The organism is Delftia sp. S65 (assembly GCF_016516495.1).
In the GTDB taxonomy this organism is placed as follows: domain Bacteria; phylum Pseudomonadota; class Gammaproteobacteria; order Burkholderiales; family Burkholderiaceae_C; genus Comamonas; species Comamonas acidovorans.
Genome location: NZ_JACVUR010000029.1, coordinates 1 through 55737, shown reverse-complemented (window position 1 = coordinate 55737; position 55737 = coordinate 1). Strand labels below are relative to the sequence as shown.

The window sequence follows — 55737 nt, the reverse complement described above, 5'->3', positions numbered from 1 at the left end:
GGGCCAGCGTGCCGTCGGCGGCGGCCAGCATGCCGGCCGTCATGCCGCCAAAAGAGAAGCCGACCAGATCACACAGCGGGGCGGCGGGCGCGCCGTCATCGGCCAGCAGTTGCCGCAGGCCCTGGCGCAGCGGCTCGACCAGGGTGTCGGCATCCTGGCCGCCCGGCACGCCGTCGGAATCGCCGAAGCCGGGCAGGTCAGGTATCCACAGCTGGCGCCCCTGGGCCAGCAGCGCGTCCATGCAGCGCAGCCAGTGCGTCCAGCTGCCGCTGCCGCCGTGCAGCATGACGATGGGCAGCTCGCCCGCGCGTGCCTCGCCCCAGACATGCCAGACCATGTGCCCGTCTTCGGGCTGCGCGGCAGACAGCGGCGTGGTCAGGCGCCGCGCCTGGGCGCGCAGGCGCTCAATGGCGGCGGGCGTATTCACCACTGGGCCACGGCGTCAATGGCCAGGCCATAGCCGGCCACGCCAAAGCCGCACATCACGGCGCGCGCGGCAGCCGACAGGTAGGAGTGGTGGCGGAAGCTCTCGCGCGCATGCACGTTGCTGATGTGCAGCTCCACCAGCGGCACGCCCGTGCCCTTGACGGCATCCAGCAAGGCCACGCTGGTGTGGGTGTAGGCGGCGGCGTTGAAGATCAGGCCGGCCAGGCGGCCTTCGGCGTGCACACGGCCAGCTTCGTGGACCCAGTCCACCAGTTCGCCTTCGTGGTTGCTCTGGCGGAACTCCAGCCCCAGCCCGTAGCGCGCGCAGGCGGCTTCGCACAGCGCACGCACATCGGCCAGGGTCTGGGAGCCATAGATGGCGGGTTCACGCAGGCCCAGCAGGTTCAGGTTCGGGCCATTGAGGACATAGACGGTTTTCACGGCGGGGACACTCCAGGTTTCCAACGGGCTGGATTATGCGGGCCATCCCCGGCCCGGTCTTGGCGCAGGCACCACGGAAAAAGCCGCCCCAAGGGGCGGCAAGAGTCGGTTCAGCGCGGTTCAGCTCAGATCAACGGCGCCAGTGGCCATGCCCGTGGCCATGGCCATGGCCATGGCGGTACTCGCCACGGTATCCACCCCGGTAGCCGCCGCCATAGCCGTATCCATAGCCGGGAACGACCACGACGGGCGGAGCACGGTAGACGGCGCGCGGCGCGTAGTAGACCGGCGGCGGGGGGGCGTAGTAGATGGGCTGGGGCGGTGCCACATAGACGGGGGCAGGCGCGACATAGACGGGCGGGCCATACATGCCCGGCGAATTCAGGCTAATGGACCAGTGCACATCGCCCCGGGCCTGGGCAGCGCCCGAAGCCATGAGGGCGGCCAGGGCCAGGCCGGCTGCTGCTGCTTTTGCAACCCACGGGGAAGCTGTCGTTGTCATGGTGTCTCTCCTCGAAGTTGGACAGGCGTGGCAGGCATTGCCGCTGGTGCCGCCTTCCCGCACTTTGGCACAGGGGGACGGCATACGCCCTGCATTCTCAACGCGCGAGAGGGGTCTACGGATGGCAGGCTTTTCTACAAGTTTGTTTCCAAATGCCTCAACCCTTGGCTGGCGCGGCTGTCCGAAAGCCGTCCGGAGCGGGTCTGCAGGCGGGCGCCTACAATGCTGCGATGAGCTCTGCTGACGCCTCCCCCATCTCCAAAGATCCGGTCAAACCGAGTAACTTTTTGCGCCAAATCATCGAGGCCGACCTGGCCAACGGTACCCACGCCCAGCGCCGCTGGGGTGGAAGCCCCGGTGATGGCGACCACCACAACCAGGGCCAGGTGGACGTGGCGAAGATCCGCACACGCTTCCCGCCCGAGCCCAACGGCTACCTGCACGTGGGCCACGCCAAGGCCATCTGCCTGAACTTCGGCCTGGCGCGCGACTACGAAGGTGCCTGCCACCTGCGTTTCGACGACACCAATCCCGAGAAGGAAGACCAGGAGTACGTGGACAGCATCATCGATGCCGTCCATTGGCTGGGCTTCGGCTGGAAGGAAGCCGACGGCCACGAGAACCTGTACTTCGCCAGCAACTACTTCGACTTCATGTACCGCGCAGCCGAGTACCTGATCGAGCAGGGCCTGGCCTATGTGGACGAGCAAAGTGCCGACGACATGAAGGCCAACCGCGGCGATTTCTCGCGCCCCGGCGTGGACAGCCCGTTCCGCAGCCGCACGGTGTCCGAGAACCTGGCGCGCTTTCGCGAAATGCGCGACGGCAAGCTGCCCGATGGCGCTGCCGTGCTGCGCGCAAAGATCGACATGGCATCGCCCAACATCAATCTGCGTGATCCCGCCATCTACCGCGTGCGCCATGCCGAGCACCACAACACCGGCAACCAGTGGTGCATCTACCCGATGTACACCTTCGCCCATCCCATCGAGGACGCGCTGGAGCACATCACCCACAGCATCTGCACGCTGGAGTTCGAGGACCAGCGTCCGTTCTACGACTGGCTGCTGGACCATCTGCGCGAAGGCGGCCTGATCGCCGCCCCGCAGCCGCGCCAGTACGAGTTCTCGCGCCTGCACCTGACCTATGTGATCACCAGCAAGCGCAAGCTCAAGCACCTGGTGGACAACGGCATCGTCAGCGGCTGGGACGATCCGCGCATGCCCACCATCGTCGGCCTGCGCCGCCGTGGCTACACGCCCCAGAGCATCCAGGCCTTCTGCGAGCGCATCGGCGTGACCAAGGACTACGCCTGGATCGACTACTCCACGCTGGAAGGCTGCCTGCGCGAGGACCTGGAGAACCAGGCCCATCGCGGCATGGTGGCCCTGGACCCACTGAAGCTGGAGCTGACCAACTGGGCTGAGGTCTTCGGCAGCGCCGAGCACCTGGAAGCCTGCGAGCTGCCTGCCCTGCCCCACGCCGCCGAAGGCCAGCAGGTGCCGGTGCGCCGCTTCACGCTGGGCCGCGAGGTGTGGATCGAGCGCGAGGACTTCGCCGAAGTGCCGCCCAAGGGCTACAAGCGCCTGTTCCCCGGCAACAAGGTGCGCCTGAAGGGCGGCTACGTGATCGAGTGCACGGGCTGCGAGAAGGATGCCGAGGGCAACGTCACCAAGGTGCTGGCCACCGTGGTGCCCGACACCAAGAGCGGCACGCCGGGTGCGGACAGCGTCAAGGTCAAGGCCGCCATCACCTGGGTGGGCGTGGCCGACGGCGTGCAGGCCGAGGTGCGCCTGTACGACCGCCTGTTCACCGACCCGCAGCCCGATGCGGGCGGCAAGGACTTCCTGACGCTGCTCAACCCGGACAGCCTCAAGGTGGTGACCGCCTATGTGGAGCCTTCGCTGGCCAACGCGCAGCCTGACGACAAGTTCCAGTTCGAGCGCTTCGGCTACTTCGTGGCCGACCGCAAGGACCACACACCGGGCAAGCCCGTGTTCAACCGCGCAACGGGTCTCAAGGACTCCTGGGGCAAGTAGGCGCATGGCCCGCTGACGGGCACCTGCACCGCTCCTCCCCGAAGATGGCCCACCATCCTGCTTTGCAGGGGTGGGCCATCGCACATCGGCGCTTTTGCAGGGACCGTGGCCTCAGCACAATGCCAGGCCATGAACCAAGCCTTGCCACAGGCGGCTTCCGCCGCCAAGTTCGACACCTCCCGCACGGCCGAGTACGAAACGCAAAGCCGCATCGCACTGGCCGGCTACGACGCCTGCCACGAACTGGCGGCCTGCCTGCTGGCCGCCAGCCTGGATGCCGGACCGAAGTCCGTGCTGATTGGCGGCGCCGGTGGCACGGGCCAGGAAATCCTGGCCACGGCGCGGCTCAGGCCTCAGTGGAAATTCACGGCTGCCGACCCCTCGGCCCCCATGCTGGACCAGACCATGGACCGCATCGCCGCGGCGGGGCTGTCGACCCAGGTGCAGGCAGCTGCCTGCGCCGTGCAGGACCTGCCGGCCGGCACGGTGTTCGACGCGGCCACGCTGATAGGCGTGCTGCACCACGTCCCTGACGACGCGGACAAACTGCAGCTGCTGCAGGCCCTGTCGGCGCGGCTGGCGCCGGGGGCGCCCTTCATCCTGGCCTGCAATCGCCACCGCTATGACAGCGAGCCGCTGTTCCTTGAAGCCTGGGCCATGCGCTGGCGCATGGCGGGCGTGGACGAGGCCGCTGTCCATGCGAAACTCGGCAAAATCCGGCAGGGCGCGGTTCCACCGGCCTCGGAAGAGGTGGTGGAGCAGATGCTGGCCCAGGCCGGTTTCGTGCAGCCCAAGCGCTTTTTCTCCAGCCTGTTCTGGTGTGCCTGGATTGCCTTCAAGGCCTGACCACTGAACCACTCAGCCACTGAAACACCAGAACGCCCGGCGCCGGTTGACCCGTCCCTTTCTCCCTTTTCCCTTTGATTTTCCTTTCAGCATGAACTTCTCCGCACGCCTTCAGCAACTGCCCACCGTCACCCACCTCGCCGCGCTGCAGCTGGCCGATGCCCAGGGCCAGGTCGTGGCCACCATCGAGAACAAGCCCGGCCAGACCGGCTCGCTGGCCGTGTACCACGCGCTGGCCGCGCTGTACGGCGGCAGCATCACGCCGGCCGCCGCAGAGCTGGGCCTGGAGTGGTATGCCGAGCACACGCAGGACGCCATCGCCTTCCCCGGCAAGCACCCCAACATCGACCGCCTGCTGGCCTGGTCCAAGGGTGCCGAGAGCTACCAGGCCCGCCTGATCGCGGCTTGATCGCGGCCTGAGCGCAGCTTGAGCGCGGCCTGATTCAGCCTGGGTAAACACCGCGTCACAGAAGTTGCGCGCACTGGGGGCATCGGCTGACACGCCGGTGTCAACGCAGCGCGCACTTTGGCGTTCAAATGACATGTGCCTTGCCGCTTCGGCGCGCAAGGCGTTCCTGCCCAGGAGAACGCAATGCTGCAATCAGCCGTGCCCACAGCACGCACCACGGCCCGCTCAACTTCCCACGCTGGTGCCCTGCGCCTGAGCGTGCTGGGCCTGGCCGCCGCCCTGGCGCTGAGCGCCTGCAACGAATCCCAGGACAAGCCCCCGCAGGCCGCCAGCGCGCCGCTGCCGCCTGCCACCGAAAGCGCCCAGCCCGTCGCCACGCCCGTGGCCTATGTGCCGCCTTCGGCCGAGACGCTCTACCAGATGGTGGCGCCCATTGCGCTGTACCCCGACAAGCTCGTGGCCCAGGTGCTGGCCGCCTCCACCTATCCCGACCAGGTCGGCGCCGCCGAGGTGTGGATGGGGCAGAACCCCGGCCTCAAGCCCGAGGAACTGCAAAACGCCGTCAACAGCCAGGACTGGGACCCTTCGGTCAAATCGCTGGCGCAGTTTCCCAATGTGCTGGCGCAGCTGTCATCCAACGTTCCCTGGACCACGGCCCTGGGCAAGGCCTACTACAACGATCCGGCCGATGTGATGAACGCCATCCAGGTGATGCGCCAGCGCGCCTACAAGGCCGGCACGCTCAAGGACTCCAGCCGGCTCAAGGTGGCCGTGGCCACGGCCGATGCCCCGCCCCCCGTGCCCCAGCCCGCACCGCAGGCCGTGGGCGAGCCACTGTCGTCCATGCTGCCCGTGCCGGTGATCGACACGCCGCCGCAATTCATCGAGATCGCACCTGCCCAGCCTGACACCGTCTATGTGCCGCAGTACGACCCGGGCGTGGTCTATGGCGAGCCGGTGCCGATGTACGGCGGATACCGCCCCATCGTGGCGCCGCAACCCGTATACGTGGGCAGTTCGGCCGCGCCCGTGGTGGCGGGGCTGATCGGCTTCGGCGCAGGCGTGATCCTGGCCGAGTCCGTGGACCGCCGCCCCTGGGGCTGGAACTCATGGGGCATGCGCTGGGGCGAGCCCGGCTACCGCTGGCACCGCAACGAACCGCCGCCACCGCCCTCGCGCCGCCCGGCCGTGATCTACAACAACAACACCTACGTCTCGCGCTCGACCACGGTGGTGCAGAACATCCACAACACGCACATCAACAACGTTGGCAACGTCACCCACATCGCGAACAACCCGCACTTCGAGCCGCGACGCCCTGACTTCCCGCAGCAAGGTGGTGATCCTCGCCCGGGCGATCCACGCTCCGGTGACCCACGCTCCGGTGACCCTCGTTCTGGTGACCCACGTTCAGGCGGCATGGCCGCTGCGGCCCTGGCCGGAGCAGCAGGCATGGCCGGCGCCGCCGCAGCAGCGCACTCCGGCATGCCCCAACGCCTGGGCCTGAGGCCGCCGCAGGGCGGCCCGCCCCCGTCCGCCCAAGGCATGGTGCCGCCCGGCGGCGCCCAGGGCTTTGCCCGGCACGATGGCGCCGATCGCGGACGCCCGGGCCTCAGGCCCGATGACCGGCCCCAGGCCTCATTGCAGCCCCGTATGAACCCGGTGCCGGCCTCGCAGCCGGGCCAGTTCGGCAAGTGGCCGCAGTCCCCTCAGTCTGCGCAATCGGCCCCCTCATCCCCATCGGGCACCGCGCAGCGACCCGCGCCAGCACTGCCTGCGGCAGCCATGCAGGGTGACAGGGGCCGCGACTCCCGCGTGCCTTCCTGGTCTTCCGCAGCCACGCAGCAGGGCATGAGGCCACAGGACAGGCAGGACCGCGACCGCTCCATGGCCGATGCAGCGCGCCAGCGCCAGCAGCAACAGCAGCAAATGGAGACGCAGAGCGCCCGCCTTCGCGGCGAGGAACAGGCGCGCCAGCAACAGCAGCGCCAGGCCCAGATGCAGGCCCAGGCGCAGATGCGGGATCAGGCGCGTGACCAGGCTCAGATTCAGGCACAGGCCCAGGCCCGCCAGCAGGCCGAGCGCGATCGCCAGGCCTTGCAACAGCGCTCCCAGGACCAGGCGCGCCAGCAGCAAATGCAGCAGCAGCAGCAGCAGCAGCAGCAACAGCAGCAGGCACGCGCACAGGAGCAGATGCAGGCAAGGATGCAGGCCCAGCAACAGGCCCAGCAGCAGGCGCAAAGACAGGCCCAGATGCAGGAGCGGCAGGCGCAGCAGCAAAGACAGCAGCAGTTCGAGGCTGCCCAGCAGCAACGCATGCAGGCCCAGCAAGCACAGCAGGCCCAGGCACAGGCGCGTGCCCAGCAGCAACAGGCCCGCGCACAGCAGGAGCAACGCCAGCAACAGCAGCGCATGGCCAACGCGGCCCGCCCACAGGAGCGGCGCGGCGGGCGCGACGAGCGCCGGGACCGTTGAGCGGCCCGCAAGCGCGTTTGAATGCCATGGCGTCATGGCGTTGAGGCGTTGGCAAGCTGGCGCGCTGGCATGGCGGACAATGGGGCGCTCGACCACAGCCCCCCCGCTTCCCCCATGCAGATACCGACGACGAATTCCCGCTCCCGCCGACTGTTTGTGCAATCCCTGTGCGCCTCGGGCGCCGGCCTGATGGTCCCGGCCTGGGCCGCTGCGGCCTCCGGGGAATCCCCCTGGCCGCATGACAGCCGCGTGCCCGGTGGCGTGGCTCGCCTGTCGCTGGGGCCATCGGCCCAGCGGCCCCAGGTGCTGGCCGGCGACGTGCCCGTGATGGTGGTAGGCGACATGATCGAATGGACGGCCGTGGTCGGCATTGCGCTGTCGGTGGCGCCCGGCACGCATGGCGTGACGGTGAAGGGCGAAGGCGCACCGCGCACCCTGCCCTACGAAGTGCGCGACAAGAAATACACCGAGCAGCGCCTGAAGGTCTCGCCCAAGACCGTGGACCTGTCACCCGAGGACGATGCCCGCTACCAGCGTGAGCGCGCCCACCAGCAGACCATCATGGCGCTGTTCACCGAGCCGCCTGCACGCCCTGGCGACCTGCGCATGCGCCAGCCCGTTCCGGGCCGCCGCAGCAGCAGCTTCGGCCTGCGCCGCGTGTTCAACGGCCAGCCGCGCAATCCGCACAGCGGCATGGACATCGCGGCAGCCACAGGCACCAACGTCGTCGCGCCGCTGCCGGGCAAGGTGGTGGATGTGGGCGACTATTTCTTCAACGGCGGCACCGTGTGGCTGGACCACGGCGGCGGCCTGCTGAGCATGTACTGCCATCTGAGCAGCGTGCAGTGCAAGCTGGGCGATCAGCTGGACACGGGAGATGCCTTCTGCAAGGTAGGCGCCACAGGCCGTGTCACCGGCCCACACCTGCACTGGGGCGTGATGCTCAACCGCACCATGGTGGACCCGGCGCTGTTTCTGGCGGCGTGAACCGGGCCGGCGCCCGCCGGCGTCAGTGGTTGGCCGAGGGAATGGTGTTCTGCGGCGCCACGGGCGTGGGCACGGCGATGGATTCACGGTCCTGCGCCAGGTAGCGCGACACCAGCTCGAAGAAGCTGTCGTAGAACCCGCTCTTGGCAATCGTCTCGCTGCCCACCTTGACCATGGAGTCGCTGCCCGAGGAGAACGGCAGCGACACCGACCCCAGCGCACCCACGCCCAGGCTGGCCGAGTTGGCGCTCTTCTTCAGGGTATAGCGGTCCTGCAGCGCCGTGACAAAGCCGATGCTGACCTGGCCATCGGCTGTCTCGGGCACGCAGACCACGCGGATGTTCATCTGCAGGTTCAGTTCGGGGTCGGGCTGGAAGCTCTTGCTGCCCTCTATGAGTTCGGCCGTGCGCGCCATGGCGATGTAGCCCTGGCTCAGCAGCGCGCGGCGCGCGGCCTCGCAGGTCTGGGCCGGCGAGGCATCGAACATGCGCGAGAAGGTCTCGGTGGAGCCGAAGCTCTCCTGCACGGGCACATGCTGGGGAATGGTCGAGCCGCAGCCCGCAAGCATTGCAATGATGGCCAAAGCTCCCGCGTAGCGCATGCCACGCACCCTGTTTGCTGCACTCCAACGTCGATACACGAACCTGCTCCTTGCTCCGGCGCCGCAGCCTGCGGATGGCATGGCGGCTGGCCGCCTATTCTCACCTGAGCGCAACGCATCGGCCGGCAACTTTGCAGCAATCCGTTTTTTCCGCCTGCATCAAATAGATGCAAAGGAATGTGAATAGCGCCCCGTTCTGACAGGCGCCGCCGCGCATCTGCGTTATGGTGCCCCGGTTCGGCCAGGGCCGGCGCGGCACATGCCGCGCCAGGGCTGCCACCAGCCCGCCGCGCCTGAGCCTGTCTCCGTACCCATCAACCAAGGAATTCAACATGAAGCCAAGCTGGACCTGGTGCCTGCCCGTGATCGTCACCATGGGGCTCGGCGCCTGCAGCCATATCGACAAGGGTGGCAACGCCGAAGAAGGCGCCAAGACCCAGGCGTCGGCCCCTGCCGGCCCACCCGGTGATGCCCAATCGCTGACCGCCTACCACTGGAATCTTCGCCAGGCCTTCACGCCCCAGGGCACCGAAGACCAGAGCTGGTTCCTGACCGCCGCCTCGCGCAAGCGGCCCCTGCAACTGGAATTCGCCGACCAGCGCCTGGCCGTCAAGAACCTGTGCAACGTGGTGACCACGGGCTACCGCACCGAAGGCAACCGCATCGCCACCCAACGCGCCGCCAGCACGCTGATGGCCTGCGATGACGACCAACTGATGGCGCTGGAGCAAAAGGTGGCCCGCATCCTGCCCACGGCCAAGCAATGGTCCGTGCAACTGGGCGAAGGCAAGCAGCCTGCGCGCCTGACGCTCACCTTCATCGATGGCACGCGCTGGCAGTTCGACGGCTCGCCCACCGCCCAGACCCAGTACGGCAGCGCCGGCGAGCGCATCTTCCTGGAAGTGGCACCCCAGCGCACGGCCTGCAATCACCCGCTGATCAAGGACTTCCAGTGCCTGCGCGTGCGCGAGATCCGCTACGGCGACAACGGCGTGAAGACCTCCACCGGCGAGTGGGAGAACTTCTACAGCGAGATCGAGGGCTACAAGCACGAACCCGGCATCCGCAACGTGCTGCGCATCCAGCGCTACAAGCGCCAGAACGTGCCCGCCGACGCATCGGCCTACGCCTATGTGCTGGACATGGTGGTCGAGAGCGAGCGCGTGGGCCGCTGAGCGCGTCTGCCTCCCAACAGCCCTGAAGGCCTGCATTGCGCAGGCCTTTTTCTTTGCACGCTCACAGCACCGGGCTCAGCATTGCCAGCAGGTTGTTCCAGATGCGGCGGCCCCAGTGCCAGGCGTGGACCTGGGCGGCGGTGATGCGGTCGGACTGGCGGATGTACTCCCCCTGGCGCTGGCGGATGGCGCGGGTCACGGCCTCGTCCTGCAGCAGCACGTTGTTCTCGAAGTTCAGGTCGAAGCTGCGCAGGTCCAGGTTGGTGGAGCCCACGAGGGCCACCTGCCCGTCCACGCACAGGGTCTTGGCATGCAGCAGGCCGGGGCGGAATTCATGGAGGATGACGCCGGCCCGCAGCAGGTAGCGGTAGGTGCTGCGGCTGGCCGCGCCCACGATCCAGGAATCGTTGCGCGCCGGCAGGATGAGCGTGACCTGCACGCCGCGCCAGGCGGCGGCGCACAGGGCCTCCAGCACGGTGGCATCGGGGATGAAATAGGGCGTGGAGATCACCACTTCGCGCCGCGCACTGGCCAGCAGGGTGGACACCAGCTGCGAGGTGGAGCGCGGCCGCTCGGCCGGGACTTCGGCAATGACGACGGCGGCAAAGCCTTCGGCGGGCATGTCGGCCGGCCCTGCTTCGGGTTCGGCGGCCAGGGGCATGGACAGTCCATGGTCTGCGCTGCGCGCCTGCGCCCAGTCGCTGGCAAAGACCTGCTGCATCTGCGCCACCACCGGGCCTTGCAGGCGCAGCATGATATCGACCCAGGGCGCGTAGCGGGCCTTCACGGCGAAGGCCTCGTCCGCGCAGTTCTGGCTGCCGCAGTATGTGATGGCACCATCGATCACGGTGATCTTGCGGTGGTTGCGCAGGTCCAGCCGGCTGGTGAACATCACCCTGAACGGGTGGCTGGCCGGCAGGGCCACGGCCAGTTGCACGCCGGCCTGCGCCATCTGCTGCCAAAGGTCGGAGCGCAGCAGCGCGCGCGAGCCCAGCCCGTCCACCATGGCGCGGCAGACCACGCCACGCCGGGCCGCGCGCACCAGCGCCTGGGCCACGGCCGTTCCCGTGTCATCGGCCAGCCAGATGTAGTAGAGCACGTTGATCTCGTGACGGGCGGCCTCCATGTCGGCCAGCATGCGGGCGCGGGCCTGGGCACCATCGGCCATGAGCTGCGCGGCATGGCCCGGCTGTACGGGGAAGCGGTTGATGGACGCCGCATAGCCAAAGGCCGCCTGCCATTGCGGCGCGATGCCCGCCACCGGCACGCCGCTGCCCGTGACCGGGGCGCCGGGCGCAAAGTCCTGCACCTTGCGGTACCGGGCCCGGCCTCGGCGGCGCAGCGTCACCTCGCCAAACAGGTAGTACAGCGCGCAGCTCGCATAGGGGAGCAGCACGATGACGGTGAGCCAGCCCATGCGCACGTCGGGCCGCACATCGTCGCGCAGCAGGATGCGCAGGCCAAAGCCTGCAATGAGCAGCAGATGCAATGCAAGAAACAGCCAGGTCATGCAGCCAGCATAGCCGGGGGCCCTGCGGACGGGATTGGACGGAAGGGATGTTTCACGGCGGCAAACCTGGATCTGCGCGCGGCCGGCCTCGCCTCAGGCAATGAACCGGAATTCCCTGCACCCGCCAATCCTTGGATTCAACGATAGTGCACACCCACATTCCAGAAGCTTTTCCGCCACATGACGAAAATGACCGCAGCGTGACGGTTATGCCCAGCGACTGTGGGCCTGCCTGTGGACAAGCTTCGGGACAACCCTGCATTGCCGCGCCAGCCATGGGTTTGCCGCAGGCGCTGAAAAAACAGGCAGATCGTGCAGATGCCGCAATGTTTCACGCGGCCGGGCTGCGCCGTGCAGGCGGGCGCCTCAACGGAAGCGGAAACGGCCTTCGACGAACATGGAGGAGCGGTGGCCGCCTTCGCTGGCCGGGTCGGCAAACGACCAGAAGGCCTGCACCGTGCCCTGGGCCGTATCGATGACCTGGCTGACGGTGAAGCCCGTTTTCTCGATCCAGTTGAGGAAGTGCAGGCTGTCGCTGACCTGCAGGTAGCTGAGCCGTTCGCAGCCATCGGATACATGGCCCAGGGAATCGACCACATGCCAGACCATCTGGCCTTGCGGCGTGTACCGCACATCAGCCTTGCTGTCGGGGAAGTCGATGACCGCTTCGCGCCCGATCAAGGTGCCGGCGTATTGCATGGACAACATGGACATGGTGTGTTGCTCCTCTGATGCGGGGTTCTGGCCTGACCCGTGATGGCATATTCTCGCGCCGCGCCGCGGGTGTTTGTGGGAGCAGACCGCATGCCTTCGTCGGCAGCGTGGAGCGGGCACAACGGCCAGCAAGGCGCCGGCATTTCGCAGATACTGCGCGTGCTCCTCCACGGATATCCGATCTTGCCCTCCTCCCCGCTTCCCCCCTCATCGGCCGACAGCCCCGCTGCCGGCCTGCGCAGCAGCGCCTTCGTCCCCTTCGTCATGGCGCGCATGCTGTCCATGTTCGCCCAGCAGATGCAGGCGGTGGTCGTGGCCTGGCAGGTGTATGACCTGACGCGCGACCCCATGTCCCTGGCCTACGTGGGACTGGCCCAGTTCCTGCCCATGCTGGCGCTGCTGATTCCGGCAGGCGACCTCAGCGACCGCATGAGCCGCAAGCGCCTGCTGTCGGGCAGCTGGACCGTGGCTGCCCTGTGCTCCCTGCTGCTGCTGTGGCTGTCCTGGCACGAGGGCGCGGCCGCGCACGATGTGCACTGGATCTATGCCGTGCTGGTGCTGTTCGGCTGCAGCCGCGCCTTCACGGGGCCGGCCCTGCAAAGCCTGCTGCCGCAGATCGTGCCGCGCGAGCAGCTGGCCCAGGCGCTGGCCACCAACAGCATGCTGATGCGCACGGCCGCCATTGCGGCGCCTGTGCTGGGCGGAGTGCTCTACGCCTGGGGCGGCGCCGTGCTGACCTATGCGGTCTGCGGCGTCTCCCTGGTGCTGGCCGTGCTGCTGCTGGGCACGGTGCCCGTGCGCTTTGCCGGGGCCATGGCGCCGGCGGGCGGCTCGCTGTGGCAGCGCTTTGGCGAAGGCATCCATTTCATCCGCACGCGCCCCATCATCCTGGGCACGATTTCGCTGGACCTGTTCGCCGTGCTGCTGGGCGGCGTGGTGGCCCTGCTGCCCGTGTATGCGCACGAGGTGCTCAAGGTCGGCCCCGAAGGCCTGGGCCTGCTGCGCTCGTCCATGACCGTGGGCGAGGTGGCCATGGGCCTGTGGCTGTCGGCCCGTCCCATCCAGCGCCATGTGGGCCGCGTGATGTTCGCCGCCGTGGCCATCTTCGGCGTGGCCAACCTGGTGTTTGCGCTGTCGCACTGGTTCTGGCTGTCCATGGCCGCCCTGATGCTGGCCGGCGCGGCCGACATGGTGAGCGTGTACATCCGCTCGGCCCTGGTGCAGTTTTCCACGCCCGACTCCATGCGCGGGCGCGTGAACGCAGTGAACATGCTGTTCATCGGTTCGTCCAACGAACTGGGCGAATTCCGCGCCGGCACCAGCGCCGCCTGGCTGGGCGCCGTGCCGGCTGCCGTGGTAGGCAGCCTGTGCACGCTGGGCGTGGTCGGCAGCTGGATGACCCTGTTCAAGCCGCTGCGCGATGTGGACCGGCTGGAAGACGCGGCCCGCGTGGGCCAGGGCTAGGCTAGAGAAGTGCGGCGCGCAGTTCGGCCGCACTCCTGGGCGACAGCAGGCCGGGCGCCACGTCAAACACGGTCTTGCAGCCTGTCTGCCCCGACTGCTGCAGCCTGTGCACGGCGCGCGCATAGGCCACGAGCACGCTGGCCGTGAATTCGGGATTGCTGTCCAGCTGCAGGCGGTATTCGATGGAGTGGTGCAGCCCCTGCGAGCTGCGGCCGCTGCGGATGACGAATCCGCCATGCGGCATGGCCGCATGGTCACGGGCAAGTTCCTCGGCGCTGATGAAATGCACCGTGGTGTCGTATTCGTCAAAGTAATGCGGCATGCCGACGATGGCCTGGCGCACGCCATCGGCATCGGCCCCCTGCTCCAGCACCACAAAGCACTCGCGCCGGTGGCGCTCGCGCGCAGACAGTTCGGGCCGCACGCCGCTGCGCACGCGCTGCACGGCCTCGTCCACGGGAATGGTGTACTGCACGCCCCCGGCCACGCCGGGAATGCGGCGGATGGCGTCCGAGTGCCCCTGGCTCAGGCCCTTGCCCCAGAAGGTGTAGGTGGCGCCATCGGGCAGCAGGGCCTCGCCCATGAGGCGTTGCAGGGAGAACATGCCCGGGTCCCATCCCGCCGAGATCAGCGCCGTGGTGCCGGCTGCGCGGGCGGCGGCATCCACCCGGTCGAAATGCTCGGGAATGCGCGCATGGGTGTCGAAGCTGTCCACCAGGCTGAAATGCGCGGCCAGCGCGGGCGACTGCTGCGGCAGGTCGTCCTTGGAGCCGCCGCACAGCACCAGCACGTCGATGCCGGCGCGATGGGCCAGCAGGCTGTCCAAGCCGTGCACGGGCGTGCCGGGCTGCAGCGGACACAGCCGGGCCGGATCACGGCGGGTGTAGATGCCGGCCAGCGCCATGTCGGGGTTGCGGGCAATGGCCGCCTCCACGCCACGGCCCAGGTTGCCGTGGCCGACGATGGCGATGCGGATGGGAGCGGTGCTGCGATGGTCCATGCGGTGTGGTGTGGTGTGGTGTGGTGCGTTTGAGAGGGGTTCAGAAACTCCGGTTCACGCTGCGGCGCAGAACCAGGCGCGATCTTGCATCGCCATCACGCCGCCAGTCGTGCAATGGCAGGCAGCACTGCGTTGCCCTGCACGGGGGTAGTGCGCAGTGGAAGTGCACGGGGGTCTGCATGGCGGTGGGCGGACAGCGCCTACACTCACGCCCTCATGTTCCAGCCTTCATCCATCCCCTCCCTGGCCCAGCCGCCAGAGCCCGACGACGCGCCGCTGCACATCCTCTGGCGCGACGAGCATCTGGTGGCGGTCTACAAGCCCGCAGGCTGGCTGGTGCACCGCACGGGACTGGACGCGCACGAGACGCGCTTTGTGCTGCAGACCCTGCGCGACCAATTGGGCTGCCATGTGTACCCCGCGCACCGGCTGGACAAGGGCACCTGCGGCGTGCTGGTCATGGCCTTGCATTCACAGGCCGCCCAGCGGCTGGGCCAGGCCTTTGCCGGGCAGGAAGTGCGCAAGCAATACCTGGCGCTGGTGCGGGGCTGGCTGCCGGATGCGGTGGAGGTGGACCACGCGCTCAGGCCCGACGATGCGCCCGAGGACGCGCCGGCCCAGCCCGCACAGACTTCGCTGCGCTGCCTGGCGCGCCTGGAGTGGCCCGAGGCCTTTGACCCGCGCCACGCGGCCACACGGATTTCACTGGTCGAGGCCCTGCCCGCCACGGGCCGACGCCACCAGATACGCCGCCATCTCAAGCATGTGGCCCATCCCATCATTGGCGACGCCACCCATGGCAAGGGGCCGCTGAACCGCTGGTGGGCCGAGCGGCTGGGCCTGCAGCGGCTGTGGCTGCACGCCCATGCGCTGGAGCTGGCGCACCCGATGACGGGCGAGCCGCTGCGCTTCGAGGCCGACTGGCGGCAACTGGGCCATGTGGCCGATGTGCAGCACTGGCGCGCGCTGTGCGCCCTGCCCGGCTGGCAGGCCTGTGCGGGCCTGCCGGCGACGGCCCGGCCGGATCAGACAGCTTCGGCAGGCGCGCCCGTTTCAGGCTGCTCCATCAGCGGCGCTGCCACGTAGGCGTAGTCGGCCGAGGCATCGGCCTTGAGCACGCCAGACAGCAGCTCCACCAGGCGCTCGTTGCCCATCTTGAAGCCGCAGGCCTGGGCATGGCCACCGCCGCCAAAGCTCTCGGCCAGCGGTATGCAGTTGAACTCCGAGCGCGAGCGCAGGCCGATCTTCACGCCCTTGGTGCTGGCATGCCACATCAGCGCGAAGCTGCCGCTCTGGCGTGCCAGCAGGTCGCCGACCTGGCTGTGGAACATGCCGGGGCAGTTGACCATCAGCCCTTGCATGCCGTTGAAGACCAGGGGCTGGGCCGCCTCGGAAATGTCGGCGCACAGCTTCTGGAATTTTTCGTCCATGGCGCCGCCGCGCGCCATGAAGGCGGCTTCCTGCTCGGGCGTGAAGGCCGCGATCTCGGCCCAGCGCTCGAAGCTGCGCGGCTCCATGTCCAGCGCCGCGAGAAAGCCCGCGCTCTCGGCGAATTCCCACTTCCAGATGTCGCGGTCCTCGATGAAGCGGATCAGGCCGGGCACGGGCTTGTCGGCCTGGAAGAACTCCCAGGCCAGGCGCGCGCCGGACTTGTTCATGTCGAAGTGCACGACGCCGCAGCGGCACTGGTAGCCGCTCAGCTTTTCGGCAGCGCTCTTGTGGTGGTCCAGCACCACGAGCTTGGAAACGCGCGACTCGATCTCGGCCATGAGCTCGGGCTCGAAGGCGAAGTCCAGCACGTAGACGGCGCGGCCGGCCAGCTCGCCCAGGTCGTCGGCCTTCTGGATCTCGCCATGGTCCAGGCCCCGGAATTCAGCCTGCCCGCCGTAGTACAGCCAGGCCGCCAGCGCCGCGCCGTAGCCGTCCGGGCAGCGGCGGCCGTGGTAGAGGATCAGGGGCTGGGGATCGTCATGCTCGGGACGCACGAACAATTGCAGGGGCAGGATGGTGTTTTTCATGATGGGGGCGATTGTCGGTCCTGGCGCCATTCCCCTGCACTTGCTCCAGCGCCCGGGCACCCTGGGCAGCCGGGCATTGCGCGGGCTGCTCGCAAGGAACATAGCGCAAAGCCTGGGCAGGACAAGGCCTATCGCCCCGGCAGGCGCCGCAGGCAAACCCCAGGACCTATCATGTCCGCCTTGTCATTGAATTGCTGCGACCGCCTGCGGACCCGCTGGGCGTGCAGGCCGCCGCGGCCCCTGTATGCGATCCACACCCGACATCACCCCCCATCTCGGCTCCCTGCTGAAGTTCCGCCACGACCTGCATGCCAACCCCGAGTTGCGCTACGAGGAGCACCGCACCGGCGACAAGGTGGCGGCCTACCTGATGGCGCTGGGACTGCAGGTGCATCGCGGGCTGGGCAGGACCGGCGTGGTGGCAAGCATCCACGGCCGGGGGCGCAGCGCCGCCAACCCGGGCCGCAGCATCGGCATACGGGCCGACATGGATGCGCTGCCGGTGACGGAGCTCAACGCCTTCGGCCACGCCAGCCAGAACCCGGGCTGCATGCATGCCTGCGGCCACGACGGCCACACGACCATGCTGCTGGGCGCGGCCACGCTGCTGGCGCAGCAGCCGGATTTCGATGGATCGGTGCACCTGATCTTCCAGCCCGCCGAGGAAGGCGGCGCAGGCGCCAAGGCCATGATGGAGGACGGCCTGTTCGACCGCTTCCCCTGCGAGGCCGTGTTCGCGCTGCACAACTGGCCTGCCCTGCCCGCCGGCGAGATGGCGGTGCGCGTGGGGCCCATCATGGCCTCCACGCTGCGCTTCGAGATCCGCGTGCACGGCAAGGGCGGCCACGCTGCCATGCCCCACACCACGCTGGACCCGATTCCCGTGGCCTGCGCCATCGTCGGCCAGTTGCAGACCCTGGTGTCGCGCAGCACCGATCCGCTGGACAGCGCCGTGCTCACCGTGGGCAAGATCACCAGCGGCACAGTGGAGAACATCATTCCCGACGAGGCCAGCATCTTCGGCACGGTGCGCGCCCTCAGGACCGAGACGCAGCAGATGTTCATCGAAGGCATGCAGCGCATCAGCGAGCATGTGGCAGCTGCCCATCTGTGCCGCGCCGAGTTCATTCTCAAGCCCGGCTATCCCAACACCACCAACCACGCGCCCGAGGCCCGCTTCATGGCCGAGGTGATGCGCGAGGCGGTGGGCGAGGACCGCACCCACGCCGACATCCTGCCGGCCATGACGGCCGAGGACTTCGGCTTCATGCTGGAGGCCGTGCCCGGCGCCTATGGCTGGATAGGCAACGGCCCCGCCACGGGCGAGCCCGGCGTGGGCCTGCACAACCCCGGCTACGACTTCAACGACGACAACCTGGGGCGCGGCGCACGTTTCTGGGACCTGCTGGCGCGCCGCTGGCTGGAACAGTCCAGGACCTGAACGCCGTCACACGCAGGCCCTTGCGCTGGCCCTCACGCCGGCTTTCACACGCCGGCAGGCGCCCCCAGCTGCAGATCCACCCACTCGACCGCCGGCAGGGGCCGGCCGTAGTGGTAGCCCTGGAACAGCACGTCCTGATTCCAGGCCCGCAGCGTGCCGGCCTGCTCTTCGGTCTCCACTCCTTCGGCCACCACGCGCAGGCGCAGGCGTCTGGCCAGGAGCAGGATGGCCTCGACCATGGCGGCATTGCCCGGCGAGGTATGGCAGTCCTGCACAAAGGACTTGTCGATCTTGAGTTCACGGAACGGCAGCCGCTGCAGATAGGCCAGCGATGAATAGCCGGTGCCGAAGTCGTCCAGCCCCATCTCCACGCCCAGCAGCTGCAGCTCGGCCATGCGCTCGCGCGCCTCTTCCACATCGCGCATGACCACGCTTTCGGTGACCTCCAGCGTGAGGCGGCGCGGGTCGGCCCCGGTTGCGGCCAGGGTGCGCTTGAGCTTGTCCACCACGTCGGGCTGGCGGAACTGTCGCCAGCTGACGTTGACCGACAGCCGCCAGCCCTGCTGCACGAACTCGGGCCGCACCAGCATGCGGCAGGCCTGCTCCAGCATCCAGTCGCCCAGTTGCACGATCAGGTCAGATTCCTCGGCCACGGGAATGAAATCACCGGGCTCGACCATGCCCAGGCGCGGATGGTTCCAGCGCACCAGCACCTCCGCGCCCACACAGCGCCCCATGTGGTCCACCTGGGACTGCAGATAGGGCTGCAGCTCGCCGGCAGGAATGGCGCGGCGCAAGTCCTTTTCGATGCGAAAGCGCTTGCCCACGGCCTCGGCCATGTCGGGCTGGAAGATGACGACCTGGCCCAGCCCGGCCTGCTTGGCCTGGTGCAGGGCCACGCCCGCGCGGCGCAGCACATCGTGGCCACCGCTGTCGGTGCGCGAGGCGGCAAAGCTGGCCGCGCCAATGCTGCAGCTGGCCTGCACTTCCTCGCCGGTTTCCTCCAGCCACAGCGGCCGCTCCAGCGCGTCCTGCAGCACCTGGGCCAGGGCGCGCATGTGCTGATCGACCTCGGCCGCCTCCTGGCCGGCCTTCTCCAGCAGCACGGCGAATTCATCGGCGCCCATGCGGGCCAGCAGCACGCCGTCGGGCAGGGCATCGGCCAGGCGCAGCGCCAGCGCGCCCAGCAGCGCATCGCCACGCACCGTGCCGCGCACATCGTTGAAGGCCGTGAAGCGGTCCATGTCCAGCAGCAGCAGGCCGTGGCGCGGCTCGCCGCCCTTGCCGCCCTCGCGGAATTCACGCGCCAGCGCACGCAGGCGCTGGGTCAGCGACAGGCGGTTGGGCAGGCCGGTGAGCGCGTCGAAATGCGCCAGTGCATGGATCTGGCGTTCTGCGCGCATGCGCTCGGACAGGTCCTGCTTGAGCTCCACATAGTTGACGATGCTGCCGTCCGAGGCGCGTATGGGCGCCACCAGCACGGCCTCGGGCAGGTCCTCGCCCTGGCGCGTGCGGTTGGTCATCTGGCCGCGCCACAGCGCGCCCCGGCCCAGCTGGTGCAAGGCCTCTTCCCAGGCCGGCGCGTCCAGGCCCATGGTGGAGTAGCGGTGCGTGGGCTGGCCCAGGACCTCGTTGCGCGCAAAGCCGGTGCGCTGCAAAAAGGCCTCGTTCACGTAGACGATGTTCTGGTGCACGTCGGTGATGACGATGCTTTCGGGGTTCTGCTCCACGGCGCGGTAGAACTTGCGCAGATCGTCCTGGTGCTGCTCCAGCGAGCCCAGCGTGTCCTGCAGTTCCTGGGCACGGCGGATCAGGCTGCGCCTTGCCATCAGCGTGACCGTGCCCGTCAGCCCCAGCATGCCCACGAAGTACAGCATGGAGAACACGGGCGAGGTCTCGCGCTGGCCTATCCAGTCAACGCCCTCGCGGCCCGCCACCCAGAACGCGGCCATGGCCAGCACGGACAGCACCAGCATGGCCAGCGTGGTGCGCACGCCCAGCACCCAGGCGCACATGACGAGCAAGGCCGGAAAGGCCAGCACCGAGCTGCTTTGCACGCCGCCCGTGGCAGCCACCACGGTCACGGCTGCCACCCAGGTGCCCCAGACCAGAAGATTGGAGGCCAGCTTCCAGTGCCGGCGCCAGCCCAGCAGCACGGCGCCGAAGCTCACGCCGGCGGCAACCAGGTTCAGCCGCACGCTGGGCCAGGGAACGGGGTCCTGCGTCAGAAGCGCCATGGCCAGGAGCACGGTGAGGCTGGTGATCCATAGGCTGCCGACCAGAACGACCCGGCGCAGGGACAAATGGATTTCCGCCTCGACTCGATGACGCCGCATGAAAAAGCCCCAACAGAGAAAGAACACTCAACATGCTAGCGGTCGGCGCCGCCTGCGGCTGTGGTGGTTGTGCCACCGCCCCGGTCGGACGCCCTCTTGCACCAAACGGGGTATGCCGGCGCCGGCCGGCGGTGCCTCAGGGCGCGCTTTTGCGCTCGCGCGGGGGGCGCTTGCGCGCCTTGCTGGCGTCCTTGCGGGCCTGGCGCTCGGCATCGCGTTCCTGGCCCACGGCCAGCCACTGCGCGTATTCGCCGGGCGTCTCCAGCGTGATGCGGCCCAGGATTGCTCCGCGGAAATCCGTGAGCACCAGCTCGGCAGCTTTTTGCAGATTGACACGTCCGCCGCTCATCATGGCGCCGCGGCGCCGGCCGATGGCGTCCAGCAGCTCGTCGTCGTGCAGGGCGGCAATGCGTTCGTTGTCCAGGCCCAGCTTGTAGCGCGCCTCCAGCAGGTCCGCGTAGTTCTTCTGCAGATAGCCCAGCAGCTCCAGCGCCACCAGTTCCTCGTCATAGGCGTTGCGGCCCACGGCGCCGCTGGCGGCCAGGTTGTAGCCGCTTTGCTCGACGATGATGCGCGGCCACAGCATGCCGGGCGTGTCCCAGAGGTAGAAGTCGTCGGCCAGCACGATGCGCTGCTCCAGCTTGGTGATGCCGGCCTCGTCCCCCGTCTTGGCCTGCCGCTTGCCGCTCATGGAGTTGATCAGCGTGGACTTGCCCACGTTGGGAATGCCGCAGATCAGCACGCGCATGGGCTTGGCCATGCCGCCACGGTTGGGGGCCAGCAGCTTGCAGGCCTCGATCAGCCGGCGCGTGGGTGCGGGCTCGGAAGCGTCCAGCGCAATGGCGCGCGTGTCGCTCTGGGCGTTGTACCAGTCCAGCCACAGCGGCGTGCGCGCGGCATCGGCCAGGTCCTGCTTGTTGAGCACCTGCAGGCGCGGCTTGTGGCCCGTCAGCTCCTGCAGCAGCGGGTTGCTGCTTGACCCCGGCAGGCGCGCATCCAGCACTTCGATGACCACATCGATTTCCTTGACGCGCTCGGTGATCACCTTGCGCGTGAGATTCATGTGACCGGGGAACCACTGTATGGCCATGGGATTACTTTCTGGGAAACGGGGGAACTGGCAGGGGCGCAAGGATAATTCATGGCTTGCGCAGACAGGCTGGAACAGCGCGCTGCGCCCCAGCGCAAACCGCAGGCTTCATTCTTTCTTGCGCAAGCCGCAATTGTCCCCCGCTTTTACGCCCCGCCTCACTGCCTATGTCCTTGCCCGATACCCCCTCTTCCCGCTCCGCCTCGCGCAAGGCCGACATCGAACTGTTGATCAAGGGAGTGACCTGCGCCGTGATCGGCCTGGTGATTCTGCTGGCGCCGCAGTTCATGGCACCCGGGGGCATCGTGCAGATGATGGCCCAGTCGTACCTGGTCGGCTGGTTCGCCCTGCTGCTGGGCACGGCCTTCATCGTGCTGTTTGCGGTGCGCCGCAGCAAGGCGCGGCGCTGAGCATGGTGCAGGGCCCGCTGGAGCAGGCGCTGTCGCAGATCGGGCTTTGGCAGCAGCGCGCCCAGGCTGCAGGCATTGCGCTGCGCCCGGCGCCGCCCCAACCCACCAGTTGCTGCGGCCGCGGCTGCAACGGCTGCGTCTGGGAAGGCTTCTACGACGCCGTGCTGTTCTGGTGCGAGGATGCAGGCCAGGCCCTGAGCGGCGGACCTGGCTGAGGCACGGTCAGCGCAGGTTCTCGGGCGACATGTAGCGCAGGCGCCATTCCTCGAAGGACAGCGTGTCTGCGGCCTCGATGTCGCGCTGGTCCTGCACGGACTGCGCCGACCATTGCTCGAAGCGCTGCTGCTGCGCCTGGCTCCAGGGCAGGGCCAGCAGCGAATCGCGGGCCTGCTCGGAACGGGCCAGCGTGAAGCGCGAGAAGCTGTTGCCGTACTCGCCCGTCAGCTCGCCCAGCACATGGGCCGACGGTGTGCGCTCCGGGTGCTCCAGGCGTTCCAGCGCCTGGGCCAGCGCGGCACTGTAGTCGTGCGTGCCGTGCGTGCTGTCCAGCGCCTGGGCATAGGGGCGGCACTGGTCCAGCACTTCATGGGCCCAGTCGCGCAGCGGCACCTCGCGGCCCGCGCGCACCAGTTGCAGGCCGGGCTCGCGGCCACGCTCGGCGGTCAGGTGCTGGTTGTGCTTGAGTTCGGCGATCTCGGCCGGCGTATCGGGCGGGCTGTCGGCATTCAGGCAGTGCAGCAGGAACACGTCCAGCATGCGCATGGTGGGGGCGGCAATGCCCACATCCTCGAAGGGATCGAGGTCCATCAGGCGCACTTCCACATACTCCACGCCGCGCTCGCGCAGGGCATGCAGCGGGCGCTCGCCACGGCTGACGGTGCGCTTGGGGCGGATGGTGCCGTAGAACTCGTTCTCGATCTGCAGCAGACCCGTGCCCAGCTGGTTGTAGTCGCCGCCCGGATTGCGCACGCCCAGCATCTCGTAGGCCGGGTAGGGATGGGTCAGCGCCTCATGCAGCGAATTCGCATAGCCTTCCAGGCCGTTGTAGCTGACGTTGATGCTGGCCTGCGCATCGCTCTGGTAGCCCAGGCGGCCCATGCGCAGCGAGGTGGCATGGGGCAGGTACAGCGCCTGGCCCGTATTGCCCAGCGGCTTCAGGCCATGCTCGCGCCCCTCGACGAAACAGGGACACAGCGCGGGCGATGCGCCGTACAGGTACAGCAGCACGAAGGCATGGCGCCGGAAGTTGCGGATCAGCGAGAAATACTGGTCGCTGGTCACGCCGGGCAGCGACCAGTTGTAGTGGATGCCCGAGATGGTCTGCATGCGCCGGCCATAGCGATGGCCCAGGCCCATGCGGTACACGCTCTTGGATCGGCCCGAATGCGAGGAGCCATATCGCGCCAGCGGAATCGTCTCGTCCGTGGGCAGCTGGCAGGGCATGCTGGACGACCACAGCATCTCGCCGCCCGCATCGCGCAGGCTGCGCAGCACGAACTGGTGGATCTGCACCAGCTCGTCCAGGCATTCCTGCACGCCCAGGCGCGCGCCCGTGATCAGCTCGATCTGCGATTCGCTGTAGTCGGTGGTGATGTGCGGATGCGTGAGCGCCGAGCCCAGTGCCAGGGGATGCGGCGTCAGCGCCAGGCTGCCGGAAGGCAGCACGCGCAGGCCCTCCTTTTCTATGCCACGGCGTATGCCCTTGAGCCGCTGGGGATCGGGAACCGCCATGGATGCCTGCGATGTTTTCATTCTTGTTTACCGATTCGTTGATGGGCACCGGCCCACACGGAAACCACCAGGATTCCCGGCGGACCCGACCCGGACGCCGAATGATAGAGAAACGGCAGGAAACGCGATGGCGCCTGTCCGCTTAACCACGCGTTTTGGCCTGTTGCCCCGCATGGCACCGCCGCGAGCGAAAGGAATATGTCAGAGTTTCGCCCTCCCGGCCGGCCCTGCCTTGACGCCGGGCAAGGGCAGGCCGGCCAGCGGTGAAATCACTTGCCGGCCCCCGCTTCATCAACGGGCAGCGGCCATGGCCTTGCCCACTTCCAGCGTACCCTGCGCGGCGCCGCTGGCGGGCACCTGTTCGCCGCTGCGGTCCAGCACCTGGGCCAGTTGCGCAGCCAGCTGCTCCGGCACCTGATCGCCCTGGCCCAGATACACGCCTTCGGTCAGCGTGATGAAGGCCGCCTCGAAGCCGCCCGCGCCTGCGCACAGCGTGGTACGTGTGGGCGCACTTTCGTGGGCCAGCACCAGCATGGCGGGCACCACGGCCTCGGGCTTGAGGGCGGCCAGCACGGCCTCGGGCATCAGGCCTTCGGTCATGCGTGTGGCCGCCGTGGGGGCCAGCGCATTCACGTGGATGCCGTGCTTGGCGCCTTCGATCGCCAGCGTCTGCATGAGGCCGACCTGGGCCAGCTTGGCCGCGCCGTAGTTGGCCTGGCCGAAGTTGCCGTACAGGCCCGTGGACGAGGTGGTCATCACGATGCGCCCATAGTTCTGCGCCTGCATGTGCGGCCACACGGCCTTGCAGCAATGCGCGGCGCCCATCAGGTGCACTTCCACCACCAGGCGGAAATCATCCATGTCCATCTTGGCGAAGCTCTTGTCGCGCAGGATGCCGGCGTTATTGACCAGGATGTCCACGCGGCCCCAGGCATCGACGGCCTACTGCACCATGGCCTGCACGGCCGCGAAATCGGTGACCGATGCGCCGTTGGCCAGCGCCTGGCCGCCCGCCGCGCGGATCTCGTCCACCACGGCCTGGGCCGCCGTGGCCGAGCCGCCGCTGCCATCGACCGCGCCGCCCAGATCATTGACCAGCACCTTGGCGCCGCGCGCCGCCAGCGCCAGCGCATGCAGACGCCCCAGGCCGCCGCCGGCCCCCGTCACGATGGCCACGCGGCCTTCAAACTCAATCGCCATGGAGATGCTCCCTTTGTTGCATTGGATGCCGGCTCCGCCCGCCGGATGGCAAGGCGCCGGTCACCCAGCAATGTAGACGGACGCCGCCTTCATTCCGGTTGCCCAAGCGACTGCGGCAGGCCCGCCAGCCTTGTCCCCACCATTGCGTGACAAGCCTGTGGACAACCATGTGCTGGCTCGGGACTGGTGACCCAAGCGGTTGTTTTGAATGGATTTTTTTCTTTTGCCTATTTTTTAATCAAATCCACAAGTCGTCTGCCCGACTTATCCCGTCTCACCCTGAACAATCTTGTGAACAACTTTCACAGCAGGCGGGATAAGCAACATAAGCCATTGATTCAAAAGGAAAACATGCAACATGCTTAAAAAACAGGCAGAAGACCCCGGATTTTCGGGCCGCGTCCCGCTTATCCACCGCGCAACCCGCATGTACGCATTTACCCCCATTCGGACTGGACAAGCATGTGGACAAGCGGCTGCAACGGCCTGATTTCGCGGTTAAGTCATTGATTTGAAATACAAGCCCTGCGATTGATTAAAAAACAGGCAAACGGCGCAATTCCGGACCTGTGCCGACCTGCTCCGTATCGCATACAAATGCAGGCTCGGCAGATCCCATCCAAAGCAGACGCCCATGAGCCAGGACTCCCCCGCCTCCTCCCCTTTTTCCCCGCCCTTCTTCACCGCCCGCCTCACGCCCAGCGGCCTGCAGGTCGATGCCTGGGCCGACCAGCCGCTGCTGCATTCGCTGGAGCAGGGTGGCGTGGACTGGCCCAGTTCCTGCCGCAACGGCACCTGCCGCACCTGCATCGGGCAGTTGGTCTCGGGCAGCGTGCGCTACGAGATCGAATGGCCGGGCGTGACGCGCGAGGAGCGGGCTGAGGGCTGCGTGCTGCCCTGCATCGCCTATCCCGAAGGCGATGTGGTGCTGCAGGACCTAGGCCCCTGAATCCGGCCAAAGCCCGCGCCGCCTGCGGCCGATGGCCGCTGGAATAGAATGTGCGCTTTCGCAAGGTCATTCCGGGTCATGCCGATTGCCGACAGCGGCTGCGCCGCGCCACACGTTCTTTGGAAGCCCACTTCTGACGCCTGCCAGGCCGAGGGAGCCGGCGCGTGTGCCGCGCCCCGTCCGCACGACCCGGCTCCTCCAGAAGGCACTCCATGAACAACTCCACGTCCCCCGTGCCCATCTCGCCGGTGGAAGACATCATTGCCGACATGCGCGCGGGCCGCATGGTCATCCTCGTCGATGAGGAAGACCGCGAGAACGAAGGCGACCTGGTGCTGGCCGCCGACCATGTCACCCCCGAGGCGATCAACTTCATGGCACGCTTCGGCCGCGGCCTGATCTGCCTGACGCTCACGCGCGAGCGCTGCGAATACCTGAAGCTGCCGCCCATGGCCGCGCGCAACGGCACCGTGTACAGCACGGCCTTCACCGTCTCCATCGAAGCGGCCGAGGGCGTGACCACCGGCATCTCCGCCGCCGACCGCGCGCGCACCGTGCAGGCCGCCGTGGCCAAGGACTCCAAGCCCACGGATCTGGTCCAGCCCGGCCATATCTTCCCGCTGCAGGCCGTCGACGGCGGCGTGCTCATGCGCGCCGGCCATACCGAGGCCGGCTGCGACTTCGCCGCCCTGGCCGGCTGCAGCCCCGCCGCCGTGATCTGCGAGATCATGAAGGACGACGGCACCATGGCCCGCCTGCCCGACCTGCAGCTGTTCGCTGCCGAGCACGGCCTGAAGATCGGCACCATTGCCGACCTGATCCAGTACCGCAGCCGCAACGAATCCCTGCTCAGCAAGGTCGGCACGCGCCCGCTGCAGACGGCGCATGGCGAGTTCATCGCCCATGCCTTCCGCGACCTGCCCAGCCAATCCGTGCACCTGGCCCTGGTCAAGGGCCAGTGGGAAGCCGACACTCCCGTGCCCGTGCGCGTGCATGAGCCGCTGTCCGTGCTGGACGCGCTGGAGACCGGCCGCACCCTGCACTCCTGGAGCCTGGACTCCAGCCTCGAATACATCGCCCGCCAGGGCCACGGCGTGGCCGTGCTGCTCAACTGCGGCGAGACCGGCGACCAGCTGATGGCCCAGTTCGACGGCAGCGCCCGTGCCGCCCAGGCTCCCGAGCGCGGCCGCATGGACCTGCGCACCTATGGCGTGGGCGCGCAGATCCTGCGCGAATGCGGCGTGCAGCGCATGCAGCTCATGGGCCAGCCGCGCCGCCTGCCCAGCATGGCCGGCTACGGCCTCGAAATCAGCGGCTACATCCCCAAGGAATAAGAAATGTTGAACGCAGAAAAGGGCCAGGCCCAGAACCTCGACGGCGCGCAGCTGCGCGTCGGCATCGTCCAGGCCCGCTTCAATGAAAGCATCACCAACAGCCTGACCCAGGCCTGCCGCGAAGAGCTGCTGGCCCTGGGTGTGCAGGCCGGAAACATCGACCACGTCACCGTGCCCGGCGCCCTGGAAGTGCCCGTGGCGCTGCAGGCGATGGCCGAGTCCGACCGGTACGACGCCCTGGTGGCGCTGGGCTGCATCATCCGTGGGGAGACATACCACTTCGAGCTGGTGGCCAACGAATCGGGCGCGGGTGTCACGCGCCTGGCCCTGGACTACCAGCTGCCGATCGCCAACGCGATCATCACCACCGAGAACACGGAGCAGGCTATCGCGCGCCAGACCGAAAAGGGACGCGACGCGGCCCGGGTCGCCGTGGAGATGGCCAACCTGCTCCAAACCATAGCCCGAACATGAGCGACGAACAATCCACACCGGCCTCGGGCCGCCCTCCCCGCCAAAGCCGCGGCGGCCTGACCAGCACCGGCGCGCGCAAGGCCGCCTCCAAGTCCAACCGCAGCCGTGCGCGTGAATTCGCGCTGCAGGCGCTGTACCAGCACCTGGTGGGCGGCAACGACGTGGAGGCCATCGACCGCTTCACGCGCGACCTGTCCGGCTTTCACAAGGCCGACTCGGTGCACTACGACGCGCTGCTGCGCGGCTGCATCAACTCCCAGGTGGACCTGGACGCGCTGATCGCCCCCAAGCTGGACCGCACCATGGCCGAGATCTCGCCCATCGAGCACGCCAGCATGTGGATCGGCGTGTATGAATTCCAGCACTGCCCCGACGTGCCCTGGCGCGTGGTGCTCAACGAGTGCATCGAGCTGGCCAAGGAATTCGGCGGCACCGACGGCCACAAATACGTGAACGCCGTGCTCAACGGCCTGGCGCCCACGCTGCGCGCGGCCGAAGTCGAGCATGACCGTGCGGGCAAGGGCTCCGCGCCCGCGCAGCCCGCCGCCAAGGCAGACACAGCCACCGACGCGGCAGCAGATGCCGCCACGGACGCAGCAGCAGACGACGCTGCCGACCAGGCCGCCGGCTGACGCCGCGCCTCGGGTCTTCGGGGCACAGGCCCCGCCGCATCCGGCCATCCATGGCCCGCCCGCGCCTGCCGGGCGCGGGCGCCTCTTCCAGGATTTCACCCGTCATGAAGTTTTCGACCCGCGCCGACCGCATTGAGCCCTTTTACGTGATGGAGATCGCCAAGGCGGCGCAGGAGATGGCGCGCGGCTGCGCGGACAGCGACACGCCGATGATCTTCCTGAACATCGGCGAGCCCGACTTCACCGCGCCCCCGCTGGTGCAGGAGGCCGCAGCGCGCGCCGTGCAGGACGGCGCCACGCAGTACACGCCGGCCCTGGGCCTGCCCCAGCTGCGCGAGCGCATCAGCCACTGGTATGCGCAGCGCTTCGGCGTGGATGTGCCGGCGCGGCGCATCGTGGTCACGGCCGGCGCCTCGGCCGCGCTGCAGCTGGCCTGCCTGGCGACCATCGACGCGGGCGACGAAATCCTCATGCCCGACCCCAGCTATCCCTGCAACCGCCACTTCGTGAGCGCAGCCGAAGGCCGGGCCGTGATGGTGCCGACCACGGCGGCCGAGCGCTACCAGCTGAGCGCCGACAAGGTCGAGGCCGCCTGGAACGAGCACACGCGCGGCGTGCTGCTGGCCTCGCCCTCCAATCCCACGGGCACCTCGATTGCGCCGGCCGAGCTGCGCCGCATCCTCGACGTGGTGCGCGCCCGGGGCGGGCTGACCATCATCGACGAGATCTACCTGGGCCTGTCGCATGACGACGCCTTCGGCCAGACCGCGCTGGCGCTGGGCGAGGACGTGATCAGCATCAACAGCTTCAGCAAGTACTTCAACATGACGGGCTGGCGCCTGGGCTGGATGGTGGTACCCGAGGCCATGGTGCCCGTGGTCGAGCGCGTGGCGCAGAACCTCTTCATCTGCGCCAGCACCGTCTCGCAGCGCGCCGCCCTGGCCTGCTTCGAGCCCGAGTCCATTGCCGAGTACGAACGCCGCCGCGCCGAATTCAAGGCCCGGCGCGACTTCTTCATCCCTGCGCTGGAGGCCCTGGGCCTGCCCGTGCCCGTGCGGCCCGACGGCGCCTTCTACGCCTGGGCCGACTGCCGTGCCGCTGCCGCCAAGCTTGGCGTCCAGGGCAGCTGGGACTTTGCCTACGCCGTCATGGAGCGCGCCCACCTGGCCATCACGCCGGGCCGCGACTTCGGCACGTTCGAGACCGCCGACTTCGTGCGCTTTTCCACGGCCAACTCCATGGAACAGCTGCAGGAGGCCGTGCGCCGCCTGCAGCGCCTGCTGGCCTGAGGGCCGCCGCACATGGCCTTCGAATTTCCCATCCGCGTCTACTGGGAGGACACCGATGCCGGCGGCATCGTGTTCTACGCCAACTATCTGAAGTTCTTCGAGCGTGCCCGCACCGAGTGGCTGCGCGCCCTGGGCATAGGCCAGCAGCAGTTGCGGGAACAAACGGGCGGCATGTTTGTCGTAACCCAGGCCCAGCTGCAATACCTGCGGGCGGCCCGGCTCGATGACCAACTCCTTGTTACCGCCGAGCTGCAAAGCAGCGGGCGCGCTTCGCTGACAATACGGCAGCAGGCGCTGCTGGCATCCGCCGGCGATGGCAATGCGCCGCCGCCCCTGTTGTGCGAAGGCACGATCCGCATTGGATGGGTGGATGGCTCGACCATGCGCCCCGCAAGAATTCCGAACCGCATCCTGGAGCAACTCTCATGAACTCCCATGACATGTCCATACTCAGCCTCGTGCTGCAGGCCAGCTGGGTCGTGCAGCTGGTCATGCTGATCCTCGTGGGCGCCTCGGTGGCCAGCTGGGCCACCATCTTCCGCAAGTCGCAGACCTTGAAGCGCGTGCGCTCGCTCAACGACGGCTTCGAGCAGGACTTCTGGTCGGGCACCAGCCTCAACGATCTCTACGCCTCGGCCGCTCACCATGCCAAACAGGGCGGTCCCATGGAACGCATCTTCGCCAGCGGCATGCGCGAGTACCAGAAGCTGCGCGAGCGCCGCATCGCCGACGTGAACCAGTTGATGGACGGCACCCGCCGCGCCATGCGCGCCAGCTTCCAGCGCGAGATGGACGAGGTCGAGTCGGGCCTGTCCTTCCTGGGCACCGTGGGTTCGGTCTCTCCCTACATCGGCCTGTTCGGCACCGTCTGGGGCGTGATGCACGCCTTCACCGGCTTTGCCAACATGGAGCAGATCACGCTGGCCACCGTGGCCCCCGGCATTGCCGAGGCGCTGGTGGCCACGGCCATGGGCCTGTTCGCCGCCATCCCGGCCGTCACGGCCTACAACCGCTATGCCCACCAGATCGACCGCGTGGCCAGCCAGCAGGAAACCTTCATCGAAGAGTTCTCCAACATCCTGCAGCGCAACGTGGGTGCGACCGGCTCCAGCACCCCGTCCGGCCATTGAAGTCGCTCAAAGCCAGCAAGGAGTGAGCACATGCCCGCAGTAGCCTCGCGCGGCGGCCGCAGCCGCCGCACCGTCAACGAGATCAACATGGTGCCCTTCATCGACGTGATGCTGGTGCTGCTCATCATCTTCATGGTGACGGCCCCCATGCTCACGCCGGGCTCCATCAACGTGCCCAGCGCCGGCAAGGCCGCGCGCACGCCCCCGAAGCGCGCCGACGTGATGATCGACAAGGACGGCGGCATCCGCATCAAGGCCGGCAGCACCGACAAGACCGTCACGCTCAAGGAGCTGGGCGCAGCCGCCAGGAGCTGGCAGGACCAGCAAAGCGACGACAGCGCCGTGCTGATTTCGGCGGACAAGAAGCTGCCCTTCGAGACCGTGATGGCCGCCATGTCCGAGCTTCAGGCGGCCGGCGTCAAGCGCGTGGCCTTCGGCGTCAAGTCCTCCCAGTAAGCAGCGCCGCCCGCCTTCGATCCCATGCCCAACCTGCAAGACCACGACCAGTTCGCACCGCCGCGCACGCGCGGCCGCACGCGCTCGTGGGCCCTGGCCGTGGCCGCGCACGGGCTGCTTGTGGCCGCCATGCTGTGGACCGTGCGCCCCCCGAAGCAGGCCGACGAGCCCATGGTCGAGGCCGAGTTCTGGTCCACGGCCGCACCCGCTCCCGCCCTGCCCGTGCCTGCGCCACCGCCGCCACCTGCACCCGAGCCTGTTCCCCAGCCGCCACCGCCGCCGCCCGCGCCCGTGATTGCACCGCCCCCACCTCCCAAGCCGCAGGCGGTGGACGACGACCGCGAGGCCGAGATCGCGCTGGAGAAGAAGCGCAAGATCGAGCAGCAAAAGAAGGAGCGCGCCGAACAGGCCGCCCGTGAGCAGCGCGAGAAGGAACGCCAGGAGCGCCTGGACAAGGAAAAGGCCGACAAGGCGGCCAAGGACAAGGCCGAGCGCGAGAAGGCGGAAAGAGCCGAGAAGGACCGCCGCGACAAGCTCGAGCAGCAGAAAAAGGACAAGGCCGAGCAGGACCGCAAGGACCGCCTGGAGCAGCAAAAGAAGGACAAGGCCGAAAAGGAAAAGGCGGACAAGGAAAAAGCCGCCAAGGACAAGGCCGAGCGCGAGAAAGCCGAGAAAGCCGACAAGGAAAAGGCCGCCAAGGCCGAAGCCGAGAAGAAGGCCGCCGAGGACAAGCGCAAGAAGGAACAGGCCGCCAAGGAAGCCCGCGAGGCCAAGGAAGCCGAGGCACGCCGCCTGGAGAACATCCGCCGCATGCAGGGCCTGGCCGGCAGCGGCGGCTCGGCCGGCGAAGGCGCCGGTGGCAGCAAAAGCGGTGGCTCGGGCAGCTCGGCCGGAGGCCCCTCGGCCGGCTATGGCGCCAAGGTGGCCGCGCGCGTCAAGCCCAACATCGTCTACCCGGACGCCATCAGCGGCAATCCGCGGGCCGAGGTGCGCGTGCGCACCGCGCCCGATGGCACCATCACCGGCGCCACCATCGCCAAGTCCAGCGGCAACAAGGCCTGGGACGATGCCGTCATCCGCGCGCTGCAAAAGACCGAGACGCTGCCGCGCGACATCGATGGCCGCGTGCCTTCGGACCTGGTCATCGGATTCCGCCCGCAGGACTGAACGGGCACAGGCCCTTCATCAAAAAGCCCCGCCGGTACATGCCTGCGGGGCTTTTTCCATCTTGCGTTGTATGCAATCCGCCACGCGCCTGCGACTTCGCTTGCGGCACCGGCCGCTTGTCCCTAGCATCCCCGTCTTTGCCGCATTCGCGGCACCCGTCCACCATCGCAAAGGAGAGAACCCATGTCCCATTCGACACATCCCTTTGCAGTCGTGCACGCTTGAAGCCCTAGCGCCTCCAGGCCACGCTGCAGACCTGATTCCCGGCCCCGCAAGAGGCCCGGCTTTCGGCTGCGCGTGCGCTTTTCCTGATGCCTATCCATCGAGCTTGCGGCGACTGCCCATTGCGCATTCCGCATCTGCCGGAATGTGCCCCAAGCACTCGATCGAAAGCCATTCATGGGCAATTCCCTTTCGGACACCTACATTGAGGTGTTCGCCAACCGCGGCGTCTGGATTGAAGACGCCGCCATCCAACAACTTCAAACAACGGCCCGCAACCTGGCCGGCATGCGCGCCGCCGTGGGCCTGCCCGACCTGCACCCGGGCCGGGGCTACCCGGTAGGGGCGGCCTTCTTTTCCGTGGGCCGCTTCTACCCGGCCCTGGTCGGCGGCGACATCGGCTGCGGCATGTCGCTGTACAGCACGGAGCTGGCAGCGCACAAGACCTCGGCCCCCAAGCTGGAAAAGGCGGTGGGCAACATCGACGGCCCCCTGCCCCAGGAACTGCTGGACGCCGTGGACATGCAGCAGCTGGAGCACATCGCCCAGGCCAGCGGCGTGGCCGACCTGGCGTATCTGCAGGACAGCCTGGGCACCATTGGTGGCGGCAACCACTTTGCCGAACTGCAGGTGGTGGACACGCTGTACGAGGACGGCGCGCTCGACAGGAAACGCGTGCACCTCATGGTGCACAGCGGCTCGCGCGGGCTGGGCGGCGCCATCCTGCGCGCCCATGTGGAGGCCTTCAGCCACGACGGCCTGGCCGCCAGCAGCGATGACGCCACGCAGTACCTGCGCCAGCACGCGGCCGCCATCGCCTTCGCCCAACTGAACCGCGCCAGCATTGCGGCACGCCTGCTGCGCGCCCTGCGCACGCGCGGCCAGGCCCTGCTGGACATCACCCACAACCACGTGATCGCCCACCACTGGCGCGGCGAGGATGGCTTTTTGCACCGCAAGGGCGCCACGCCGGCCGACCAGGGTCTGGTGGTGATCCCGGGTTCGCGCGGCGACTACAGCTATCTTGTGCGGCCCGTAGCCGGGCGTGACGAGGCACTGCACTCGCTGGCACACGGCGCAGGCCGCAAGTGGGCACGCACCGATTGCATGGGCCGCCTGCGCCAGCGCTTCACGCTGGACGAACTGCTGCGCACAAAATTCGGCAGCGCCGTGGTCTGCGCCGACCGCGAACTGGTCTACGAGGAGGCCCCCCAGGCCTACAAGGACGTGGACTCCGTCGTCGCCAGCCTGCAGGAAGCAGGCCTGGTGCAACTGGTGGCGAGGCTGCGCCCCCTGCTGACCTACAAGAAGGGAGCCATGCAATGCTGCTGATCCAGCTGACCGCATCCCACGGCCCCGCCGAGTGCGAGCATGCCGTGCGCCTGACCCTGCACGAGCTGCTGCGCGACTGCGCCGCCAGCGGCATCGCAGTGGACGTGCTGGAGGAAACGCCCACGCCAGCCGGCTACAAGTCCGTGCTGCTGCGCTGCGAGGGCGACACCGGCCTGCTTCACGGCACGCTGGGCGCCTGGCTGGGCACCATCCAGTGGGTCTTCGACAGTCCCCTGCGGCCCCACCACCTGCGCAGGAACTGGTTTGTCGCCGTGCAGAAGTGCGAGCCGCCCCGGCAATTGCCGGCAGATGGCGAAATCGTCTTCCAGGCCTGCAAGGCCTCGGGCAAGGGTGGCCAGCATGTCAACACCACGGACTCCGCCGTCCATGCCCTGCATGTGCCCAGCGGGATCTCGGTGAAGGTCATGAGCGAGCGCAGCCAGCACGCCAACAAGCGGCTGGCGCGCGAGCTGCTGGCCCTGAAGCTGGCGCGCCTCAACGCGCAGGGCGAGGGCCAGGCCCGGCGCTCGCGCAGCCAGCAGCACTGGGCGGTGGAGCGCGGCAGCCCCGTGAAGGTGTTCCGCGCCTGAACGCCCGGGGCTAGCCCCTGGCGCACATGTAGATGCCCAGGGCCAGCAGGCCCAGCATCAGCACGCGCTTGAAAACCTGGGGCGACAGCGACTGGCGCAGCCGCTCGCCCCAGGCCATGCCGGCCAGGGCGGGCAGCAGCATCAGTGCGGAAACCAGGGCCGTGGCCCCCCAGCCCGTCCAGGACGAAGCGGCATGGCCCGGCCCCTGCGCCAGCGCCATGCCCGCGCCCAGCGCCAGCGTGGACACCGTGAAGCACAGGCCCATGGCCTGCATCAGCGCCTGCCGGCCCAGCGCCAGCGATTGCAAAAAGGCCACGGCCGGCACCACGAACACGCCGGTCAGCGCCGTGATCCCGCCCGTCAACAGACCGCACAACAGACCCAGCCAGGCCTGATGCCTCTGCGGCAACTGCAGGCCCGGCCCCCACAGGCCCCACAGGGCATAAATAACCAGGGCCACGCCCAGCGCCGTGCGCGCCACGGCGGCCTCGCCCACCGGGCCCCACCACAGCATGCCGCCCACCGTGCCCGCGACAATGCCCAGCTGCATCCAGCCCAGGCGCCGCAGCAAAGGCCGCAGCGATGGCATGGGCCGCATCTGCACCACATTGGTCACCAGGGACGGCAGCAGCAGCCAGGCCGCCGCCTGCCCGGCCGGCATGAACAGCGCCAGCAGCGCCATGGAGACCGTGGGCAGGCCCAGGCCCACCACTCCCTTGACGACACCGGCCAGCCCGAACACGGCCACCGCCGCCGCCAGCACCCACCACGCATCCCACATCACGGCCACCCTGCACTTTCACTGACTTGGCTCAGGCCTTTCCTGAACCTCATGGCGCCATGCTCGCGCACCACCACAGGGATCACAATCGGGAATCTTCAAACCAAGGCTCAGGCGTGGCCTGATCCTTCAGCACCACAGGCCATGCGATTCGACCTCACCGACCTGCAGCTGTTCGTCCATATCCTCGACTGCGGCACGCTCACGGCGGCGGCCGGGCGCGCGCACATGACGCTGGCCTCGGCCAGCGAGCGCGTGCGCGGCATGGAGGCGCAACTGGGCTGCGCCCTGCTCGCGCGCCAGGCGCGCGGCGTGCGGCCCACGGCGGCCGGCCACACGCTGGGCCAGCATGCGCGTGACGTTCTGGCCCGGATGCAACGCCTGCGCGGCGACATGGCCGAGTACGGCGCGGGCCTGGCCGGGCATGTGCGCGTATGCGGCAACACCTCGGCCGTGAGCGAGCACCTGCCGCTGGCCGTGGCCGGATTCCTGCGCGGCCATCCGCGCGTGGCGCTGGAGCTGCAGGAATGCCGCAGCGCCGAAGTGCTGGACCGGCTGCGCCAGGGCCTGTGCGACATCGGCGTGGCCAGCGATGCCCAGGACCTGCGCGGCCTGCAGGCCACGCCCTGGCGCCCCGACCCGCTGGTGGCCGTGCTGCCGCGCGGCCACCGCCTGGCCCGGCGCAAACGGCTGGCCTTGCAGGACCTGCTGACCGAAGACTGGGTAGGCCTGCCGCACGATGCCGCCCTGCAGGTGCTGGTGCGCCAGCAGGCCGCCTTGCTGGAAGGGCCGTCGGGAGGGCAGTTGCGCTGGCGCGCCCAGCTGCAGCACCTGGACAGCATCTGCCAGCTGGTGGGCCAGGGCGTGGGTGTGGCCGTCATGCCCGCCGCCGCCGCGCAGCGCCTGGCCCCGGCCAGCGGCGCCCGCGCCGTGCCCTTGAACGATGCCTGGGCCCGGCGCCAGCTGCTGCTGTGCACGGCCCGGGAAGACCAGTTGCCCGCCCATGCAAGGCAGTTGCTCGTGCATCTGAAGGGACTGGGCCTGGCGGAGCCATAGCGAACCGTGTTGGAAAGCGCGATGCGGGACAATACGGGGATCATGACCCTCAAAGCCCCCGAACTGCTGCTGCCGGCCGGCTCGCTCGACAAGATGCGTGCGGCCTACGACTTTGGCGCCGACGCCATCTACGCCGGGCAACCCCGCTACAGCCTGCGCGCACGCAACAACGAATTCCGCCTCGAACAGATCGCCCAGGGCATCTCCGAGGCGCATGCGCGGGGCAAGAAATTCTTCGTCACCAGCAACCTGATCGCCCACAACGACAAGGTGCGCACCTATATCCGCGACATCGAGCCCGTGATCGAGTGCAAGCCCGACGCGCTGATCATGGCCGACCCCGGCCTGATCATGATGGTCAAGGAAAAGTGGCCCGAGACCGAGGTCCATCTCTCGGTGCAGGCCAACACCACCAACTGGGCCACGGTGAAGTTCTGGCAGAAGGCCGGCGTCTCGCGCATCATCCTGTCGCGCGAGCTGTCGCTGGACGAGATCGAGAAGATCCGCCAGGAATGCCCGGACATGGAGATCGAGGTCTTCGTGCACGGCGCGCTGTGCATCGCCTACTCGGGCCGCTGCCTGCTGTCGGGCTACTTCAACCGGCGCGATCCCAACCAGGGCACCTGCACCAATGCCTGCCGCTGGGACTACAAGACGCATGACGCGGCCGTGGACCCCAATACCGGCGAGGCCCTGGCCCAGACCATGGAGCAGGACTTCAGCTTCGAGAAGGCCCGCGAGGAAGCCGACAGCCAGTTCACCAGCACCTGCGGCGACGGCGCACGCCACCCCAAGGCCGAGCAGGTCTACCTGCTGGAGGAAAAGGGCCGCCCCGGCGAGCTGATGCCCATCATGGAAGACGAGCACGGCACCTACATCATGAACTCCAAGGACCTGCGCGCCGTGGAGCATGTGGAGCGCCTGGTGAAGATCGGCGTGGACTCGCTCAAGATCGAGGGCCGCACCAAGAGCCTGTACTACGTAGCCCGCACGGCCCAGGTCTACCGCCGCGCCATCGACGATGCCGTGGCCGGCCGCCCCTTCAACCCGCACCTGATCACCGAGCTCGAAGGCCTGGCCAACCGTGGCTACACGGGCGGCCTGCTGGAGCGCCGTCCCTCGCAGGACTACCAGAACTACGAGACCGGCCACTCGGTGCTGCAGCGCAGCCACTTCGTGGGCGAAGTGCGCAGCTATGCCGACGGCATGGCCGAGGTGGAGACCAAGAACCGCTTCTCGGTGGGCGATACGCTGGAGATCATCCACCCGCAGGGCAACCGCCAGGTGCTGCTGGAGAAGATGTTCAACCTCGACGGCGAGCCCGTGCAGGTCGCCCAGGGCAACCCGATCCGCGTGCGCATTCCGCTGGATGCGCCGGCCGAGGGTGCGCTGATCTCGCGCCTGCTGTGAAGCCGGGGCGCAGGCCGCCCTGTCCTCCTTGCCCTTGATTTTTTCCTGGCGGCTGTCCCGGGCCATTGCTGCAATGGCCCGGAGCGGCCGCCGTTCCTTTCATTCCTCATTTCTGCACTGCCATGGACATCGTCGTCAACGAAGAACTCAAGGCCTACATCGACCCGCTGACCCCCGATGAACTCGACGCGCTGGAGCGCAGCATCGTGGCCGAAGGCTGCCGCGACGCGCTCGTGCTCTGGAACGACCTGCTCATCGACGGCCACAACCGCTACGCCATCTGCCAAAAGCACGGCCTGCCCTTCAACACCGTGCAGGCCACGCAGTTCAAGAACATGGACGACGTGCACCTGTGGATGATCGACCAGCACCTGGGCCGCCGCAGCGTGTCCGACTTCCAGCGCGGCGTGCTGGCGCTGCGCAAGCGCGAGATCATTGCCACGCGCCGCTCGGCCGCCGCCGCGGCCGTGATGGCCGCCAAGGCCGATGCGCCCCAGGCCGAAGGTGAAGCCCCCTGGGAGGGCGAGACCGACCCCGTGGTCGCCGCCGCCCTGGCCAGCGTGGCCAAGGTGCCCGACGAGGCCCTGGACACGCGCGAAGCCCTGGCCCGCGTGGCCCGCCTGTCCAGCAGCCAGGTCAAGCTGATCGAGACCATCCAGCAAAAGGCCGCGCCCGAAGTGGTGGCCGCCGTGCGTTCGGGCGACATCTCGCTGAGCACCGCCGCCGTGGTCGCCAGCCTGCCCGTGGACGAGCAGCAGGCCGTGGCCGCCGCAGGCGCCGACGAACTCAAGCAGGCCGCCAAGCGCGTGCGCGATGCCAAGAAAAAGCCCAAGGCCGCCAAGCCCGAAGCCGACACGGCCGACGGCGAAGGCGCGGCCGTGACCGCCTCGCCCGAGGAACTGCAGCAACGCGTGAACGAACTCGAAGCCGAGAACGAGCGCCTGCGCCAGCAGATCAAGGCGCTGCAGGAACTGCTGGCCGAGCAAGGCTGAAGCGGCGCCCGCACCCAAGCACGCACGCCGCCATGACGCGCTACCAGGAGCTGGCCGACGATATCGAGGCATCCATCACCGCAGGCGTTCTGTGCCCAGGTGACAAGCTGCCCTCGGTGCGCCAGACCAGCGAGCGGCGCGGCGTCAGCGCCTCCACCGTCTTCCAGGCCTACTACCTGCTGGAGGCGCGCGGCCTGGTGCGCGCGCGCGAGCGATCGGGCTACTTCGTGGCCCAGCGCCCGCGCAGCGCGCCGCCCGAGCCTACCGAGCCGTCTTCGCCCGAGGGCGACAGCTTTGCCGTGGTCGATGTGAGCGAGCGCGTGTTCGAGGTGCTGGAGTCGGCCATGGACCGCGATGTCGTGCCCCTGGGCTCGGCCTTTCCCTCGCCGGGCCTGTTCCCGCTGCGCCGCCTGGGCCAGTGCCTGGCGCATGCCGCGCGCGAGGCCGACCCGCGCAGCGCCATCGACGACCTCACGCCCGGAAGCCTGGCGCTGCGACGCCAGATCGCACGCCGCTACCTGGCCGACGGCCTGGCGCTGACGCCGGCCGATCTGGTCATCACCAACGGCGCGCTGGAGGCTCTGAACCTGTGCCTGGCCGCCGTCACGCGGCCCGGCGGCGCCGTGGTCATCGAATCGCCCTGCTTCTATGGCGCGCTGCAGGCGCTGGAGCGCATGGGCCTGTCGGCCATCGAGGTGCCCACCCATCCGGGCGAGGGCATGGACCTGAACGCGCTGGAGGCAGCACTGCAGCGCCACAGGCCCCAGGCCATCTGGCTGATGACCTGCTTTCAGAACCCGCTGGGCAGCCTCATGCCCGAAGCGCGCAAGCGCGCGCTGGTGGAGCTGGTCACGCGCCACCGCGTGCCGCTGATCGAAGACGATGTGTACGGCGAGCTGTACTTCGGCGAGCGCCGCCCGCCGCCGGCCAAGACCTTCGACACCGAAGGCTGGGTGCTGCACTGCAGCTCGTTCTCCAAATGGCTGGCGCCGGGCTGGCGCACGGGCTGGGCCGCGCCGGGGCGCTTCACGCGCGCCGTGGCCCGGCAAAAGCTCACCACCACGCTGGCCACGAATGCACCCACCCAGCAGGCGCTGGCCGACTACCTGGAAAGCGGCGGCGCCGACCGCCACCTGCGCCGCCTGCGCCAGAGCCTGGCCCTGCAGCGGGACCACATGGCATCGGCCATTGCCCGCCACTTTCCACAAGGCACGCGGGCCACGCGGCCCGAGGGCGGCTACTTCATGTGGATAGAGCTGCCGCCGTACTGCAATGCGCTGGCCCTGCACCGCGCGGCGCTGGCGCGCGGCATCAGCGTGGCGCCGGGGCCGATCTTCTCGGCCTCGCAGGCCTTCGGCCACTGCCTGCGGCTGAACTACGGCCATGACTGGAGCGACGAGACCGGGCAGGCCCTGGCCACGCTGGGCGAGCTGGCCCGCGCAATGCAGCCCCTTCCAACAGCAACAGCAGCAAGGTAAGCGCCCGCTGCGCTGGCAGCACCTGCTGCGCTGTAGCGCCCGGGCAACGCGGCCCGGCACAGCTGCTGTCAGCCTGGTGCAAGCTGGATGATTCTCATTTAGACTCGCACCCCGAACCGGCATCGCCGCCATGCATGCTGACCGGTCCTTGTCTCCTGCTTCCGCCTCGCCCGCCGCCACGCGTCCTGCAGCCTGCCAGCCGACCCTTCAGCGCTGCACCAATCCCAGAGGCACAAAGGAAGTTTTCCATGGTTTCCAGCAATCACTGCGCCACGCTCACACGCTGCGCGGCCGCTGTCGCCGCCGCCCTGCTGTCGCTGCAGGCGTCGGCACAGGCGCCATCCCCCACCACCACCGCACCCGAGGCCGGCCTGTCCGCCATCACCGTCACGGGCAACTGGCTGGACAACCCCACCGAGGAAAAGGTGCTGGACCATGCCGGCGCGCGCACCATCGTCGAACGGGCGCGCATCGAGGAAACCGGCTCCTCCAGCCTGCGCGACGTGCTGCGCCTGGTGCCCGGCGTGCAGGTGCAGGACAGCAACGGCACGGGCGGCAGCGACGTGTCTCTGAACATCGGCGTGCGCGGCCTGACGGCGCGCCTGTCGCCGCGCTCGTATGTGCTGATGGACGGCGTGCCCGTCTCCTACGCGCCCTACGGCCAGCCCCAGCTGTCGCTGGCGCCCGTGTCGCTGGGCAACCTGGAGTCGGTGGACGTGATCCGCGGCGCGGGCTCGGTGCGCTACGGCCCCCAGAACGTGGGCGGCATCATCAACTTCGTCACGCGCGCCATTCCCAAGACCTTCGCGGCCGAGGCCTCGGTGGGCACCGAGATCTACAGCCACGGCGGCAATGCCAAGACCACGCCCAGCCTGTTCGTGGGCGGCACCAACGAATCCGGCCTGGGCCTGGCCCTGCTGTACTCGGGCACGCATGGCGACGGCTGGCGCGCAGGCAATGACAAGACCGACATCGACGACATCCTGCTCAAGGGCGCCTACCGCATCTCGGCCCAGGACGACATCGCCGTCTCGCTGCACCACTTCGAGGGCTCGGGCCGCATGCCCGGCGGCCTGACGACGGCGCAGTACGCGGCCGACCCGTTCCAGTCCACGCGCTCCTACGACAGCTTCGACGGCCGCCGCACCGATGCCTCGTTCAAGTACAACCACAAGGACGGGCGCAACAACTTCGAGGTGCTGGGCTACTACGTGGACTCGTTCCGCGGCAGCTACATCGAGCAGGACAACGCCAACCAGCGCCGCCTGACCGCCGCGCCGCGCAGCTACCACTACTTCGGCATCGAGCCGCGCTACTCGCGCCTGTTCGAGACCGGCTCCGTGGTGCAGGAAGTCAGCGTGGGCTACCGCTACCTCAAGGAAAGCAGTTCCGAGGTCGCGCTGCGCACCGCCTACTACAACCCCGCCACCATGGCCAACGCCATGGCCCTGCCGATCACGCCCTACCAGACCAGCCAGGGCGGCACCACGGCCCATGCCTTCTACATCGATGACCGCATCGACATCGGCAACTGGACCATCACGCCCGGCGTGCGCTACGAACGCATCAACTCCTTCAACAACGTCAGCAACCTGGGCGCCGATGGCAGCACCGTCACCAGCCAGCTGTTCCCCAAGGCCGATGCACGCGAGTTCCTGCCCACGCTGTCCGTGCTCTACCGCATGAATGCGCAGTGGTCGCTGTTCGCCAACGCGGGCAAGTCCTTCGGCCCGCAGCAGTACGCACAGCTGGCCCAGACCGAGCGCGGCCTGCATCCCGAATCGGCCAAGACCTATGAGGTGGGCACGCACTACAACAGCCCGGCGCTGAACGCCGAGCTGACGCTGTTCAACATCGACTTCGACAAGGAACTGCTGCTGACCCGCGTGGGCGTGGACGGCATCTGGACCGACCTGGGCGCCACGCGCCACCGCGGCATCGAGTCCTCGCTGCGCTACGACCTGGGCCAGTGGAATGCCGCGCTCAAGGGACTGACGGCGGGTGTGTCCTATACCTACACCGAGGCCGTCTCGCGCGCTGGCGATTTCGCGGGGCGCGACCTGCCGCTGTACTCGCGCCACACGGGCCAGCTGTGGGCGCGCTATGCGCTGGGGCAGTGGACGCTGAATGCGGACCTGGCCGCGCAATCGAAGCAGCGCTCTCCGGGGTCGGGCACGCAGTATGTGACGCAGGAAGATGCTGCGGGGCGGCTGGGTGATATTCCCGGGTTTGCGACCGTGGGCCTGCGTGCGGGCTATGACTTTGGCAAGTCGCTGAGCAATCTTCGGGTGGCCGTGGGGGTCAAGAATCTGTTCGATCGCAGGTACTACACGCGGTCTACGGACAACAACGGGGGCAAGTATGTGGGGATGCCTCGGACGTTGTATGTGCAGGGGACGTTGCCGTTCTGATGCTTTGGTTTACGTGGGTCTGTTTTTGACCCTGCCGGGTGGTATTTTTCTGAGGCCGGGTCTCGGCCCGGCGGCCGACTGCCCTTTCTTGATTCGCCAAGAAAGGTCAGATCAAAGAAGGCGACCCGAATGTCCGCGACCCTCCGCTTCGCGGCGGGCAACCTGCGTCGTGGCGACTGCGGGGGTGGGCATGGAGCGGGCCTTCGCTTCGCTCGGCCCGTTTTGTTCTTTTCAGCCCTCTGCTGTGAATCCCACGCGCTTGACGATGGGGCCCCATTTGGCGAGTTCGGACTGCAGCAGCGCGGCCAGTTCGGCGGGGGTGGAGGATTGGGCGTCCAGGCCGAAGGTAGCCAGGCTGTCCACCACGTCGGGCGTGGCCAGGGCCTTGCGCATGTGGCCGTTCAGGCGCTGCACGGTCTCGGCGGGTGTCTTGGCGGGCACGAAGAAGGCGAACCATTCGCTGTGCGCCATGTCCTTGTAGCCCTGCTCCACCAGCGTGGGCACCTGGGGTGCGAAGCGGCTGCGCTTGGCGCCGCTGACGCCCAGGATGCGCATCTTGCCGCCGGCCAGGTGCTGCAGCATGTCGCCCACGGGGCCGCAGACGGCGGAGACGTTGCCGCCCAGCATGTCCAGCAGCGCGGGCTGGGTGCCGCGGTAGCCGGCGTGCTTGAAGTCCACGCCGGCATGCTGGCCCAGCAGGGCGCCGATGAAGTGCGGGGTGGAGCCGGGAGCGGGCGAGCCGAAGTTGGCGCCTGCGGGGTTGGCCTTGGCCCAGGCGAAGAATTCGGGCACGGTGGTCACGCTGGCGGGCACGGCGGGGCCGACGGCAAAGCCGAAGTCGAAGATGCAGCCCACGGTGACCGGCGCCAGGTCGGCCACCGGGTCATAGGGCAGCTTCTTGTAGATGTGCGGGTAGATGGACAGCATGGACGTGGGCGTCTGCAGCAGGGTGGCGCCGTCTGCGGGCCGGCCCTTGACGTAGCTGATGGCGATCTGCCCACCCGCGCCGGTGCGGTTTTCCACCACGGCGGTCTTGGCATAGCCCGACAGCTTGGTGCCCACGCGGCGGCAGATGGCGTCCGAGGTGCCTCCGGCCGCGAAGCCGGTGATGATGTTCAGGGTCTCGATGGGGCCCTGGGCCTGCGCCCAGGCCTGCTGGCCCAGGCTGGCCAGCAGCGCACCCGCTCCAGCGGTGCCCAGCCATTGGCGGCGGTCGATGTTCATGCGTATGTCTCCGGTTGAAATTGAAACTCTGAAAAAACAGTGGGGGAACAGCGGGGAAATGCGTGCCAGCCCGGCGGCTTCAACTGTCGTCGCGCAGCCAGACCACCTGGCCCGAATGCGTGACCGCACCCTGGTGGGCCGGGCGCACGGTGAGCGCGTATTTTTCCAGCACGCCGCCCAGCGGCGGGGCCTGGCGGCGCGCGGCGGCTGATTGTTCCAGACGTGCGGCCAGTTCGGCCTCGCCGATTTCCACCGTGATGCTGCGCGCATCGGCGCGGGCGTCGATGGCGATGAGGTCGCCGTCGCGCAGCGCGGCAATGGGGCCGTTGTCGGCGGCCTCGGGGCCTGCGTAGCCGATGCACAGGCCGCGCGTGGCACCAGAGAAGCGCCCATCGGTCAGCAAAGCCACCTTGTCGCCCATGCCCTGGCCATACAGCAGCGCCGTGATGCCCAGCATCTCGCGCATGCCGGGGCTGCCGCGCGGGCCTTCGTTGCGGATGACGATGACATCGCCCGCCGCATACTGCATGGCCTGCACGGCGGCCTGGGCCTGTTCCTCGGACTCGAAGACGCGCGCGGGGCCCCGGTGCACCAGGGTCTTGAGGCCGGCCGTCTTCAGCAGCGCGCCATCGGGGCAGAGATTGCCCTTGAGCACGGTCAGGCCACCGTCGCGCGTGATGGGATTGCCGGGCGTGCGCACCACCTCGCCATCGGGCGGCGCGGCATCGGCCAGTTCTTCGGCCAGGGTGCGGCCCGTGAAGGTGAGCGCATCGCCGTGGACAAAGCCCTGCTCCATCAGCGTGCGCAGGATCACGCCGGCGCCGCCGATGTAGTACACGTCGCGCGCCAGGAAGCGCCCGCCGGGGCGCAGGTCGGCGATCAGCGGAGTGCGCGCGAAGATCTCGGCCACGTCGTCCAGGTGGAAGCGGATGCCGGCCTCATGCGCGATGGCCGGCAGGTGCAGGGCGGCATTGGTCGATCCGCCCGTGGCGCTGACCACGGCGCAGGCATTCTCCAGCGCCCGGCGCGTGATGATGTCGCGCGGCAGCGGGCCGCCGCCTTCGGCGCTGGCCCACACGGCCTGCATGAGCTGGCGCGCGGCGCGGCGCATCAGCGGTGCGCGCTCGCTGAACACGGCGGGCACCATGCTGGAGCCGATGGGCGCCAGGCCCAGCGCCTCGCTCACCATGCCCATGGTGTTGGCCGTGAACTGGCCTGCGCAGGCGCCGGCCGTGGGCAGGCAGGCGCGGCTCATGGCCTCCAGGTCCTGCGCCGTGGCGGTGCCGGCCAGCACCTGGCCGATGGTCTCGTAGGTATCGACCACGTTCAGGTCGCGCCCGTGCACGCCGGGCGCCTGTCCCGGCAGGGCCGAGCCGCCATGCACGAAGACGCTGGGCACATTGCAGCGCACCATGCCCATCATCAGCCCCGGCAGGTTCTTGTCGCAGGCGCCGATGGCGAAGATGCCATCCCACTGGTGGCCGCGCACCGAGGCCTCCACGCTGTCGGCGATCAGCTCGCGCGAGACCAGCGAAAACCGCATGCCCGAATGCGCCATGGTCAGCCCGTCGCTGACCGACACCACCGGGCATTCATGCGGCGTACCGCCCCCGGCATAGATGCCGGTCTTCGCATGCTGGGCCTGGTCGCGCAGGTTGAGGTTGCAGGGGCTCATCTCCCCGCCCGTGTGGAACACGCCGATGTGCGGGCGCTCTATGTCTTCGTCGTCCTGGCCCAGGGCATGCAGGAAGCTGCGCGTGGTGGCACGGATGGTGCCGGAGCGGATCAGGGCGGAGCGAAAGGGCGTGGGCTTGGGCGTGGCCGCTGCCGGGCTGCTGCCGGTGGTGCTGGTTGTGGTGGTGGAGGCGGCCAGCGATGCGGAGGCGCTGGACTCGGAAAAGACGTTGTCGGGGGAGGCAGGTTTCTTGTTCATACGCGGGACGGAAAACAGCCGCCCACCATAGCGGGGTCTGCGGATTTCCCTATGAGCATTTACACCAGATCGTGTCGCCCGGGAGTCGCCTGGGCGGCCGCCCTTCGGCACCAGATGGACGGAAAAAAAGGCCCCGGAACAAACTTCCGGGGCCTCAAAACCGATGCCAGCCCGCGCTGCAGCGGACCAGGCATCGTGCACAACAACTGCGCTGTACTCCTGAATCAATCCATCCAACCGGCCCCTCAGCGCGGCACCAGGAACGTGCTGTGCGCCTGCTTGGAAAGCGCCGGATCACCCACCGCCGTGGCCGTGATCTCCACGCCGTGCGAGCCAGGGCCGGCCGCGCCATAGGGCGCCTGCAGCCGCACCACGACCCAGCGGTCCTGGGCCGCGCCCACGTCCACCTCGGTCTCCGAAGCCACGCGCAGGCCCTCGATGCCCGAGGCCGACAGCACATAGTGCTGGTCCTGCTCCGTGGCATTGCCGATCTGCACGCGGTAGATGTTCTCGATCTGGCCGCCGGCCACGATGCGCGACAGCGTGCCCCGGTCGCGCACCACGTCCACCTTCAGCGGCGTGCGCAGCGCCAGGCTGGCCACCATGGCCGTGGAGATGGCCACCAGCGCCGTGCCGTAGATGAGCACGCGCGGGCGGAAGATGCGGCGCACCAGCTCGCTCTGGCGCCAGCCCCGGGCCACGCCGTTCTGCGTGGACAGGCGAATCAGCCCGCGCGGGTAATGCATGCGGTCCATGACGCTGTTGCAGGCGTCGATGCACAGGCCGCAGCCGATGCATTCGTACTGCAGGCCGTCGCGTATGTCGATGCCCACCGGGCAGACCTGCACGCACAGCGTGCAGTCGATGCAGTCGCCAAGCCCCTGGGCCCGGTAGTCCACCCCCTTGTGGCGCGGGCCGCGCGATTCGCCGCGTGCGGTGTCGTAGGTGACGACCAGGGTGTCCTTGTCGAACATGGCGCTCTGGAAGCGCGCATAGGGGCACATGTGCTTGCAGACCTGCTCGCGCAGGAAGCCCGCGTTGCCGTAGGTGGCCAGCGCATAGAACAGCACCCAGAAGATCTGCCATGCGCCGGTCAGCGCCAGCACCTCGGGCAGCAGGCTGCGGATGGGCACGAAGTAGCCGACGAAGGTCAGCCCCGTCCACAGCGAGATCAGCAGCCACAGCGCATGCTTGCCACCGCGCCGCGCGATCTTCTCCGCGCCCCAGCCGCTGCCGTCCAGCCGCAGCCGCGCGCTGCGGTCGCCCTCCAGACGGCGCTCCACCCACATGAACAGCTCGGTGTAGACCGTCTGCGGGCAGGAAAAACCGCACCACAGCCGCCCGGCCACCGTGGTGAACAGGAACAGCGCCAGTGCCGAGACGATGAGCAGCACCGCCAGGTAGATGAAGTCCTGCGGATACAGCAGCCAGCCGAAGACGTAGAAGCGCCGCTGCTCCAGGTCGAACAGCAGGGCCTGGCGGCCATGGATCTGCAACCAGGGAATGCCATAGAAGAACAGCTGCGTGAGCCAGACCATGGCCCAGCGCCAATGGGTGAAGCGCCCCGTGATGGAGCGCGGCTGGATCTTCCTGCGCGATTCGAACAGCGGGGAATCCGCGCTGGCGTCGGTGATGGGAATCACCTTGCGTGGCGCGGGCCGCGGCCGGGAGGCTGCGGCGGTTTCATCGGGAAGCGGTTTCGGTCGTTCTGACATGCGGGGCCCTCGCCCCGGCCGGTGCGCCCTTGATGCGGGCTTGTCATGAATTGCCGGGGACTGCCTGGACTATGCCCAGCGCCCTGCCCTGGCGGTAGCAGCAGATGCAGCGGATTCGACCGTATCAGATGGCGGTTCAGGCCTGCGGCGAGCGCAGCGCCGCAACGGCAAGCCGCAGTCCCCACAGCACCAGGCACAGACCCAGCAGCGCCGTCAGCGTGCCGATGCGCACATCGGCCTGGAGCACGCCCCAGCGGCTGAAGATCTCCGTCCAGTCATGGTCGCCGCCGCCCACCAGCGGCAGCACCTGGGCACGCGCGTCCTTCATGTAGTGGGCCACGTTCATGAGGCTCTCTCCCAGCCACATCAGCGCGGCAATCCAGCCCGTGCGCTGGCCCTGCCTGTGGAAATGGCGCATGAACAGGGCCGGGAACAGCAGCTGGAACAGCGTGCCGCCGTAGACCGAGAGATGCTGCGAGAACAGGGCCACCAGCGGATGCCCGGCTTCGTGCAGTGCCAAGTTGGCGTTGTCCAGCAGCAGCAGCCAGTGACCCTGGCTGAAGAAGTGGCCCCAGATGATCCAGGCGGCAAAGGCCGTCAGCGCGATGGCGGCAGGCCGGGTGACCGGCTGCCACTCGATCTGCCCGTCCAGCGCATCGCCGCGCTTCATCGCGCCTGCCCTGCAGGTTGTGGGTGCGGATGCAGATGCGGGTGCGTTTGCGCACCGGGGCAAAGGGCAGGCAGGAAAGGCATGGCGGCAGGATTGGGATAAGCAGCAATGGCAAGAGGATGGCAGGACTCTGGCCGCGATCTTCCCACGGCTCCCCCGGCTCGCCGGAATGCCGTCCTGCGCCGCCATCCATGCACGCGAGGTTCTGGCACAGTCGGGCATCCGACTCTTCAAGCCAAGGAACGTCCGCACCATGAACCTGCGCCCCCTATTGCATGACCTTGTCCGCCAACATGGCCTGGACCGCAAGGCCGCCGTGCAGCTGTTTGCACTGGCGGGATTCGAGCAGGAACCGGCCGCCCTCAGAACACGCCTGTGGCCCGTGGTGGCCTTGCTGGGCGCGGCGCTGGGCGGGCTGGGCATCGTGCTGTGGATTGCCGCCAATTGGGAGAGCATGGGCCGCATGCAGCGCTTTGCCCTGCTGCAGGGCTTTGTGCTCGTGATGTGTCTTGGCGCGGCATGGCGCGCGGCGGCGCGCGTGCCGCTGTCGGTGCTGGCGCTGCTGGGCACGGGTGCGTTGTTCGCCTTTTTCGGGCAGACCTACCAGACGGGAGCGGACCCCTGGCAGCTGTTTGCGCTGTGGGCAGCGCTGACCCTGCCGCTGGCCCTGGCGGCGCGCAGCGATGGCGTCTGGGTGCCCTGGGTGGTGGTTGCCATGACGGGCATTGCGCTGTGGGCGCAGGCCCATACGCCGCAGTTCTGGGAGGTGGAGTCGCGCGACCTGGGCGTGCATGCCGTGGCCCTGGGCGCCGCCCTTGCCGTCACCGCGGTCATGGCACCGGCCCTGCGGCGCTTCACGGGCGCCGGGCTGTGGGCCTTGCGCGGCGCGGGCGCGCTGGCGCTGGCGATGATCACCTCCACCGCCATCAGCGGGCTGTTCCACAGCACGGTGGCGCCGCAGTACCCGCTGGGGCTGGTGCTGCTGGCAGGCGCGGCGGCGCTGGCGGGCCTGCGCAGGCATTTCGACATCTTCCTGCTCAGCGGTGCGGCGCTGGGCCTGAACGTGCTGCTGGTGTGCGGCCTGGTCTATCTGCTGCTGGAGAAACTGGGGGCGGACTTCACGGGCATGCTGCTGCTCGTCGGCCTGGGCGCTGCGTGCCTGCTGGCGGCCACGGTCAGCCTGGTGCTTCGAATGTCACGCAACGCGGAAGGAGGCCTTCAATGAGCCACGAACACGACACCCTGCTGCGCCAGGCCGTGGACCAGGGCATCCTGCCGCCTGCCGCCTTGCAGGACCGCCGCCCTGCCGCCAACGACCGCCATTGGGCGGTGGTGCTGCTCACGGCGCTGGGCGCCTGGCTGGCCCTTCTGCCCTTGCTGATTCTGTTTGCGTTTGCCCTGTCCGACTGGATAGAGCGCGGCGCCGGCACCTATGTGATCGGCGCCATGATGCTGGCCGCAGCCGTGGCCGTGCTGCGCGCCGAGGAGCTGCCCGTCTTCCTGGAGCAGCTGGCCCTGCCTGCCATGCTGACCGGCGCCGGCCTGCTGGGCTTTGGCCTGGCGCGCGACCTGTCGGGGCAGGCTGCGGGCGCGATAGGCCTGGCCATTGCGCTGGCCTGCACGGCCGCCATTCCAAGGCCCTGGCTGCGCGTGTTGCTGGGCGCCGCCTGCGCACTGCTGTTTTGCACCATGCTCTGGCCGGACAACGATCCATCCACCCTGTACGCAGGCCTGCCGACCTGGGTCATCGTGCATGCGGCGCTGCTGCTCTGGATGCTGCTGCTGGCAGCCCAGTGGCGCGCGCTGGGGCAGTCTGCGGCACAGACCCGCATGGCGGCGGCGCTGGAGCCCTTTGCCACGGGCTGGCTGCTGGCGGTGCTGGCTGGCCTGGCCTTTCTGTCCGGCAGGAGCTTCATGGTGGCCGGCGTGCTGGGCGGCGGCCTGGCGGGCGAGCTGGCGCAGGAAGCCGCCCCGAACATCTCCATGGGCGTTCTGACGCAGGCCGGCTCGGCCGTGCTGGCCCTGGCAGCCGCCTGGTTCGCCCAGCGCGCATGGCCCACGCTGCGGCAGCCGCGCGCCGCCGTGGCTGCCGTGGTGCTGGCCGTGCTGAGTGCCTTTCTGCCCTGGCTGGGCGCCTGCCTGCTGGCGCTGGCGGTGACCGGCACCAGCGGCCGCTGGCGGCAGGCCGCAGCGGCCGCCCTGGCTGCGGCCTGGATCGTGGGCAGCTTCTACTACCAGCTGGCCTGGCCACTGGCCACCAAAGCCATGGTGCTGGCCGGCTGCGGCGCCTTGCTGGGCCTGCTGGCCTGGGCAGGGCCGCGCGCCGCATCCCTGCCAGGCAGCGCAGAGACCGCCGCCGCATCGGGCGCCATGCCCCTGCAGCGCTGGGCGCCGTGGCTGGTGGTGCTGACGGCGGCCTGCACGCTGGCGGTGGCCAATATCGGCATTGCGCAGAAGGAACGCACCATCGCCCAGGGCCGCAAGGTGTTCGTGGAACTGGCGCCGGTGGACCCGCGCTCCCTGATGCAGGGCGACTACATGCGCCTGAACTTCCGCCTGCCTTCCGAGGACAGGGACGTGGAGAAAGAGAACCTGCGCAGCGGACGCCTCTACGCCATCGGCAAGCTCGATGAACAGGGCGTGGTGCAGTGGCTGCGCACCGGCACGGCCAGCGAGCCGCTGGCGCCCGGCGAGCAGCGCTTTGAACTCACCCCGCGCGGCGGCCGGTGGACGCTGGTGACCGATGCCTGGTACTTCCGCGAAGGCGATGGCCAGCGCTGGGAGCAGGCCCGCTACGGCGAGTTCCGCGTGGAGCCCGACGGGCGTGCGCTGCTGGTGGGCATGGCTGACGCGCAACTGCGCCCCATCGTGCCCTGAATGCAGCTCACTCGAAACTGTCGCCCTCGGCCAGCGGCGCATGCCGGTAGCTGGCCGGCGTGCGACTGAGCTTGACGGGCGCGCCCAGGCCCCGGTAGCCGCCCTCCATCTCCACCACCATCTCGCGGTGCAGGGTATGCGGGTGGTTGAGCGCCGCGTCCACGCCCAGCACGGGCGCGGCGGGCACGCCGATGGCCATCAGCGCATCGGCCAGCGCGGGGCCGTCGCAGGACTGCAGGGCCTGCTCCAGCAGCGGCTTGAGCGCATCGCGGTGGTAGGAACGCTGGCCGGCCGTGGCAAAGCGCTCGTCGGCCACCAGTTGCGGGCATCCCAGGTGCTCGCACAGCAGGCGGAACTGGCGGTCGTTGCCCACGGCCAGGAAGACCGGCGTGGTGCCCGTGGCAAAGCTGTCGTAGGGATAGATGTTGGGATGGGCGTTGCCCGAGCGCCCCGGCGTCCTGCCGCTCATGAACCAGTTGCCCGCATGCGGGTGCAGCAGCGAGATGCCGCTGTCGTACAGCGAGACATCGACCAGCTGGCCCAGGCCGCTGCGCTGGCGCTCCTGCAGCGCCAGCAGCACGCCGATGACGCCGTTCATGCCCGTGACCATGTCCACCACGGGCAGGCCCACGCGCAGCGGATCGCCGCCGGCCTCGCCGTTGACGCTCATCAGCCCCGTCATGGCCTGGATGGCCGCGTCATAGCCGGGCCAGGCGCCCAGCGGGCCATCGGTGCCGAAGCCGCTGACGCGGCACCAGATGAGGCGCGGAAAGCGCTCGCGCAGCTGCTCCCAGCCAATGCCCCATTTCTCCATGGTGCCGATCTTGAAGTTCTCCACCACCACGTCGGCCTGCTCCATCAGCGCCAGCACGGCCTGCTGGCCTTCGGGCTGGGACAGGTCCAGGAACTGCAGCCGCTTGTTGCGGTTCAGGCCCCGGTAGTAGGAAGAGACACCGTCCTGGAACGGCGGCCCCCAGGCGCGCGTATCGTCGCCCTGCGGCGGCTCCACCTTGAGCACGTCGGCACCGTGGTCGCCCAGGATCTGGCCGCACAGCGGGCCACCAAGAATGCGGGAGAGGTCGAGGACACGGATGCCCTGGAGGGCACCATTGGCTCTGCTCATAAAGTTTCTTTCTTCATTGGCACAACGTGCAAGACTGGCGTGTTTCAAGCCACTGGGGCGCCCAGCAAGGGCCGCCCCGCAGCGAAGGCGCCGTCCCACTCCCGCGTGCGAGAGAGGGGGAAGCGGCGTAGCCGCTCAGGGGGTGTTCTCCATCTATTCAATCCAGTTTGGCGCCGGAGGCATCGACCACGGCCTTCCATTTCGTGACCTCCTGCGCGATGAAGGTCGACAGCCCCGCTGGCGACAGATCCGATGCCGGCTCCAGCCCCTGGTCGGCAAAGGTCTTGCGGATGCGCTCGCTGCCCAGGGCCTTGCGGAAGGCCGCGTTCAGCGTCTCGATGCGGTCGGCCGGCGTGCCGGCCGGTGCCACCACGCCGAAGAACACGCTCACGTCGTAGCCGGGCAGGCCCTGCTCGGCGATGGTGGGGATGTCGGGCATGGCCTGGGAGCGCTTTTCCGTGGCCACGCCAATGGCCTTGAACTTGCCGGCCTTGATGTAGGGCATGGCGGTGAGGATGTCGGTGAAGGTCATGTTCACCTGCCCCGCCAGCAGGTCGTTGAGCGCCGGGCCCGTGCCCTTGTAGGGAATGTGCTGCAGCGAGGTGCCGGCCATCTTGTTGAACAGCACGCCGGCCAGGTGCGAGGAAGCGCCGTTGCCCGAGGACGCATAGTCCAGGCTGCCCGGCTTGGCCTTGTCCTGCGCAATCAGCTCCTGCACGGTGGTGGCCTTGGTGGCCGGGTTCACCACCAGCACGTTGGGCAGGTGGCCCACGCGGATGATGGGCGCGAAGCTGGTCTGCGGGTCGTAGTTGATCTTGCGGTACAGGTGCTTGTTGATGGCCAGCGGCCCCGAGGTGCCGAACATGATGGTGTAGCCGTCGGTCCTGGCGCGGGCCACGAAGTCGGCGCCGATGTTGCCGCCTGCGCCGGCCTTGTTCTCCACGATCACGCTCTGGCCCAGCGTCTCGGTCAGCGCTATCGCCAGCGTGCGGGCCATGGCGTCCGTGGGCCCGCCGGGCGGGAAGGGAACGACAAAGCTGATGGGCCGCTCGGGAAAGCGCTCGGCCAGGGCGGCGGCCGGCAGCGCGGCGGTGGCGGCGAGCGCACAGGCCCACAGGAATCGGCGTTTCTGGAAGGACGGCTTCTGGTCAGTGCAAGGCATGGTGTTTGTCTCCGGTACTTGTGCGGTCATCCCTGTGGACGGGATGTGTGTTCTGGGTCGGTGCGGTCGATGGGCTCAGCGTGTCCAGCCTTCGGGCAGGTCCCCTGCCGCCAGCGGGTCGCGCGGCAGCACGCGGTGCAGCAGCACCAGCTGGGCCCAGCGCATGCGTTCGGCGCTGCTGGTGCATGAGGCCTCCCAGGCCATGGCCGTGGCCGTGAAGCAGTGGTACAGGCCCGAGGCGGCGGCGCGCGCCAGGCGGTCACCGCCCTCCTCGGCCGCGCGCAGGGCCAGGGCCGCAGCCTTGTCCATGCTGGCCGACAGCGCGGCCTTGAAGTCCGTGGCCGCCTCGGTCTGGGCCAGCAGCTGGGCCGCGTGGTCGCGCAGCACGGGCAGCGAGCCTTCGCGCTTGATGGCGCGGATCACGTCCAGCGCCACGATGTTGCTGGTGCCTTCCCAGATCGATCCCAGGTGGGAGTCGCGCACCAGGCGCGGGTCGCTCCACTCCTCGATGTAGCCGCATCCGCCGCGCACTTCCATGGCGTCGCCCGTGACCTTGCGCGCGTCGCGGCAGGCGCGGAACTTGATCATGGGCGTGAGGATGCGCAGCAGGGCGTAGGCGCCGTCTTCGCCTGCGTCCGAACGCTGCAGCGCCTGGGCCGTCTGCAGCACCATGGTGCGGGCCTGCTCGGAGTAGATGCGCAGCTTGTCGAGCTGGCGCTGCATCAGCGGCATGTCCTGCAGGGCCTTGCCGAAGGCGCGGCGCTCGCGCGCCACGTACTCGGCCTCGGCCACGGCGCGGCGCATCAGCCCGGCCGAGCGCACGCCGTTGGACAGGCGCGAGTTGTTGACCATGTCGGCCATCTGCACGAAGCCCCGGCCCTGCTCGCCCACCAGGTAGGCGACGGCGCCGTCGAGCACGATCTCGCCGCTGGCCATGGAGCGCGTGCCCAGCTTGTGCTTGAGGCGCACGATGCGGTAGTGGTTGGCCGAGCCATCGTCCAGCCGGCGCGGCAGCAGGAACAGCGAGATGCCCTTCATGCCCGCTGGCGCGCCCTCCACGCGCGCCAGCACCATGGCGAAGTCGGCATCGGGGTTGGAGCAGAACCACTTGTCGCCCGACAGGCGCCAGCTGCCGTCGGCGGCCGGGCGGGCCAGCGTCTGGGTGTTGGAGATGTCCGAGCCGGCCGCCTGCTCTGTCATGAACATGGCGCCCTGGGCCTGATCCTCGAAGCGCAGCTGCGTCATGCGCGGCCAGTACTTTTCGACCAGGGCCGGCTCGCCGTACTTGCGCAGCGTGCGCGCCAGCGAGTCGGTCATGGACAGCGGGCAGCACAGGCCGAACTCGGCCTGCACGAACAGATAGGTCAGCGCGTACTTGGCCAGCGGCGGCAGCTTGCCATCCCAGCCCAGCACGCCCGTGCGGTGCGACATGACGGCCAGGCCGAACTCGCCATAGGCCACGCGCTCCATCTCCACATAGGCCGGATGCTTGACGATGCGCTGCGCATCGCGCCCCGTGCGGTCGCGGTGCTCCAGCTCGGGCGGGTTGCGGTCGGCGGTCAGTGCCCATTCATCGATCTCGCGGCCGGCCAGCGCGCCCATGCGCTCCAGATAGGGCTGCAGGTGCGCGTTCACCTCGGGCGGCAGGTACAGCGCCAGCAGCGGCTGCAACTGCGAATCGGTGGTGTACAGGTTGCTGCCGTGGCGGTCGGGCACGGCCTGGAAAGCCTGGGCGGGGGAAGACTGCATGGCGGCCAGCGCCTGCGGTTCGGGGTTCATGGTCTGTCTCCTGTGCGGGAACCGGGCCCGGGCGCATGGGCTCCGGGTCTTGGGGATGCCCCCATTCTTGGAAACAGTCCTATTCGAGTCAAATATCGATAACGTATTGATCAATAGTCAAACCGGATAGAACGCCATGGAGCTGAGACAACTGAGGTACTTTCTGGTGCTGGCCGAGGAGCTGCACTTCAGCCGCGCAGCCCAGCGCCTGTCCATCTCCCAGCCGCCGCTGAGCGTGGCCATCCGCCAGCTGGAGGAAGAGTTGGGCGCCCAGCTGTTCGAGCGCACCAGCAAGGAGGTGCGGCTCACGGCCGCCGGCAAGCACCTGCGCGTGCAGGCCCAGGACATCATGGAACAGGCCCAGCGCGTGCGCCAGGACATGCGCGCCATCGCCGACGGCGTGCAGGGCCGCATCCGGCTGGGCTTTGTGGGTTCGGCCATCTACCGCGGGCTGCCCGAGGCGCTGGAGAGCTTTCGCACCCGGCACCCGCTGGTGCGCATCGACATGCTGGAGCTCAATAGCGCAGAGCAGATCGCCTCCCTGCAGCAGGAGCGGCTGGACCTGGGCCTGCTGCACGCCACGCGCCCCGCGCCCGGCCTGCAATCACACACCCTGGTGAGCGAGCCCTTCATGGCCTGCCTGCCCGCAGGCCATGCGCGGGCCGGCCCCCCCCCCCCGGGGGGGGGCCCCGGGGGGGGGGGGGGGGGGGGGGGGCCCCGGCCCATCAATTTTGGG

The 55737-nt window shown here is 68.6% G+C and carries 49 protein-coding genes and 1 pseudogene (1 of these 50 only partly in view); 30 read left to right on the top strand and 20 right to left on the bottom strand.

Annotated elements, in window-relative coordinates; genetic code table 11:
* From IAE24_RS20765 to IAE24_RS20755, 3 genes are all read right to left on the bottom strand, one after another.
* Window positions 1-427 carry the 5' end (the start) of an alpha/beta fold hydrolase gene (locus IAE24_RS20765; protein WP_199961870.1) on the bottom strand. The gene continues 458 nt to the left of window position 1, outside the view, so 427 of the gene's 885 nt are visible here — the first part of the coding sequence; the start codon lies at window positions 425-427; its stop codon lies beyond the left edge, outside the window.
* On the bottom strand, window positions 424-867 hold the full coding sequence (gene aroQ, locus IAE24_RS20760; protein WP_012204410.1) for a type II 3-dehydroquinate dehydratase: 444 nt from the start codon (window positions 865-867) through the stop codon (window positions 424-426). The genes IAE24_RS20765 and aroQ overlap by 4 nt, the downstream gene beginning before the upstream one ends.
* A gap of 130 nt (window positions 868-997) precedes the next feature.
* Window positions 998-1369, bottom strand: a complete 372-nt coding sequence (locus IAE24_RS20755; RefSeq protein WP_199961869.1) for a hypothetical protein — start codon at window positions 1367-1369, stop codon at window positions 998-1000.
* Window positions 1370-1599: 230 nt separating this feature from the next.
* Between IAE24_RS20755 and IAE24_RS20750 the strand changes: the two genes are divergently transcribed.
* From IAE24_RS20750 to IAE24_RS20730, 5 genes are all read left to right on the top strand, one after another.
* Entirely contained in the window at window positions 1600-3408 is a 1809-nt protein-coding gene (locus tag IAE24_RS20750; protein WP_199961868.1) for a glutamine--tRNA ligase/YqeY domain fusion protein, read from the top strand.
* 129 nt (window positions 3409-3537) lie between these two features.
* Window positions 3538-4254, top strand: a complete 717-nt coding sequence (locus IAE24_RS20745) for a class I SAM-dependent methyltransferase (protein WP_199961867.1) — start codon at window positions 3538-3540, stop codon at window positions 4252-4254.
* 91 nt (window positions 4255-4345) lie between these two features.
* A complete protein-coding gene (locus tag IAE24_RS20740) occupies window positions 4346-4663 on the top strand; it encodes a DUF2322 family protein (RefSeq protein ID WP_013803391.1) in 318 nt (105 codons plus the stop codon).
* A gap of 183 nt (window positions 4664-4846) precedes the next feature.
* A complete protein-coding gene (locus IAE24_RS20735) occupies window positions 4847-7138 on the top strand; it encodes a DUF3300 domain-containing protein (RefSeq protein WP_199961866.1) in 2292 nt (763 codons plus the stop codon).
* 114 nt (window positions 7139-7252) lie between these two features.
* Window positions 7253-8125 carry a peptidoglycan DD-metalloendopeptidase family protein gene (locus IAE24_RS20730; RefSeq protein WP_199961865.1) on the top strand — a complete coding sequence of 291 codons (873 nt, stop codon included), beginning with the start codon at window positions 7253-7255 and terminating at the stop codon, window positions 8123-8125.
* A 22-nt stretch (window positions 8126-8147) separates the two neighbouring features.
* Here IAE24_RS20730 and IAE24_RS20725 read toward each other — a convergent pair whose 3' ends face one another.
* Entirely contained in the window at window positions 8148-8726 is a 579-nt protein-coding gene (locus tag IAE24_RS20725; RefSeq protein WP_013803394.1) for a DUF2242 domain-containing protein, read from the bottom strand.
* 332 nt (window positions 8727-9058) lie between these two features.
* On the opposite strand from IAE24_RS20725, the gene IAE24_RS20720 reads away from it, so the two are divergent.
* Window positions 9059-9901: an META and DUF4377 domain-containing protein gene (locus IAE24_RS20720; protein ID WP_013803395.1), complete on the top strand. Its 843-nt coding sequence runs from the start codon at window positions 9059-9061 to the stop codon at window positions 9899-9901.
* A gap of 61 nt (window positions 9902-9962) precedes the next feature.
* Here IAE24_RS20720 and cls read toward each other — a convergent pair whose 3' ends face one another.
* Entirely contained in the window at window positions 9963-11411 is a 1449-nt protein-coding gene (gene cls / locus IAE24_RS20715; protein ID WP_199961864.1) for a cardiolipin synthase, read from the bottom strand.
* A gap of 366 nt (window positions 11412-11777) precedes the next feature.
* Window positions 11778-12125: a MoaF-related domain-containing protein gene (locus IAE24_RS20710; protein WP_012204400.1), complete on the bottom strand. Its 348-nt coding sequence runs from the start codon at window positions 12123-12125 to the stop codon at window positions 11778-11780.
* A gap of 90 nt (window positions 12126-12215) precedes the next feature.
* Here IAE24_RS20710 and IAE24_RS20705 point away from each other — a divergent pair, with 90 nt between their 5' ends.
* Complete coding sequence (locus tag IAE24_RS20705) at window positions 12216-13589, top strand: MFS transporter (RefSeq protein ID WP_013803397.1); 1374 nt, start codon at window positions 12216-12218, stop codon at window positions 13587-13589.
* Window position 13590: 1 nt separating this feature from the next.
* On the opposite strand, the gene IAE24_RS20700 is transcribed toward IAE24_RS20705, so the two are convergent.
* Entirely contained in the window at window positions 13591-14589 is a 999-nt protein-coding gene (locus IAE24_RS20700; RefSeq protein ID WP_199961863.1) for a diaminopimelate dehydrogenase, read from the bottom strand.
* A 216-nt stretch (window positions 14590-14805) separates the two neighbouring features.
* On the opposite strand from IAE24_RS20700, the gene IAE24_RS20695 reads away from it, so the two are divergent.
* A complete protein-coding gene (locus IAE24_RS20695; protein ID WP_199961862.1) occupies window positions 14806-15675 on the top strand; it encodes a pseudouridine synthase in 870 nt (289 codons plus the stop codon).
* On the opposite strand, the gene IAE24_RS20690 is transcribed toward IAE24_RS20695, so the two are convergent.
* Window positions 15615-16607, bottom strand: a complete 993-nt coding sequence (locus IAE24_RS20690; protein ID WP_043823772.1) for a DHH family phosphoesterase — start codon at window positions 16605-16607, stop codon at window positions 15615-15617. The two genes, IAE24_RS20695 and IAE24_RS20690, sit on opposite strands and share 61 nt — an antisense overlap.
* A gap of 244 nt (window positions 16608-16851) precedes the next feature.
* On the opposite strand from IAE24_RS20690, the gene IAE24_RS20685 reads away from it, so the two are divergent.
* Window positions 16852-18048 (top strand): M20 aminoacylase family protein, encoded by a 1197-nt coding sequence (locus IAE24_RS20685; protein WP_199961861.1) that lies wholly within the window; start codon window positions 16852-16854, stop codon window positions 18046-18048.
* Between the two features lie 44 nt (window positions 18049-18092).
* Here IAE24_RS20685 and IAE24_RS20680 read toward each other — a convergent pair whose 3' ends face one another.
* Window positions 18093-20384: a putative bifunctional diguanylate cyclase/phosphodiesterase gene (locus IAE24_RS20680; RefSeq protein ID WP_199961860.1), complete on the bottom strand. Its 2292-nt coding sequence runs from the start codon at window positions 20382-20384 to the stop codon at window positions 18093-18095.
* A 136-nt stretch (window positions 20385-20520) separates the two neighbouring features.
* Window positions 20521-21474: a ribosome biogenesis GTPase YlqF gene (gene ylqF, locus IAE24_RS20675; protein WP_199961859.1), complete on the bottom strand. Its 954-nt coding sequence runs from the start codon at window positions 21472-21474 to the stop codon at window positions 20521-20523.
* Between the two features lie 167 nt (window positions 21475-21641).
* Between ylqF and IAE24_RS20670 the strand changes: the two genes are divergently transcribed.
* Together IAE24_RS20670 and IAE24_RS20665 are read left to right on the top strand one after the other, a co-directional pair.
* Window positions 21642-21884, top strand: coding sequence for a hypothetical protein (locus IAE24_RS20670; protein ID WP_013803403.1), 243 nt, complete (start codon window positions 21642-21644; stop codon window positions 21882-21884).
* 2 nt (window positions 21885-21886) lie between these two features.
* Window positions 21887-22099: an oxidoreductase-like domain-containing protein gene (locus tag IAE24_RS20665; RefSeq protein WP_012204391.1), complete on the top strand. Its 213-nt coding sequence runs from the start codon at window positions 21887-21889 to the stop codon at window positions 22097-22099.
* Between the two features lie 7 nt (window positions 22100-22106).
* Here the strand turns inward: IAE24_RS20665 and gshA are convergent, their stop codons facing one another.
* Window positions 22107-23636: a glutamate--cysteine ligase gene (gene gshA, locus IAE24_RS20660; protein ID WP_071954808.1), complete on the bottom strand. Its 1530-nt coding sequence runs from the start codon at window positions 23634-23636 to the stop codon at window positions 22107-22109.
* Window positions 23637-23906: 270 nt separating this feature from the next.
* Window positions 23907-24815 (bottom strand): annotated as a pseudogene (locus IAE24_RS20655) (SDR family NAD(P)-dependent oxidoreductase).
* A 634-nt stretch (window positions 24816-25449) separates the two neighbouring features.
* Between IAE24_RS20655 and IAE24_RS20650 the strand changes: the two are divergent.
* From IAE24_RS20650 to prfH, 11 genes are all read left to right on the top strand, one after another.
* Window positions 25450-25764 carry a 2Fe-2S iron-sulfur cluster-binding protein gene (locus IAE24_RS20650; protein WP_199961858.1) on the top strand — a complete coding sequence of 105 codons (315 nt, stop codon included), beginning with the start codon at window positions 25450-25452 and terminating at the stop codon, window positions 25762-25764.
* 212 nt (window positions 25765-25976) lie between these two features.
* Window positions 25977-27098: a bifunctional 3,4-dihydroxy-2-butanone-4-phosphate synthase/GTP cyclohydrolase II gene (ribBA, locus tag IAE24_RS20645; protein ID WP_013803408.1), complete on the top strand. Its 1122-nt coding sequence runs from the start codon at window positions 25977-25979 to the stop codon at window positions 27096-27098.
* A gap of 3 nt (window positions 27099-27101) precedes the next feature.
* Complete coding sequence (gene ribH / locus IAE24_RS20640; RefSeq protein ID WP_012204386.1) at window positions 27102-27572, top strand: 6,7-dimethyl-8-ribityllumazine synthase; 471 nt, start codon at window positions 27102-27104, stop codon at window positions 27570-27572.
* A complete protein-coding gene (gene nusB / locus IAE24_RS20635) occupies window positions 27569-28204 on the top strand; it encodes a transcription antitermination factor NusB (protein ID WP_013803409.1) in 636 nt (211 codons plus the stop codon). Before ribH ends, nusB begins: the two co-directional genes overlap by 4 nt.
* 104 nt (window positions 28205-28308) lie before the next feature.
* The gene (locus tag IAE24_RS20630) at window positions 28309-29493 is read left to right on the top strand and encodes a pyridoxal phosphate-dependent aminotransferase (protein ID WP_199961857.1); all 1185 of its coding nucleotides are present in this window, start codon (window positions 28309-28311) and stop codon (window positions 29491-29493) included.
* A gap of 12 nt (window positions 29494-29505) precedes the next feature.
* A complete protein-coding gene (ybgC, locus tag IAE24_RS20625; protein WP_016450455.1) occupies window positions 29506-29922 on the top strand; it encodes a tol-pal system-associated acyl-CoA thioesterase in 417 nt (138 codons plus the stop codon).
* Window positions 29919-30623: a protein TolQ gene (gene tolQ, locus IAE24_RS20620; RefSeq protein WP_012204382.1), complete on the top strand. Its 705-nt coding sequence runs from the start codon at window positions 29919-29921 to the stop codon at window positions 30621-30623. The genes ybgC and tolQ overlap by 4 nt, the downstream gene beginning before the upstream one ends.
* 30 nt (window positions 30624-30653) lie before the next feature.
* Entirely contained in the window at window positions 30654-31079 is a 426-nt protein-coding gene (locus IAE24_RS20615) for an ExbD/TolR family protein (protein ID WP_047218593.1), read from the top strand.
* A 24-nt stretch (window positions 31080-31103) separates the two neighbouring features.
* Window positions 31104-32246, top strand: a complete 1143-nt coding sequence (gene tolA, locus IAE24_RS20610; protein WP_200016384.1) for a cell envelope integrity protein TolA — start codon at window positions 31104-31106, stop codon at window positions 32244-32246.
* A 399-nt stretch (window positions 32247-32645) separates the two neighbouring features.
* Entirely contained in the window at window positions 32646-33800 is a 1155-nt protein-coding gene (locus IAE24_RS20605) for an RNA ligase RtcB family protein (protein ID WP_199962382.1), read from the top strand.
* Window positions 33791-34390, top strand: a complete 600-nt coding sequence (gene prfH / locus IAE24_RS20600; protein WP_199962383.1) for a peptide chain release factor H — start codon at window positions 33791-33793, stop codon at window positions 34388-34390. The genes IAE24_RS20605 and prfH overlap by 10 nt, the downstream gene beginning before the upstream one ends.
* Before the next feature lie 10 nt (window positions 34391-34400).
* On the opposite strand, the gene IAE24_RS20595 is transcribed toward prfH, so the two are convergent.
* On the bottom strand, window positions 34401-35171 hold the full coding sequence (locus IAE24_RS20595) for a sulfite exporter TauE/SafE family protein (protein WP_012204377.1): 771 nt from the start codon (window positions 35169-35171) through the stop codon (window positions 34401-34403).
* A 144-nt stretch (window positions 35172-35315) separates the two neighbouring features.
* Between IAE24_RS20595 and IAE24_RS20590 the strand changes: the two genes are divergently transcribed.
* From IAE24_RS20590 to IAE24_RS20570, 5 genes are all read left to right on the top strand, one after another.
* A complete protein-coding gene (locus tag IAE24_RS20590) occupies window positions 35316-36227 on the top strand; it encodes a LysR substrate-binding domain-containing protein (RefSeq protein WP_063326746.1) in 912 nt (303 codons plus the stop codon).
* 21 nt (window positions 36228-36248) lie between these two features.
* Complete coding sequence (gene trhP / locus IAE24_RS20585) at window positions 36249-37637, top strand: prephenate-dependent tRNA uridine(34) hydroxylase TrhP (protein WP_012204375.1); 1389 nt, start codon at window positions 36249-36251, stop codon at window positions 37635-37637.
* Between the two features lie 122 nt (window positions 37638-37759).
* Window positions 37760-38629 (top strand): plasmid replication/partition related protein, encoded by an 870-nt coding sequence (locus tag IAE24_RS20580; protein ID WP_065347919.1) that lies wholly within the window; start codon window positions 37760-37762, stop codon window positions 38627-38629.
* 32 nt (window positions 38630-38661) lie between these two features.
* Complete coding sequence (locus IAE24_RS20575; RefSeq protein WP_099734242.1) at window positions 38662-40107, top strand: aminotransferase-like domain-containing protein; 1446 nt, start codon at window positions 38662-38664, stop codon at window positions 40105-40107.
* Window positions 40108-40355: 248 nt separating this feature from the next.
* Window positions 40356-42518, top strand: coding sequence for a TonB-dependent receptor family protein (locus IAE24_RS20570; RefSeq protein ID WP_013803418.1), 2163 nt, complete (start codon window positions 40356-40358; stop codon window positions 42516-42518).
* A 231-nt stretch (window positions 42519-42749) separates the two neighbouring features.
* Here IAE24_RS20570 and IAE24_RS20565 read toward each other — a convergent pair whose 3' ends face one another.
* The 4 genes from IAE24_RS20565 to IAE24_RS20550 form a co-directional block, all read right to left on the bottom strand.
* Window positions 42750-43742, bottom strand: coding sequence for a Bug family tripartite tricarboxylate transporter substrate binding protein (locus IAE24_RS20565; RefSeq protein ID WP_012204371.1), 993 nt, complete (start codon window positions 43740-43742; stop codon window positions 42750-42752).
* A 79-nt stretch (window positions 43743-43821) separates the two neighbouring features.
* Window positions 43822-45675 carry a dihydroxy-acid dehydratase gene (ilvD, locus tag IAE24_RS20560; RefSeq protein ID WP_185070543.1) on the bottom strand — a complete coding sequence of 618 codons (1854 nt, stop codon included), beginning with the start codon at window positions 45673-45675 and terminating at the stop codon, window positions 43822-43824.
* 245 nt (window positions 45676-45920) lie between these two features.
* Window positions 45921-47390, bottom strand: coding sequence for a cytochrome c oxidase accessory protein CcoG (gene ccoG / locus IAE24_RS20555; protein ID WP_199962384.1), 1470 nt, complete (start codon window positions 47388-47390; stop codon window positions 45921-45923).
* 136 nt (window positions 47391-47526) lie between these two features.
* Window positions 47527-48060, bottom strand: a complete 534-nt coding sequence (locus IAE24_RS20550; RefSeq protein WP_012204368.1) for a hypothetical protein — start codon at window positions 48058-48060, stop codon at window positions 47527-47529.
* A 253-nt stretch (window positions 48061-48313) separates the two neighbouring features.
* Between IAE24_RS20550 and IAE24_RS20545 the strand changes: the two genes are divergently transcribed.
* Both IAE24_RS20545 and IAE24_RS20540 read left to right on the top strand, forming a co-directional pair.
* Window positions 48314-49285: a DUF2157 domain-containing protein gene (locus IAE24_RS20545; protein ID WP_034398293.1), complete on the top strand. Its 972-nt coding sequence runs from the start codon at window positions 48314-48316 to the stop codon at window positions 49283-49285.
* A complete protein-coding gene (locus IAE24_RS20540; RefSeq protein ID WP_199962385.1) occupies window positions 49282-50937 on the top strand; it encodes a GDYXXLXY domain-containing protein in 1656 nt (551 codons plus the stop codon). The genes IAE24_RS20545 and IAE24_RS20540 overlap by 4 nt, the downstream gene beginning before the upstream one ends.
* A gap of 7 nt (window positions 50938-50944) precedes the next feature.
* Here IAE24_RS20540 and IAE24_RS20535 read toward each other — a convergent pair whose 3' ends face one another.
* From IAE24_RS20535 to IAE24_RS20525, 3 genes are all read right to left on the bottom strand, one after another.
* Complete coding sequence (locus IAE24_RS20535) at window positions 50945-52060, bottom strand: CaiB/BaiF CoA transferase family protein (protein WP_199962386.1); 1116 nt, start codon at window positions 52058-52060, stop codon at window positions 50945-50947.
* Between the two features lie 157 nt (window positions 52061-52217).
* Window positions 52218-53222 carry a Bug family tripartite tricarboxylate transporter substrate binding protein gene (locus tag IAE24_RS20530; RefSeq protein ID WP_199962387.1) on the bottom strand — a complete coding sequence of 335 codons (1005 nt, stop codon included), beginning with the start codon at window positions 53220-53222 and terminating at the stop codon, window positions 52218-52220.
* 75 nt (window positions 53223-53297) lie between these two features.
* The gene (locus tag IAE24_RS20525; RefSeq protein WP_199962388.1) at window positions 53298-55001 is read right to left on the bottom strand and encodes an acyl-CoA dehydrogenase family protein; all 1704 of its coding nucleotides are present in this window, start codon (window positions 54999-55001) and stop codon (window positions 53298-53300) included.
* A gap of 136 nt (window positions 55002-55137) precedes the next feature.
* Between IAE24_RS20525 and IAE24_RS20520 the strand changes: the two genes are divergently transcribed.
* Window positions 55138-55737: LysR family transcriptional regulator (locus IAE24_RS20520; protein ID WP_233630783.1), on the top strand; the 600-nt coding region annotated here is incomplete at its 3' end.

Excerpts from the sequence above, each read along its gene's own strand:
- IAE24_RS20725 (WP_013803394.1), bottom strand. The coding sequence starts at position 8,726 with ATGCGCTACGCGGGAGCTTTGGCCATCATTGCAATGCTTGCGGGCTGC.
- IAE24_RS20550 (WP_012204368.1), bottom strand. The coding sequence starts at position 48,060 with ATGAAGCGCGGCGATGCGCTGGACGGGCAGATCGAGTGGCAGCCGGTC.
- IAE24_RS20575 (WP_099734242.1), top strand. The coding sequence starts at position 38,662 with ATGACGCGCTACCAGGAGCTGGCCGACGATATCGAGGCATCCATCACC.
- ybgC (WP_016450455.1), top strand. The coding sequence starts at position 29,506 with ATGGCCTTCGAATTTCCCATCCGCGTCTACTGGGAGGACACCGATGCC.
- IAE24_RS20650 (WP_199961858.1), top strand. The coding sequence starts at position 25,450 with ATGAGCCAGGACTCCCCCGCCTCCTCCCCTTTTTCCCCGCCCTTCTTC.
- prfH (WP_199962383.1), top strand. The coding sequence starts at position 33,791 with ATGCTGCTGATCCAGCTGACCGCATCCCACGGCCCCGCCGAGTGCGAG.
- IAE24_RS20590 (WP_063326746.1), top strand. The coding sequence starts at position 35,316 with ATGCGATTCGACCTCACCGACCTGCAGCTGTTCGTCCATATCCTCGAC.
- IAE24_RS20665 (WP_012204391.1), top strand. The coding sequence starts at position 21,887 with ATGGTGCAGGGCCCGCTGGAGCAGGCGCTGTCGCAGATCGGGCTTTGG.
- IAE24_RS20525 (WP_199962388.1), bottom strand. The coding sequence starts at position 55,001 with ATGAACCCCGAACCGCAGGCGCTGGCCGCCATGCAGTCTTCCCCCGCC.
- IAE24_RS20750 (WP_199961868.1), top strand. The coding sequence starts at position 1,600 with ATGAGCTCTGCTGACGCCTCCCCCATCTCCAAAGATCCGGTCAAACCG.
- gshA (WP_071954808.1), bottom strand. The coding sequence starts at position 23,636 with ATGAAAACATCGCAGGCATCCATGGCGGTTCCCGATCCCCAGCGGCTC.
- IAE24_RS20685 (WP_199961861.1), top strand. The coding sequence starts at position 16,852 with ATGCGATCCACACCCGACATCACCCCCCATCTCGGCTCCCTGCTGAAG.
- IAE24_RS20720 (WP_013803395.1), top strand. The coding sequence starts at position 9,059 with ATGAAGCCAAGCTGGACCTGGTGCCTGCCCGTGATCGTCACCATGGGG.
- IAE24_RS20740 (WP_013803391.1), top strand. The coding sequence starts at position 4,346 with ATGAACTTCTCCGCACGCCTTCAGCAACTGCCCACCGTCACCCACCTC.
- IAE24_RS20570 (WP_013803418.1), top strand. The coding sequence starts at position 40,356 with ATGGTTTCCAGCAATCACTGCGCCACGCTCACACGCTGCGCGGCCGCT.
- IAE24_RS20700 (WP_199961863.1), bottom strand. The coding sequence starts at position 14,589 with ATGGACCATCGCAGCACCGCTCCCATCCGCATCGCCATCGTCGGCCAC.
- ylqF (WP_199961859.1), bottom strand. The coding sequence starts at position 21,474 with ATGGCCATACAGTGGTTCCCCGGTCACATGAATCTCACGCGCAAGGTG.
- cls (WP_199961864.1), bottom strand. The coding sequence starts at position 11,411 with ATGACCTGGCTGTTTCTTGCATTGCATCTGCTGCTCATTGCAGGCTTT.
- nusB (WP_013803409.1), top strand. The coding sequence starts at position 27,569 with ATGAGCGACGAACAATCCACACCGGCCTCGGGCCGCCCTCCCCGCCAA.
- IAE24_RS20670 (WP_013803403.1), top strand. The coding sequence starts at position 21,642 with ATGTCCTTGCCCGATACCCCCTCTTCCCGCTCCGCCTCGCGCAAGGCC.
- IAE24_RS20745 (WP_199961867.1), top strand. The coding sequence starts at position 3,538 with ATGAACCAAGCCTTGCCACAGGCGGCTTCCGCCGCCAAGTTCGACACC.
- IAE24_RS20530 (WP_199962387.1), bottom strand. The coding sequence starts at position 53,222 with ATGCCTTGCACTGACCAGAAGCCGTCCTTCCAGAAACGCCGATTCCTG.
- IAE24_RS20565 (WP_012204371.1), bottom strand. The coding sequence starts at position 43,742 with ATGAACATCGACCGCCGCCAATGGCTGGGCACCGCTGGAGCGGGTGCG.
- IAE24_RS20540 (WP_199962385.1), top strand. The coding sequence starts at position 49,282 with ATGAGCCACGAACACGACACCCTGCTGCGCCAGGCCGTGGACCAGGGC.
- IAE24_RS20710 (WP_012204400.1), bottom strand. The coding sequence starts at position 12,125 with ATGTCCATGTTGTCCATGCAATACGCCGGCACCTTGATCGGGCGCGAA.
- IAE24_RS20755 (WP_199961869.1), bottom strand. The coding sequence starts at position 1,369 with ATGACAACGACAGCTTCCCCGTGGGTTGCAAAAGCAGCAGCAGCCGGC.
- ilvD (WP_185070543.1), bottom strand. The coding sequence starts at position 45,675 with ATGAACAAGAAACCTGCCTCCCCCGACAACGTCTTTTCCGAGTCCAGC.
- IAE24_RS20605 (WP_199962382.1), top strand. The coding sequence starts at position 32,646 with ATGGGCAATTCCCTTTCGGACACCTACATTGAGGTGTTCGCCAACCGC.
- IAE24_RS20595 (WP_012204377.1), bottom strand. The coding sequence starts at position 35,171 with ATGTGGGATGCGTGGTGGGTGCTGGCGGCGGCGGTGGCCGTGTTCGGG.
- tolQ (WP_012204382.1), top strand. The coding sequence starts at position 29,919 with ATGAACTCCCATGACATGTCCATACTCAGCCTCGTGCTGCAGGCCAGC.
- IAE24_RS20580 (WP_065347919.1), top strand. The coding sequence starts at position 37,760 with ATGGACATCGTCGTCAACGAAGAACTCAAGGCCTACATCGACCCGCTG.
- IAE24_RS20690 (WP_043823772.1), bottom strand. The coding sequence starts at position 16,607 with ATGAAAAACACCATCCTGCCCCTGCAATTGTTCGTGCGTCCCGAGCAT.
- IAE24_RS20545 (WP_034398293.1), top strand. The coding sequence starts at position 48,314 with ATGAACCTGCGCCCCCTATTGCATGACCTTGTCCGCCAACATGGCCTG.
- IAE24_RS20735 (WP_199961866.1), top strand. The coding sequence starts at position 4,847 with ATGCTGCAATCAGCCGTGCCCACAGCACGCACCACGGCCCGCTCAACT.
- IAE24_RS20695 (WP_199961862.1), top strand. The coding sequence starts at position 14,806 with ATGTTCCAGCCTTCATCCATCCCCTCCCTGGCCCAGCCGCCAGAGCCC.
- trhP (WP_012204375.1), top strand. The coding sequence starts at position 36,249 with ATGCGGGACAATACGGGGATCATGACCCTCAAAGCCCCCGAACTGCTG.
- IAE24_RS20535 (WP_199962386.1), bottom strand. The coding sequence starts at position 52,060 with ATGAGCAGAGCCAATGGTGCCCTCCAGGGCATCCGTGTCCTCGACCTC.
- tolA (WP_200016384.1), top strand. The coding sequence starts at position 31,104 with ATGCCCAACCTGCAAGACCACGACCAGTTCGCACCGCCGCGCACGCGC.
- IAE24_RS20630 (WP_199961857.1), top strand. The coding sequence starts at position 28,309 with ATGAAGTTTTCGACCCGCGCCGACCGCATTGAGCCCTTTTACGTGATG.
- IAE24_RS20705 (WP_013803397.1), top strand. The coding sequence starts at position 12,216 with ATGCCTTCGTCGGCAGCGTGGAGCGGGCACAACGGCCAGCAAGGCGCC.
- ribBA (WP_013803408.1), top strand. The coding sequence starts at position 25,977 with ATGAACAACTCCACGTCCCCCGTGCCCATCTCGCCGGTGGAAGACATC.
- IAE24_RS20730 (WP_199961865.1), top strand. The coding sequence starts at position 7,253 with ATGCAGATACCGACGACGAATTCCCGCTCCCGCCGACTGTTTGTGCAA.
- IAE24_RS20615 (WP_047218593.1), top strand. The coding sequence starts at position 30,654 with ATGCCCGCAGTAGCCTCGCGCGGCGGCCGCAGCCGCCGCACCGTCAAC.
- ccoG (WP_199962384.1), bottom strand. The coding sequence starts at position 47,390 with ATGTCAGAACGACCGAAACCGCTTCCCGATGAAACCGCCGCAGCCTCC.
- IAE24_RS20680 (WP_199961860.1), bottom strand. The coding sequence starts at position 20,384 with ATGCGGCGTCATCGAGTCGAGGCGGAAATCCATTTGTCCCTGCGCCGG.
- ribH (WP_012204386.1), top strand. The coding sequence starts at position 27,102 with ATGTTGAACGCAGAAAAGGGCCAGGCCCAGAACCTCGACGGCGCGCAG.